Below are 57,671 nucleotides of genomic sequence, written 5' to 3'. Positions count from 1 at the left end.
TCGAAGATCATCGCGACCGCGGTCATGGCTGCTCCCGTGCCGCCGCCAACCATTGCGCCCATGCCCACCATCGCGAACGCCGGCGCGCTGATCGGGGTGCCGGGCACAGCCGCCGTTATCACCGATGCGACCGCCGCGCCGAGGGTGGCCCCGATGAAAAGCGATGGCGAAAACACCCCACCCGAGGAACCCGACCCGAGGCTCACCGAGGTGGCGAACAGCTTGCTCGCGGCAAGCAGCAGCAGGAACGCGGCGCCTGGCAGTTGTCCGTACAGCGTGGCCTGGATGGAAGCATATCCAACGCCTTCGACATAGTAATGCCCTGCCCCGCGCCACAACGCGTACATCAGCAGACCCACCAGCAGCATGCCGGCCGCATGCCGAAGGTATCGGTTGGGCATTCGCTCGAAAGCGTCCTCGGCCCAATGCAGGGCCCGTATCAACGCCGCGGCAGCAACGCCCGTGAGCGCGCCCAACAGTGCATAGAGCGCCAGCGTGAGCGCACTGCCGAGCTGATTCGGAATTGCCCCGAGTTGCGCGGGCACGAGAAAGGCGGAATCCGCACCGAAGAATAGACGGCCAATGAAGGTCGCCGTGCCCGTTGCGAGCGCGACGGGCAGGAACGTATCCACACTGATTTCGGGCATCATCAGTTCCGTTGCGAACAGCACCCCTCCGATCGGGGTATTGAAGGTCGCCGCTATGCCCGCACCCGCGCCTGCCGCTACGAGCGTGATCCGTTGGCCAGCCGTCATACGAATGAGTTGACCGAGGGTCGAACCGAGTGCCGAACCAATCTGGATGATGGGCCCCTCGCGTCCGACGGCGGCGCCGGAGCCGATCGCGAACGCCGATGCGATCGATTTGATCAAGGCGACCACTGGCCGAATGATGCCGCCTTTGTAGTAGATGGCGTCCATGACCTCCGGCACGCCGTGGCCCTTCGCCTCGGGCGCGAAGTTGCTGACGATCCACGTGACCAACAGGCCGCCTACCACCGGCACGAAGATGACGAGCGCCCCCCAAGGCGAGTCCGGCGTGAATTGACTGGCGTCGTAGGAAAACGACGCCTGGCGGAGAAAGAAAAGGTTGTGGACGAACCCGATCAGGCCTCTGAAGACGACTGCGCCGAGACCTGTAATGCAACCGACAGCTAGCGCAAGAACGAGCAACCAAGACAGCGCAAGCGGCTCGGCTGCCTCTTCGTCCGCAGGCGCTGCCGGAATCGGCTGGACCGGCGCAACCCTGACGTGGCGGCGATTGCCGCGGGCCGTTTCATCGAGTTCGTTCGAAGCCTCTGCCATGGTTCGGCTTCCCTCCGTCAAGCGCTAATGCGCTGCAGTAGATGCCAGATCTGCTCGCTTCTCATAGTAGACGTTAATCTGCGTTTTTCGCTGACGGAAACGGGGCGCGCCGATCTTTGCGCCGGTTTGGGCTGCGCCGAAGTTCCGCTTCCGGCCTGGTCCGATGCGTGCGAGAAAGCGTTCGCGCTATTTATCCTAGCTATCGCTGCGCAAGCCATTTCGCGATTTGGGGCCAATATTCGGTCAGCGTGCTTTGCCCCTGAACAATCCGATATGCCCTCCTTCCTTTCAATTTCATATATACGCTGCACGCAAAATCGATCGATCCGGGGACGCCGGACGAGAGATCGATCATGAGCAGTTCCGGGGGCGAGGGCGCTCATCCACCGCGCAGCGATCGGAAATCAGGGAATGACGGTAACCGGCAACGGCGCAAGGCTCACCAACTTTTCGGAAACGCTTCCCAGCAACAGCTGAGTCAGCGCGCCGGCGCCTCGCTTGCCGACGACGATGAGATCTACAGCTTTCTCCTGCCCGATCTCGATCACGGCCTGAGCGACGTCACCCGTGCGCGACTCGAGTTCAATCGTTGCAACGCCGAAGCTTCGTGCATGCTCTCGTGCCTTCGTCAGGATTTCACCCGACAGCGACGTCAGCAGATCCTTCAGCCAGGTTTGTTGCGCTTGGGTGAATGCTAGAAATAACTTGTCCGGTAGCCCATAACCCCCAATCACGTTGACGATCAAAAGCTCGGCGCCGTAGTCCTTCGCCGTTCGAGCAGCATATTCGACGGCGCGATCCGCACCGGCCGACCCATCCGTTGCCACCAAAATCCGCTTCATTGCTCACCTCGCCTGGTTCGTCTGAGTCGCACGCGTCATCTCGCACTGCCGATGCGCTACCAATGATGAGGAACATGGCCGACCAGCCAGCTCTCGATCCGCGCGAGATGCCGGGTTTGTCGGGCCGGACGATGATCGAGCAGCCGATACACGCCGACCTTGATCGCGCTCGCCAGCGCGAACGTTGCGAGCGCGTAGCCCCACACCATGAGCGCGAGCGGCCAGCCGGTGGGGGCCATGAACCAGCCGTAGACCACGGCCAAGGTTCCGATGATTTGAGTCAATTCGCAGGGAACGACGAGCTTCCAGCTCGGCCATGGCCGCTCCCACACCGGCCCCTTGTTGCGCGTCAGATAAATGGTCATGTGACCTGCGACGAGCAACTTCAGAAATATCAGCGCCTGGACCATCGGCAACGACAATTTCAGGTAGTCCCGGGCGATCCAGAACAAGCCGAAGCTGACGATTACGCCATAAACGCCGAGCACGGCGGCAATGGTCAGTACGCGCGTCATATCCCAGCGCACCGGCTTCGCTGCAATGGGCGCGTTGTCGTACGCGATCATCATGATCGGCAAATCGTTGAGCAGCGCCAGCAACACGACCATGACCGCGGTCACCGGGTAGAAATTGAAAACCAGGATGCTCGCGGTCATGAAGAGCAGCAGCCGGATCGTCTCGGCTATACGGTACATCGCATAGCTCGTCATACGCTCGAAGATGCGACGCGCCTCCTCGATCGCCCGCGTGATCACCGAGAGTCCGGGTGCGGTCAACACGAGGTCTGCAGCAGCTCGCGCGGCATCGGTGGCCCCACTGACCGCGATGCCGATGTCCGCCTGTTTCAGCGCCGGCGCATCGTTCACCCCATCGCCGGTCATGCCGACGATATGGCCCGCGCCCTGAAGCGCTTTGACGATCTTGAACTTGTGTTCGGGAAGGACGCGCGCAAATCCGTCCGCGGCAACGATGCGCGAAAGCTGCTCGCCTTCGTTTTCCTGCCCGAAGACGGAATCGGCAACGACGATGTTCTGCCCTAGCTCGAGCTGCCCCGCGATCTCTTTGGCGATCGCCTCATGGTCGCCCGTCACCATCTTGATCTCGACACCCATCGAGCGGGCCACCGCAATCGTCTCGGCGCAATCGTCCCGCGGCGGATCGAACAGCGGCAACAATCCAAGGAACCGCCACTTGCCGGATTCGTCGGTACGCGCCACACCGAGGGTGCGGAATCCCCGCGTCGCGTCGCGATTGACCGAGGCCGAAACCGCACTGCGCTGACCGGCATCAGGAGCGCACAAATCGACTATCACCTGGGGCGCCCCCTTGGCAACCTTGAAGCTTCGGCCGTTCTCTTCGATGTCCGCTTCTGCGCGCTTCACCACAGGGTCGAATGGATAGAACGCCTTCACCGTGTAGCGATCGAATTGCCGATTCGCCGGAACGCTCGCAAGAATGGCTGCATCGATCGCATCGGGCGCATCGCGCCGCGACGCCAGCACGGCAGCCAGTATGAGGTCCTCGGCAGTCACACCCGGCGCCGGCTCCAAGTCGCCCAAGGTCAACTCGTTTTTGGTGAGCGTGCCGGTCTTATCGCTGCACAGCATGTCCATCCCGGCCATCTCTTCGATCGCGACGAGGCGCGAGACGATCGCCTTGAACTTCGCCAGCCTTTCGGCGCCGATGGCCATGGTGACGGAAAGCACGGCCGGCAATGCGACAGGGATCGACGCGATGGTCAGGATGAGGGCGAACTGAATCGTTTCGACGATCGGATCGCGACGAAACAGCGCGGCGAGTCCGATCAGGAGCACGAGGCCGATCGTCACCATGATCAGAAAGTTGCCGATGCGAAGCACAGCGCGCTGGAAGTGCGAGACGCTCTTGGCCTGCTCGACAAGATGCGCCGTCTTGCCGAAATAGGTGTTCATGCCCGTGGACGTGACGACCCCGCTCATCTCACCTTGCTTGGCGATCGACCCGGAATAGGCCTCGTCACCCACCTTCTTGTCGACTGGAAGCGATTCCCCGGTCAGGGCCGCCTGATCGACGCTCAGGTAGGCGCCGTCGATTAACTTCAGATCGGCGGGCACGATATTGCCCAGCTTCACGTGGACGACGTCGCCGGGAACGAGCAGTCGCGCCTCGATGTCCTTCCACACTCCATCGCGACGCACGCGTGCCTTGAGCGCGAGCCGCTGTTTCAGCAGCGTAATCGCATTGTCGGCCTTGAACTCCTGCCAGAATCCGACGCCCGCGTTGATAACAAGCATCGTCACGATGATCGCGAGATCCGCCCAATGCCCGAGCGCGGCCGACAGCACGGCGGCCACCTCGATCATCCAGGGAATCGGCCCCCAAAAGAAATGAGCAAGCCGCTCGACCATGCCGACCTGATGCTCGGCAAGCGCGTTCTCGCCATACTGGGCCAGCCGCTTCTCCGCCTCGGCGTCCGTCAGCCCATTCGCGTCTTCGTCGTTCGGTTGCGGGGCGGCCGCGGCTGCGGCTTCCTCGGTCATCTGTTCCTGCGTCATGTCAGCCTCCTGGCTGTTCGATCGGCCCATCGCGCTCGAAGGGCCTGCCGCGGATGCGTCTTTCATAGGTGGTCTTGCTGCAATAGCCCGCGCGAGGTCCGCTAAGCGATTGCCGCCGCCGGGTTCAACGCCGCCCACGTGTGGCGCGCAATCATCAAATCTTCGTCTGTCGGAATCACCCAGGCCGAGGTCCTGCTGCCGGATTGTGTAATGCGCGGACCGCCCGCAGCGTTGGCGCTTTGGTCGAGATCCAGCCCCAGCCAGGCAGCGCCGTCGCAGACAAGACGGCGGATCTCGCTCGCGTGCTCGCCGATCCCCGCAGTGAACACCAGCGCATCGAGCCCTCCCAGGGCCGCAGCCATCGAACCCAATTCGCGGTTGATGCGATAAACGAAGAGCGCAATGGCCTGCATGGCCGACGGGCGATCGCTGGCGAGCAGAACGCGCATGTCGTCGCTGATGCCAGACACGCCGAGCAGCCCCGAATCGTGATAGAGCAGGCGATTGATTTCTTGCGCGGTCATGCCCTTCTCCTGGATCAGGTAGAGGACGACACCCGGATCGAGATTGCCGCAGCGACGGCTCATCGGCAGCCCGTCGAGCGCCGTGAAGCCCATCGTCGTCGCCACGCTCTTGCGCTCGCGGAGAGCGCACATGCTTGCACCGCTTCCGAGATGGGCCACCACGACGCGGCCATTTGCGGCAACGGGTCCGAGGACATCCGGGAGAACGCTCGTGATGTATTCATAGGACAGGCCGTGAAAGCCGTACCGGCGGATACCCTCCGCGGTCAGCCGCCTCGGTATTGCGAAGCTCGTGGCCACCTCGGGCTGCGTGTGATGGAAGGCCGTGTCGAAGCACGCGATTTGTGGCAGCGTGGGGTGAAGTTTCGATATGGCTGCGATCGCGGCAAGATGATGAGGCTGATGCAGCGGTGCGAGTGGAATGAGCCGCCGAAGCTCGTCGATCACCGACGTATCGATCCGAACCGGTGACGTGTATCGCACTCCGCCATGTACGACACGATGTCCGGCCGCGACCAGCCGATGGCTTCGGAAGTAGCGCTCGATCCATCGCAGCAATTCGGACAGCGCATCTTCATGCGTGATCCCTGCGGGGTATTCATCGGCCAGCGATACGCCGGCACGATCTTTCGCCGTAAAGTGCAGCCGCTCTCCGATGCCCTCGCATTCGCCGTCGCACAGCAGGGCCGCGCGCTCGGGCCGGGCGTGGCCCGGAAAGACCGAGAACTTGATGCTCGAAGAGCCCGCATTCAATACGAGAATCGCATCGCTCATGCCTTTTGCTCCGGTGCGTGACGGGCAAGCAGCAGCGCGATGGCACACGAGCCGAGACGCGCGAGCGTCTTGTCGGCTCGGCTCGTCAGAATGATTGGAACCCGCGCACCGAGCACGATGCCGGCGACCTGCGCGTCTGCAAGATACTCGAGTTGCTTCGCCAGAATGTTTCCTGCTTCAAGGTCCGGCACGACGAAGATGTCGGCTCGCCCCGCCACCTGAGAATGGATGCCCTTCGTTTCGGCTGCCTCCGTCGAAACCGCGTTATCGAACGCGAGCGGGCCGTCCAAAATGCCCCCCGTGATCTGCCCGCGATCGGCCATCTTGCACAGCGCCGCCGCATCGAGCGTGGAGCGGATCGTCTCGGTCACCGTTTCGACCGCGGAGAGGATCGCGACGCGCGGCTCGACGATCCCGAGCGCGTGCGCCAGATCGATCGCGTTTTGAACGATGTCGCGCTTTTCGGCGAGCGTCGGGTAGACGTTGATCGCCGCGTCGGTGACGAAAAGAGGCCGCGGATAGCGCGGCGCGTCGATCGCAAACACGTGGCTGATGCGACGTGCCGTGCGCAAGCCCTGATCGGCATCGACCACTGCATGCATGAGTTCGTCGGTATGAAGCGCACCCTTCATCAATGCATCGACTTTGCCCGCGCGCGCCATCGCAACCGCTTGCGCCGCGGCCGCATCGCTGTGCGCCGTCGGCACGATTTCGTAGGGCGTCAGGTCAAGTTGAGCGAGAGCCGCCGTCGCCCGAATCTTAGCCTCCGGCCCGATCAGTATCGGCACGATGAGATTGGCGCGCGCCGCTTCCACCGCTCCCAGCAGCGAGGGTGCGTCCACCGGATGAACCACTGCCGTTCGAATCGGTGCGAGCCCGTGCGTCATCGCGATCAAATGCTCGTAGCGGTGCCCCTTCATGCGCAACTCCACCTCAGGCAGTGTGATGCGGGGGCGCGAAGTCTTCTCGGTCGGAGCCACGACCTCGGCCGTGCCGGTGATGACCGCTTCGCCATGCTGATTCACTGCGCGGCAATCGAACACGACGTGATGCGTGGTGCCCACCTTGCTCGTCACCCGCACCGAGACGGTGAGGGTGTCGCCCAGCGCGACCGGGCAGCAAAAATGCAAAGACTGATCGACGTAGAGCGTCCCGGGGCCGGGAAGTTGCGTGCCCAGCACCGTCGAGATCAGCGCGGCGCCCCACATGCCATGCGCAACGATCCTGTGGAATTCGTCGCTGCGGGCGAAGGCTTCATCCACATGCGTCGGATTGACGTCGCCGGACATGATCGCAAACAGCTCGATATCCTCGTGCGTGAGGGTTCGTACGAGGCTTGCCGTGTCTCCCGCTTTGAGTTCGTCGAACGTGCGATTCTCGATGTATTGCATATTCAAGCTCCCAATCGGCTCGTTCGCGCCATTGATCAGTATTGCCGAGTCGCCCCGGCACGAGTTGATCGATATCAACCGCACCCGCAGCGAGCGCTGTCGGCGGCACGACACGGCGGCTCGAGACTGCAACCGATCCGTAAGCTTTCGGACGAGCGAGACGAGCGTCAGGTTCGGTCTCGTGGCCTGCCGTTTGCGCTTCGTTCTGCCTGCGGGAACGCTACGCTTGCAACGTTCGCCTTTCGGCTCACGGCGCTCCCGATAAAATGGCGTCGGCAGCGACGCAACCAAAGGGCCGCCACCTAACTTCGAACGGACACCTCTCGCCTATGACTTTGTTCCAAACCGTGACCGTCTTGATCGTGCTGACTGCGCTGGGCGGATACCTGAACCACCGCCTTCTGTCTTTGCCCCCGACAATCGGCTTGATGGCGATTGCGCTTGTGTCCTCCCTCGTGTTGGTTTTCTTGGGGAAGACAGGCCTCGTCGAAATTCAAAGGTATGCCCGCTTCGTTCCCAGCATCGATTTCAGCGATCTAGTATTTCACGGTTTTTTGGCTTTTCTTCTCTTCGCCGGCGCGCTGCACGTCGATTTGGGGGATCTGTACAAGGTCAAGTGGACCGTCACGATCCTTTCCACGTTCGGTACCATCCTGTCCACGGTCGTCATAGGCGCGCTCTTCTGGAGTGCCGCCCATGCGCTGGGGTATGACCTTGGCTTCATCTACGCATTGCTGTTCGGCGCACTGATCTCGCCGACCGACCCAATCGCTGTGCTCGGCATCATCAAGAAGGCCGGCGCGCCAAAAGATCTCGAAACCCGTATCACCGGCGAAAGCCTGTTCAACGATGGCGTTGGCGCCGTGATTTTCCTTTCGATCCTCGACATCGCCACGGGCCGAAGCGAGCCGAGCATCGCGACCGTCTCGTGGTTCTTCGTCCAGGAAACGCTCGGCAGTATCGCGCTAGGCTGGCTGCTCGGTTGGATGACGTTCCGCCTGATTCGCACGATCGACGACTACCAAGTGGAGATTCTGCTTTCCATCGCTTTATGCATGGGCTCTTACGCGCTTGCCGACGCCCTTCGCATGTCGGGGCCGATCGCCGTGGTCGTCGCCGGACTGCTCCTCGGCAATAACGGACTGAAGCGGGCAATGTCAAAGAAAACGCAGGAATATCTGGGGACGTTCTGGGAACTGGTCGACGAGATTCTCAATAGCCTACTGTTCCTGCTCATGGGGCTGGAAATCCTCGCCATCAAAGAGACGGACACGTATCTCGCGCTCGGTTTGATCGGCATTGCCTGCGTGTTGACGGGCCGAGTCATCAGCGTCTTCATCCCGATCAAGACCATGGGTGCCGTCGTTTCATTTCCGAAGGGAACGATCGCGCTGCTGACATGGGGAGGCCTAAGGGGCGCCCTTTCGATCTCGTTGGCCTTCCTGCTGCCTGAAGGCCACCCACGCGAGTTGATCCTCACGACCACCTATATCGTCGTGCTCTTCTCCATCCTGGTTCAGGGCCTGACCTTCGGTCCGCTGCTCAGAAGGCTCGTGCCGCCAATTCGGACAGCAGACTGACGACGCGTTTCGCGACGGCGAAGCCCCTTGGTCCCGGTTCGCGCGGAATCAAAACCGCTTCGCCGCATCGAGCCCGATTCACTACACTGTCTAGCATATGCGGGGCAACTGTTCCCCCGTTTGCATGTCGAGTGCGCGCCTGCCGCCAAGCGTGCGCAGTTCGACGGCGCCCGTTGGAGCCGGGTCATCGGCAACCGTGCCAATGACCGTTGCGTGCGCGCAGAAACGGCGCAGGATCGCGACGCTCCGCTCTGCGCACCCGGGCGATACGAACGCGACGAACCGCCCTTCGTTCGCCACATAAAGCGGATCGAGCCCGAGGATCTCGCAAGCGCCGCGCACCGGATCCGATATCGGAATGTCCGACTCATCGAGCCGAATCGTCACGCACCCCGCTGCAGCAATCTCGAGCAATGCCGTGGCCAGGCCGCCTCGCGTCAGATCGCGCATGCAATGCAGATCGATTCCCGCATCAAGCAGCGCCCGCACGCTGGCGGCCAGAGGTGCACAATCGCTCGTGATCGTGGTCTCGAAACCGAGTCCTTCGCGCATCGCCATGATGGCGATCCCATGGCGGCCGATATCGCCGCTCAGAACGACGACATCGTTTTTCCTGACCTGCCGGGGCGAAATCGGCGACCTCGGCGCGACGATCCCTACACCGGACGTGTTGACATAGAGGCCGTCGCCCTTGCCGCGCTCGACCACCTTCGTATCGCCGGTCACGAGACGCACGCCCGCCACCCTTGCCGCATCGCGCATGGACACCACCACGCGGCGCAGATCGTCGATCGGGAAGCCTTCTTCGATCACCAGCCCGGCGCTGAGGTAGCGCGGCTCGGCGCCACACATCGCCAGATCGTTCACCGTCCCGTTGACGGCAAGCGAGCCGATGTCGCCGCCCGGAAAGAATAGCGGCTGCACTACGTAGGAATCGGTCGTGAAGGCGAGGCGCACGCCCCCGATGTCGAATACCGCCCCGTCATGGGTGAGATCGTCGGGCGACTGCGCGAACGCGGGACGAAAGAGCCCGTCGATGAGCCGCCGGGTCAGCAGGCCGCCGCCGCCGTGAGCGAGTTCGATGATGTCCCCGGACAGGGCCGGCATGGGGCAATTCGGCGCGAAGCGCGGCGTGTCGCTCATAGGATCCTCGGGCGGGCAGGCTCGCCGGCCGCATCGCTGTGCGATGGCCTGCGATAACGATAGTAGGCGGCGCAAGCGCCTTCGGACGACACCATCGTCGCACCCAGCGGATGCTCCGGTGTGCATCGTGTGCCGAAAGCCGGGCAATCGCCAGGTTTCTTCACCCCGCGCAGCACCTCGCCGCTGATGCATTCATTGCAACGCTCGGGCGGCGCGACGATATCCGGAAAACGCCGTAGCGCATCGAAGCGTGCGTAATCCGGCGCAAGTCCCAAACCGCTATTGGCGATTTCGCCGATCCCACGCCATTGTTGCGGCCGCACCGAAAAAACGCGGCCAAGTACGGCCTGCGCATGACGGTTGCCGTCACGCTGCACCGTGCGCAGGTACTGGTTCTCCACTTCGGCTCGGCCCGCTTCAAGCTGCCGGATGCACAAATAAAGTCCCTGCAGGAGATCCACGGGTTCGAAACCGGTTACGACGATCGGAATGCCGAAGCGGCGTGCGATCGGCTCATATTCCCAATACCCCATCACCGCGCAGACATGGCCGGCGGCGAGAAACCCTTGTACGCCGTTGCCCGGATCGCTCAGCAGCGCCTCGATCGCGGGCGGCACGAGCACGTGCGACACCAGTAGCGAAAAATTCGCAACCCGCTCTCGCTCGGCCTGCAGCACGGCCATGGCGGTGGCCGGCGCGGTCGTCTCGAAGCCGATGGCGAAGAAGACAACCTCGCGATCCGGTCTATCTCGCGCAATCGCCAGCGCATCGAGCGGCGAATAGACCATGCGGATGTCGGCGCCGCGCCCGCGCGCGGCCAGCAGACTCCCGGTTTCGCCGGGCACGCGAAGCATGTCGCCGAACGAACAGAATGTCACCTCGGGCCGGCTCGCGATGGCGATCGCCGCGTCGATGATGCCGGAGGGCGTGACACAGACCGGGCAGCCGGGGCCGTGCAGAAGCGTCACGCCGCGCGGCAGCATCTGGTCGATGCCGTGCCTCACGATCGAATGGGTCTGGCCGCCGCAAATCTCCATGATCGACCACGGGCGCGTCGCGATGCGCGCAATCGCATCGGCATAACAACGCGCAAGCGTCGGATCGCGGAACTCGTCGACGTATTTCATCTGGCATCCTCCCGTGAGGCCTCGGCGAGCCAGGCGAGCGTCGCGAGGGCCTGCGCCTCGTCGATCAAAGCGATGGCAAAGCCGGCGTGGACCAGCACATAATCGCCGGGCCGCGCTTCGGGCACGTAGGCAAGATTGGCCTGCTTGACGATGCCGGCGAACGCGACCCTCCCTTGCCGCAACAAAGGATCATCGCCATCGATGCTCAGAATCTTTCCCGGAACGGCGAGGCACATCAGATCTTCTCCCCAGTCAGTGGCCGAGCGGCGAACAGGGCCTGGCCAACGGCAATGCCGCCGTCGTTCGGCGGAACGCGTCGATGCCAATACGGACGAAAGCCGGCCTCGCGCAAGCGATGCACGGCATGTTCCACGAGCCGCGCGTTCTGAAAGCAACCGCCGCTCAGCACGACCTGCTCGCGCCCGACGCGCATCGCCACCGCAACGACGGCCTCGACCAGGCTTTCATGGAACGCCGCCGCCAACACCGGCGCAGCGACACCGTCACGCCAGCCGGCCACGATGTCGGCCAGCATCGGTCGCCAGTCGAGCAAAAGGCTGCCGGCATGCTCCGTGAGGCGCGGGGCAGCCAGCGACACCGACTCCACTGCCCGCTGCGCCGCGAATTCGACGGCCATCGCGGCCTGACCTTCGAAGCTCGCTGTCTGGACGAGATCGAGCAATGCGGCAACCGCATCGAAGAGCCGGCCAGCGCTCGACGTCAAAGGCGCGTTGACACCGCGGCGCAGCATGGTGCCAAGCACCTGCTTCTCCGTCGGGGCGAAAGCCGCCACGGGCTTGAGGTCCGTCATTGCGAACGCCGCCTCGCCGAAGATCAGATACAAGGCGCCGAGCGCGGCACGACGCGGCTCGCGGATGGCGGCCTCGCCGCCGGCGAGGCGAAACGGCAGCAGATGGGCGGCGCGGCAAAAACGTGTTGCATCGACGGTCAGAAACTCGCCGCCCCAGATCGACGCGTCATCGCCATAGCCGGCGCCATCCCAAGCGACACCGAGCACGGGGCCGGCGAGTTCGTTATCGACCATCCCCGCCAGCACGTGCGCAAGATGATGCGGCACGTGCTGCACGGGCAAGCCCGAAGCTTGCGCCAAGCGCGTGCTGTAATAGTCCGGATGGGCGTCGCAAGCGACGCGCCGAGGATGCACGTCGTAGAGTGTCGCCATGGCCTCGAGCGCCTGCGCAAAGGCTTCGCGCGTCGCAGCGGCAGTCAGATCGCCGATATGCGGACCGAGGATGATCTGTCCATCCGCGGCGAGCGCAATCGCGCTCTTCTGGTGCGCGCCGAGCGCGGCAGCCGGCTCGGCGGCGGCCGGGCAGGCAAGCGCCAGAGGCGCATAACCCCGCGCGTGCCGCAAGACGGCCTCTCGCTCCGCGATCACCCGCACGACGGAGTCGTCCACCGGCCGCATGATCGGCCGATCATGCACGAGGAAGAGATCGGCGATGCCCGCGAGCCGTTCGAGCGCCGCGCGCTCGTCAATCACGATCGGCTCGCCGCCCCGATTGCCGCTGGTCGCCACAATCGGAAAATCAAGCTCTCGCATCAAGAGCGCATGCAGCGGCGTGTAAGGTAGCATGATGCCAAGCAGCGGATTGGCCGGAGCGACGCTTGGCGCTATGAAGGACACATCCGCCCTTGCTCTGGCCAGGACGATGGGCGCTGCGCTCGAGCAGAGGAGCCGTTGCCCGGTCTCCGAGAGTTCCGCGAGAGCCATCGCGTCGGCCAGTGTCCGAACCATCAGGGCGAACGGCTTCGCCGGACGCCGCTTTCGCTCCCGCAGGCGGCATACCGCAGCGTCGTTGCGGGCGTCGACGAGCAGTTGGAAACCGCCCAACCCTTTGAGGGCGACAATCCTGCCCTCGCGCAAGGCAGCGGCTGTATGCTGCAGCGCCCGATGCCGCTCGGCTTGAACGGTTCCGGTCGCATCCCAGAGCGCGAGTTGCGGCCCGCACTCGGGGCACGCGCTCGTTTCCGCGTGAAAGCGGCGCGACCCGGGCTCATCGTATTCCGCGCGGCAGGCGGCGCACATCGGGAAGTGGCGCATGGCCGTGCGCGCACGATCGTATGGCACGGCCTCGATGAGGCTGTAACGCGGGCCACAATGTGCGCAGCTCGTAAACGGATAAAGGTGGCGCCGGTCGTTCGGATCAAGCATCTCGCTCAGACACGCCGGGCAGATCGCACAATCGGGCAGCACCAGGGCGCAGCGTCGGCCGGTGGTTGCACTCGGAGCAATCACGAAGCCTTGCTCCCCTTGGACCGGAAGCGGCCTGCTCTGCCGCCGATGAATAGCCGCCGGAGGCTTGATTTCGGCGTCGAGCCTCGATAGAAAGCGCGCGAGCGCCTCTGGCGAGCCCTCGACTTCCACCGATGCGCCCGCGCCGGTATTGCGCACGAAACCGCCCAGCCCCTCGCTCACGGCAAGCCGATGAACGAACGGCCGAAAGCCCACCCCCTGGACTGCGCCGGTGACCTCCAACCGCAGCCGCAGCCGATGCTGCAGACCGGGTCCGGTGACATCGGACGATGGCGCCGCCATGCTGTCTCACTCCTTCCCGTCGTACACGTCGAACTCGATGCTGGTCATCATCACGTCCTGCGCGTGCGGATCAATGACATCCCGTGACGCCTCGATGCGAAGCGTGGCGCCCTCGGCCAACGTGCCGCATGCTTCGTCGACGAAGTGCTCACGAAAGTGTTCCGGCGAAAACTGGCTCAGCGCGCCCAGCCAGACCCCGACCCCGCGAACGCGGACCGCACCGTTTTTCCGGGCCTCCCTTTCCAACTGGCGCACTAGGTTTCGCACCACGCCTGTTTCATGCATGAGGACCGATCTCCGCAACGGCCTGCCTGAGCCTGCGTACCTCGGCGGCGACGCGCCCGGCTACGTCGGCTGCAGCGGCCAGCACTTCCGGCGCGATGGGCGCGCCCCCCTCAAAGCAGACGCCCTCGATCGCATAGACGATCATGTCGCGGGGCGCGAGCCCCAGCGTGCGGGCGAGTTCGATCGCCTGCGCCACGCCGAACGCGTGACTCGACGCCAGCGAGACGTCCCGCTCCAGTTCATCCGACGCAAGATCGATCCGGTGGATGCGGCCCGGCGTGTCCACTGGCGCTGCGGCGTCCACACACACCAACGCGTCGAAGCCGGCCCAATCCTCTATCAGCGAGAGCGCATCGCCGCTACGCACGACGATCGAGACGTCGGCGGGCAGCCGTCCGGCCAGGCTGCGCGCAACCAGCGCCCCGACGCCATCGTCGCCGCGATCGGGGTTGCCCATGCCAACCACCAGCACTTTGCGTGGCGTCGCGCAGGATCTGTCCGTTCGCGTCATGTCCGATGCACCGAAAGTCTGAGAAAGTGTGCGGAACACGAGATGCAGGGGTCGTAATTGCGGATGCTCTGTTCGCATCGATCCCGCAATACATCGTCGGGCTGATCGAGCCAGGCCGTCGCAACCGCCGTCAAATCCTCCTCGATGCTCGGTTGATTCTGCGAGGTGGGCGGCACGATGCGCGCCTCGACGATCGCCCCGTTCGCATCGAGGCGATAGCGATGCCAGCAGATCCCGCGGGGCGCCTCGGTGCAGCCGACGCCCACGCCCGCGCGCGGCTTGACCGGCACCGCACAGACCTGCGGCGGCTCATAGGCCGCGATCAGTCTCAGCGCCTCCTCGCATGCGTAGACCACTTCGAGCGCTCGCACGACGATGCTGCGAAACGGGTTTCTGCACACCGGGCCGAGCCCGGCCTCACGGGCCAGCTCCTGCACCGACTCGGGCAACCGATCGAAGTTGAGCGCGTAGCGCGCCAGTGGCCCGACCAGATACGCCCCGCGCCGTTTCACCACCGAATGCAGTGCGGTTGAATGCGCCACGTGCCTTTCCTCGAATTCGGTCTCGTAATCCGCGATGTCGATATCGATGCCGCGCGTTGAGACAAGCCGCCCTTCGTTGAACGGATATTCTTCCGGGTGCCGCAGCGCGACGAACTCGTAGTCCCGCTCGAACCCGGGAAAGTCGAAGCTTGCGACCCACCGGACCAGGTCCACGGCAAGGTCGCGCGCACGCTGGAGGCTTTCGGCAACCGGAGCCAGCTCATCGCGCTGCGGCACACGGTAGAAGCCACCCACCTTTACGTTGACGGGATGAATCTCGCGCCCCCCCAGTAGCCGCATCAACTCGTTACCGGCTTTCTTCAAGGCAAGGCCCCGGCGGACAGCGTCACCGTGCTCACGGGCCATCTGAATCGCATCCGGGAAACCGAGGAAATCCGGCGCATGCAGCATCACGACATGCAACGCATGGCTCTCAATCCATTCGCCGCAGTAAATCAATCGGCGCAAGGCTCGAAGCTGCCCATCCACCCTGATGCCGAAGGCGTTTTCGATCGCGTGGGCAGCACTCATCTGATAGGCGATCGGGCAAATCCCGCAGATGCGGGCTACGATGTCGGGCGTTTCGGCAAAACCTCGCCCGCGCAGCAACGCTTCGAACAGGCGTGGAGGCTCGAAGATGTTGAGCCGCGCCGATGTCACCTGCCCGTCCTTGAGATGCAGATCGAGCGCGCCCTCCCCCTCGACTCGAGTGAGATAGTCAACCCGGATCGTCTTCGTCGCCATGAGCCTCGCTCTCCTTCAGAAACTCCGGTGCCGTCGCATTGAAGGTACGTAACGCACGCCGAATATCCAACGGCCTCGCGCCGAGCGCCTGCCATTCGCGCGTCAACGCACCCATGTTCGGCGTCTCCATCGGGCCGTAGCAGCCATAGCAGCCACGCCGGAAAGCCGGGCAGATTGCGCCGCACCCCGCATGCGTGACAGGCCCCAGGCAGGGCGTGCCTTGCACCATCACGCACACCGTGCCGCGCTGCTTGCACTCCACGCAGACACTGTGGCTCGCAATCGCCGGCTTGCGACCGGCGAGGAACGCCGAGATGACCTCGATGAGCTGCATCTTGTTGATCGGGCAGCCGCGCAGTTCGTAATCGACCTTCACATGCGCCGAGATCGGCGTCGATGTTGCAAGCGTCGAGATGTATTCGGGCGATGCATAGACTGCGGCTACGAACTCGCGCACGTCGGCGAAATTGCGCAACGCCTGGATACCACCTGCCGTCGCACAAGCGCCGATCGTCACCAGATAGTTCGATCGCCGCCGCACTGCCAGAATGCGTTCGGCATCGTGCGGCGTGGTGATCGATCCTTCGACTAGCGAGAGATCGTAAGGTCCGGCTCCGGTGGCGCTGGAGGCTTCCGGAAAATTGGCGATGTCGATGGCATCGGCAAGCGCAAGCAGTTCGTCCTCGCAATCCAGCAAGGACAGCTGGCAACCGTCGCAAGAAGCGAACTTCCAGACCGCGAGCCGCGGCCGTTTGCGCTGGACCGTGTCCGGTGCGTTCATCTCAGATCTCCGGGACGGAGAAAATGCGGGCAATCGCGTCGAACCGCATCACAGGCCCATCCTTGCAGACGAACGTGGGCCCGAACTGACAGTGACCGCACAGGCCGATCGCGCATCTCATGTTGCGCTCCATCGACAAATAAATACAGTTGGGCGGGACGCCGGCGTCGCGCAGCGCATTGATGGTGAAGCGCATCATTACCTCCGGCCCGCACACCAGTGCAACGGTTTCGCGCGGATCGAAAGCCGCGCCTGCAACCAGCGCCGGCACGACCCCGACGTGACCATGCCAGCTCGCGTCCGCGTGATCGACGGTTACCTCGATCTGCACATCCAGACGCTTGCGCCACTGCTCCAATTCTCGACGGTAGAGCACTTCTTTCGGATTGCGGCTTCCGAACAGGATAACGACGCGTCCGTAGCGGCTCCGGTTGGCCAGCACGTCGTAGATTGCCGGACGCAGCGGCGCGAGGCCGAGACCGCCTGCCACGATGACGATATCCGAGCCCTCGGCAGCGGCAACCGGCCAGCCCGTTCCAAACGGCCCACGCAGCCCGATCGTCGCCCCCTCTTCAAGCCTGGCGAGCGCCCCGCTGACAGCGCCGACGTTGCGTACCGTATGAACGAACGCGTGCTCGTCGGCCCGGTCGCCGCTCATGCTGATCGCCACTTCGCCGACGCCGAAGACGTAGAGCATGTTGAACTGCCCCGGCTCGAATGCGGGTCGTGATCCGGCGAGCGGGACGAACTCGAGCGTTGTCGTGTCGTGCAGTTCGCGGCGCACCCGAGCGACCCGGTAAATCTGCGGGACAAACGGACCATCGGAGCGGGCGGGGAACGTCATCTCAGCGCTTCCCGTAGACATCGAGCAGTTGCAGCCTCGTTGCCTCCAGCCGCTTCACGAAAATCGGCAGAAAGCGCTTCATGAGTTCGTAGCCCAGATCGTGGTCGGCCTCACACTTGTCGCGCAGACACCTAGCATCCATACCGATCGCCCGCGTGAGCTCCACCGCCCTGACATCGAAAGTCCAGCGATACGGAGGAATGAGCCATGACGTCCCCACGATCTCGCCGGCGCCGAGGGTCGCGATAACGATCGGCGTCTGCCCGGGTGCGACGATCTCCAGCGCGACCTTGCCGTGACGGATCAGGAAGAACTCGTTCGCGCTCTCGCCTTCCCTTAACAGGTAGTGTCCCGCATTGAAGCGGTGGTTCCGGGCACAGCCGGCCATCAATCGACTATGCGCGGGAGCCAATCCGGCAAAGAAGGGGTGTTCGCGCAGAAGATGGTCAAGCCCCTCCATACTCGTCCCCCTTTGGCGCGGCATCGGTTGCGCGAATGGCGGCGACCTCTTCTGTGATGTCGATACCGACTGGGCACCAGGTGATACAGCGACCGCATCCGACGCAACCCGATGTTCCAAACTGGTCGATCCAACTCGCGAGCTTGTGCGTCATCCATTGCCGGTAGCGCGAGCGCGTCGTTTTTCGCACGCTGCCGCCGTGGATGTACGAGAAGTCCATCGTGAAACAGGAGTCCCATTTGCGAACTCGCTCGGCGGATTGCCCGGCCAGGTCGCTGTGATCCTCGACCGTCGTACAGAAGCAGGTCGGGCAAACCATCGTGCAGTTGCCGCAGGTCAGGCACCGTTCCGCCACGTCGTCCCAGCGCGGATGGTTCGGGTTGCCTTGCAGCAACTGCTTGATTCCGTCCGTTTCAAGTTTTCGGCCCATCTGTTTCGCCGTCTGTGCGACGACCCTGTCGGCAGCCGTACGGTGCATGTCGGTCGCGGGCCGACAAGGGATCTGCCGAAGAATCTCGGCACCGGCTGCGCTGCCGACTTCCACCAGGAATTCATGCACGTTCCCGCTGAGCAGCTCGGTCAGTGCCAGGTCGAACCCGGACTCCACCTTCGGCCCCGTTTGCATCGACACGCAGAAGCAGGTTCCGCCGGCCTGCGCGCAGTTCACCGCAACGATGAACGCATTACGGCGACGCATTTCATAGCCGGGATCCGGGTAAATTCCTTCGCAAAAGACCCGATCCTGGATAGGATGGCCCGGATTTCACAGGAACGCACGCCGATAAACGCGAATTTCGAAGGACGATCGGCCGCGGCCGTGATCGAGAGCCCTTCGTCGCCAATGTCCGCCTGCCAAAGCGTCTCGACAGGCGGATGCAAAAAGCGCTTCCAGGAATGCGGCCCGACGGCGAAACCGAACAGGGCTGCGTCGTCGCGACGCTCCAAGCGATAACGGCCGGCATCCTGAACATCGCGCCAGCCGGCCGGCAAATCCGGCACGCCCGCGATTCGGTCGTAGACGATCGCCCCGTCTCGGACCGTTGGCCCTATCACCTGATACCCGCCGGCGACGAGCGCATCGATCAGCGTCTGGACAGACTCGAAAGTCATGACCGCTTTGCCGCCATTCGACAACGGATGTTCTACCATCGCAGCTCCTTCGAAACCGGACTCTGCTCATGCCGACTGCTTGATGCTGGCAACGTCAGAGCACGTCACGCCTCACGGTGCGCGCAGTGGCCCCTTCAACGGTATGATCATTCCCCCAACCTGCTGTCACCAACGTTTCGGCGCGAATCGGGAGTTGAGGTTCCGACGATCGCATGCGCACGGCGGCCTTCCTCTAACGCAGTTTAGTTAACATCGACGCCATTGCCACGACAAATAGGGGTGCGTCAACGGCGACGCTCTTGATGGGCCGGCTCGCGCGCAAGCTCGCACGAGTCGGCCGAACGGTGGGGTCGTGTGATCGAATCTCGAGCGGCAAATGACCTCGAGTCCTCCGGCTGCCGGCACCGATCTCGCTTCGAGCGTCGATTTTTGCTCCGCAAACTTCGACCACTTTAGGCGCAACGAGGCTCTCCAAGCGCCCATCTTGTGTAAATTGCGGGAGCAAGAATCGACTTAGCCGATTGATTTTATTGAATTACGCGCAGGATTCACGTCCTAGCGGCGGCCACCTCGTGAAGGTTCGAAGCACTGCAACCCCCGATCAATTGACGTTCAGATTTCCACTGAGCCGAGCATGGAATGCGCGACTTCGTTCATCCAGACCGGTAAACACCACCGCAATATCGCGCTGTCGATACTTCGTCTCGATCGAATCGAGCGCCGCGACGGTCGAGGCATCCCAGATCTGCGACTTCGAGAAATCGATGATCACGGCACGCGGATCGGCCGCATACTCGAAACGGTCCACCAAGTCGTTGCTGCTGCCGAAGAATAACGGCCCATGCACCTCGTAGCGCACACTCTGCCCGTCCATGGCCACCACACGCGTGGTGCTGATCACGTGCGCCACGCGGCGCGCGAACAACACCATCGCCAGCAACACGCCGCCCAAGACGCCGAGCGCGAGATTGCCCGTATAAACCGTCAATGCCACGGACACCAGCATCACCGAAGTTTCCATCAGCGGCATGCGCTTTAACGTAGCCGGGCGCAAGCTGTGCCAATCGACGGTCTTCACCGCGACGACCATCATCACCGCGGCGAGCGCAGCCGTCGGAATGCGCGCCATCACCGCGCTCAACCCCGTCATGAGCAGGAGCAGCGTGGCTGCAGCAGCCAGGGTGGACACGCGCGTGCGCGCCCCCGCAATGCCGACGTTCACCACCGTCTGACCGATCATCGCGCAACCGCCGATTCCCCCGAAAGCGCCCGCGCAGAGATTGCCGAGCCCGAGCGCCCACGATTCGCGCGCCTTGTTGGAGCGCGTCTGCGTCATTTCGTCGACGAGCTTGGCCGTCAGCAACGTCTCCAGCAAACCGACGAACGCGATGCTAATCGCCGTCTGCCATACCACCTTCAGCGTGCTCAGATCGAACGGCACCGCCCATGCCGTGAGTCCCGGCAAATTCTCTTCGCCGGGATGAGCCCCGCCGACCGTCGGCACGCTCCATCGCAGCGCGACGGAAAGCCCCGTCGCCACCACGATCGCGATAAGCGGAGATGGCACGGATCGCACCAAGCGCGGGCCGATCAAAACGATACCGAGCGTGATCGCAAAGAGCGGATACACCTCCATCGGTTTATCGATCACATGCGGCAACTGGGCGCAAAAGATCAGAATGCCCAGCGCATTGACGAAGCCGAGCATCACCGAGCGGGGAATGAAGCGCACGATACGCGAGAACCCCAACATGCCGAATGCCACCTGAATCACGCCGGCGAGCAGCACCGCAGGCAAAATGTAGCCCGCACCATGCGCGTGGACCATCGGCCCGACGACGAGCGCCACTGAACCTGCCGCCGCCGTGACCATTGCGGGCCTCCCCCCGAACAGCGATGTGACCACCAGCAATACCACGGAGGCAAATAGCGCCGCATGCGGCTCGACGCCCGAAATAAACGAGAATGAGATGACCTCGGGGATCAACGCGAGGCTCGTCACCACGCCCGCCAAGATTTCGCGCTGCAGTTCGGCGCGCGATGCGGGCAAAGCAATGCGCGACGTAACGCTCGGCGTATCGATCCGGCTCATAGGATGTGTCATAAAGGTACTCGGTTCGGTTGAAACATAGAATTCGGCGCGCGTATTCGTGTGTGACGCGCCTGGGCAGCCCGATCACGCTCTCACGATGCAGCGAAATCCGATATGGCTAGTGGACGTATCGAGGGTCTGCCCCTGACGCGCCGCGGGCCGATAGCGCAGGCAATACGCCGGCGCGCATAAATGCGATCCACCCTTCACCACATTGCGCACGTCCGCCATGCCTGAGCCCGTCGACGGAATGCAACACGACTTCGTCTCCGCGACGCCCGGCGGGTGCCCGTACGGGGTAACCGTCCACTCCCACACATTGCCGGCAACGTCGTAAAGCCCATAGCCGTTCGGCGGAAACGACCTCACCGGCGAGGTGCGTTCGAAACCATCGAGTGCGCTATTGCGCCATGGAAATTCGCCTTGCCACGTGTTCGCCATCGGCATGCCGTCGGGCGCAAACTCGTCGCCCCACGGATAAACCGCACCGTCGATACCGCCGCGCGCCGCGTATTCCCACTCGATCTCGTTCGGCAAGGACTTACCTGCCCATGCCGCATAAGCGCTCGCATCGGCGAACGACACATGCACGACCGGATGATCCGCGAGACCGGCTAGATCGCTGTCGGGCCCTTGCGGGCGCCGCCAGCTCGCGCCGGGCACATACGCCCACCATTGTCGATAGTCGCCCAATCCCACCCGCGATTGCGGCTGCGTGAACACGAGCGAGCCAGGACGCAGGAGCGCCGGATCCGCATCGGGATACAGCGCGGGATCGGGCTCCCGCTCCGCCAGCGTGACATAGCCGGTCGCCTCGACGAAAGCGGCGAATTGCGCGTTCGTCACCGGATGCGAGTCGATCCAAAAATCCGGTGCAGTGGCGCGCCGAGCCGGACGTTCCTCGCGATAGAAAACATCGGAGCCCATCGTGAAATCGCCGCCTGCGATCCGTACCATGCCATCGGTGCAAGAGGCCTTCATGGACGCGGCCGCCGCCTTGGCGCAAGGGCACGCTTGCTTCTCGGGTTGAGGGTCCATCATCGGCGCGCTCATGGCGTTACGCGTTGAAGACTGACTTCGGCACGAACTCCAGCGCGGAACCCGGCGGAATCAGTTCCTCTTGCTTCACGCTATCCTCGAACTCCCGCACGACGCGATGCGCGTGCTGCATCACCCACCACCGCACGTAGCGCTGATTGACCGCTTCGCGCTCCTTCGGATCCTCCTGCAGATGCGTGATGCGCGCGAATCCAAGCGGCAACTCGGGGTCGTGAAAATGCTGCTGGCGCTTGAAGTTGATCTTGAAGTCTTTCCACTTCACTGCATGCAGTTCGTCCTTGAGCCATACCATGCACGACTCGCGGTTCGAGTTCGGCTGCTCCCCGAGGAAAAACGCGGTTTGATCCTTGCCGTCGATGAGCCGATCCTTAGGCGTGTCGCTTCCCGCGAACTTGAGCAGCGTCGTGAAAAGATCGGTGACGTGAACCATCTCATTGCTTTCGACGCCGGCCGGAATGCGGCCCGGCCAGCGCGCGAGCAGTGGCGTGCGGATGCCGCCTTCCGCCGAGCTGAAATACGAGCCGTCGAAGAAGCCGCCCGTGCCGCGGCCCGCCAGATGGTCTTCCGCACCGTTATCGCCACAGAAGATCACGATGGTGTCGTTCGCCACGCCGAGACGGTCGAGTTCGTCGAGCAGCACGCCGAAATCATGATCGAGCATCAGCAGGCAATCGCCCCATTCGCCGTTGGTGCTCTTGCCCACGAACTCGTTGCGCGGCGACATCGGAAAGTGCATCAGCGAGTGATTGAAGTACAAGAAGAACGGTTCGTCGTTTTTCACGCAACGCTGCATGAAGTCGATTCCGCGCTTTTGATACTCGAGATCGCAGGTCTTCTTCGTCTCCATCGTCAGTTGTTCATCGAGCAGCGGCTTGGCGCCCTTCCCCTTGAAACCTTCGTGCATGTGCGAGTAGCCATCGCGCTCCGGCACGTAGTGCGGATCCTCCAGCCACATGCATTCGTCATAGGTGCGAAGCGGGCCATACCATTCGTCGAAGCCGTGGTCGGTCGGGAAACGGCCATCTTCCGCTCCGATGTGCCATTTGCCGAGGCATGAGGACTTGTAGCCGCCCTGCGCCAACAGTTCGGCGATGGTGACTTCCCAGGTAACGAGACCGCCGCCGTTGCCGCCCAATGCGATCGTATGATTGCCGGAGCGGATCGGGTAGCGGCCCGTCATCAACGCCGAACGCGTTGGCGTGCATTGCGGCTCGACTACGTAATGCGTTAGCTTGGTACCCTCTTTGCAAAACGCGTCGACGCGCTTCGTATCCGCGCCGCGCAGCTTGCCGCCGCCGTAGCAGCCGAGTTCCCCCATGCCCAGATTGTCGACATGGAAGAACAGGATGTTCGGTTTCTTGCTCATTGCAACACTCCATCGGATCGAGAGCGTTATCCCCCGCCCTCGGTTAGGGACGCACATTGCGTTGTGTCATGCCTCATGAAATGCTCGTTCGATAAGCTCAGAGCATTTCTTCGACGCCGTTCGGGCCCATCTCCATACTGAAACCCTCGACGCCGCCCGATTGCAACTCGGATCCCATCGCGGCGAGCGATTCCTCGCGAATCAGGCCTTTCAATTGAAGGACCAGCTCGACGAATTCGCGGGTATCCAACATCGCCGCCGTCCGTGGACGCGGCAGGGGCACGCGAATTTCAGCCTTGATGCGGCCCGGCCGCGCCGTCATCACGTAGATCCGGTCCGACAGGAACACCGCTTCCTCGATGTCGTGCGTGATGAACAGCACCGACAGCCGGAAGCGCTGCCACATGTTCGTCAGGATCTCCTGCATGACCGTCCGCGTTTGCGTGTCGAGCGCGCCGAAGGGCTCATCCATGAGCAAAACCCGCGGATTCGCCGCAAGGGCGCGCACAATGCCGATGCGCTGCTTCATGCCGCCGGACAATTGATCCGGATAGTGGTTTTCGAAGGCCAGCAAGCCCGCGAGGCCGAGCAACGTGCGCGCCGTGCCTTCGCGTTTGGCGCGCGAGACCCCGGCCATCTTCAAGCCGAACTCGACGTTCTCTCGCACCCTTAGCCATGGGAACAGCGAATACTGCTGAAACACCACGCCGCGCTCCGCGCTGGGCTTTTTGATCAGCACGCCGTCGAGCGTGACCGTTCCGCGAGTCGGCTTGGAGAAGCCCGCCGCGATGCTCAGCAAGGAAGACTTGCCGCAGCCGGACGGGCCGATCAGCGAGACGAACTCGTGCGGCTCGACCGTGAGCGATACGTCCTTCACGGCTTCGGTCCGCGCATTGCCTGAGCCGAACACGACGCCGACGTTGCGACAGTCGATACGGCCTTTGTTTGCATTGCTCATTTGCGCGCTCCGTTGACATACGCGAGCCACGGCATCGACAACTGCCCGACGAGACGGATCGCGCCACTGCAAACGAGGCCAAGGGCGCCGATCGTGATCATGCCGAGGACGATCGCCGGATAGTTGACGAGCGAATAGGCCTCCCACGTGTAGTAGCCGACGCCGTACTGCCCCGCGATCATTTCGGCCGCAATGAGCGACACCCACGCCACGCCCATCCCTACCGCGAGCCCCGTGAAAATGTTGGGCAGGACCCCCGGTAAGATCACATGCCAGAACAGCTGCGCTTCGCTCGCGCCGAGACAGCGCCCCGCACGCAACAACACGCCGTCGAGCGATTGGACGCCGTCCACCGTGTTGAGCAGAATCGGATAGAACGCGCCGATGAAGGTGATGAACACGATGGACGATTCCGTCGTCGGCCACAGCATGATCGACAAGGGTACCCAGGCGATGGCCGGGATGGGTCGTAGCACTTCGATCGCCGGCATCAGCAGTTGCTTCACGATGCGGTACCGTCCAATCAGCAAGCCCAATCCGACGCCCGAAACGAGTGCGATGAAAAAGCCCGAGAAAATGCGCCGCAAGCTGTCGACGATGTTCGTTGAGAACGTGCCCGACCCGGCGACATGCACTGCCGCATGAAACACATCCAGTGGCGTCGGCACGTCCTGAAAGCGGATATAGAACTGAACCCGGTAGCGCGTGCCGAAATACCAGAGCGCAAATGGCACGCCGATCGACGCAACCGCGAACGCAAACCTGACGGCGGCCGCTCGCACGCGGCTTAGCGTAGACGCCTTGATGCGGGGGCTCTGGGTTGGTACGCCCCCCTCCTCCCGGTGCCCAGGCAACGGCGATGCGCCATTCTTGATCTCCAGATCGAGAGAGCCTTCCATGTCACTTCCCTCCGCTGCCGGCCGCGCTCAACGCCTGCGCATAGCTCGCGACACTCTCGCCCGATCGCTTGGCGCTCGCTTCTGCATCGCGCTTGAGCAGGAAAGATTCGATGTCCGGCCTTTTTCCGTTTGCGGCGCCGATCGTGTAGAACGCGGCATCCGCAAAGACTTTCACGCCGAGCGTCTTGTCCGTCAGATAGACGGCGTCGATCTTCTTGCCCTGTGCGCGAAGCGCGTTCACGCCTTCCAGCGTGCATGCCGCCGAGCTGAATGAAACGACCTTGCCGCCTTGAGCCCAGATCTGCCCCGCCTGCGACGGATCGTCGATCGGCGCATTGCACAAGGTGTCGTTGCCTTGGACCTGATAGTTGGAGAAGTCCGCCAGCTGCGCGTCATAATCGCGGCCCGATGCTTTGAAAGCCGCCCGCACGAAGGAGTCGTCGACCCATTTGTCGATGTCGAGATCCTTCACCATGTCGAGCTTCTTCAGGACCGCATAGTCCGTCTTCAAAGCAGCGACCCAACGTGGCTTGATGGTCGGGTCGAGCGTGTCGATACCACCAGGGCCGAGGAAGATGTACGCTACCTGCTTGTCCACCTTGGTCCACGTCTGAACCTGCTGCGCCGCCTGCTCGGGATCGTGGCGGACCCAATCGTCGGCTTCCATCAACGCTCTGATGTAAGCGGTGACGATCTCGGGATACTTCTGGCCGAAGTCCTTGCGAATCACGACGCCATGCAGGGTCGGTTGTCCGGTTTGCGCGCCGTCGAAGATCTTGCGCGCAAAGCCGCGATAGGGCAGTAGCTCGGCGAACGGCACGAAGTCCGCATGGGCGTCGATGCGGTTTTCCTGAATGCTGGTGCTGCCCACTTCCGGCGACTGGTTCACGAGTGCGAAGTAGTCACTGGGCAGATGCCGGCTCTGTAAGGCAGCGAGCAGCATGCCGTGGGCAGCGGATCCGAACGGCACCGAGACGCGCTTGCCCTTTAGATCGGCCAAATCGTAGTAAGGCGAATTCTTCGGCACGACCACACCGTTGCCGCTGCCATGCGCGTTGTAGGCGATCACCGCGACGAGTTCCGTGTCGTTATGCGTGGCTTGTCCGGTCGCCCCGTTCACGAGCAAGGGGTAGTCGCCCATCATGCCGATCTGCAGTTTGCCGGCAATCATGCCGTTGGTGATTGGCGGCCCAGACGTCGCGTTCTGCCAGGTCACGTTGTAGGTGACGTCCTTGTACTTGCCCGTGTGCGGCAAATATTTGTCCAGCAGGTGAAGCTTCTTGATGACGATGCCGCCCGTGACCGTGTTGGTCGTGGTGTCTTGGGTGCCGATACCGATGTCGATCGTTTCCGCCTGAGCGGCGTTTGCGCACGCCAGCGCAGCCCCCATCGCCACGAGTGAAGCACTGCTCAACGCCCGGCCAACCAAAGCTCTGATTCGCATGATGCAACCCTAAGGGTGAGTGACATGAATCGGCTCCCTGCTCCGCCCATGTCGGACAGTGATAACCGGGACACCGCATGAGCGCCCGCGCGTGATCCAGCTAAAACATCAACCATCGGCATCGACCGTCTGCTTTTCGGCACAGCGTGCGAGCCGAAAGGCGTCTCCTCGGCGATGCAGTTTTGTATTCGAAGCGCCTCGCATGTGCGAGCGTCGACTGTGTCGCGATGTCGACATAACTCGTCATTACAAGTTGACAAACTCCATGCAAGGCCCATGCCAAGCGCCTGTGGGGCAATGAGCGCCCGTTACACGAGCGATTCACGCTTTTCCGCGCCACACGATGGCACGTGACTTCAGTTCCCGGTGCACAAACGGTTTCGCCTTGGTGCATGTTTGCGGGGCGTCAGACCAGCGAGCAGATCCAGGGAACCGTATCGAAGCGAACGAACAGAGCGACGCCGATAGCCAGCGTCATAAACGGCGCAACACGCCTTGCCCCAACCTGCAACACCGGGATAGGCGAGCGCGCACTGGCCATTCCGAAGGAGCAAAGGCAAAGCAATGCCGTGAGCATAGCCAGGGTCCCAGCGATCAAGAACACCTCGGACGGCGCGCGACCCACCATGACGCTCGAATAGACCATCACGTTGTCTATCGCTCCCGAACTGGCGACGATGGCCACCGTCGCCATGCGCTCGAAGGCACCACGGCGTAAAGCCTCGCGATACGTCGCGCTCCCTGCGAACGGCTCATGGCGCCGACGCAATTGCGCGATTCGTTTGACCCCGGCAAAGATCGGCACGATGCCCACCAGGCCAACGAGCGGCGACTGCGTCATCCATCCCGACCGCATGACGGCAATCGATATCGCCACTTGCACAACGACGCTGATGAATTGCCCCGCGACGACCTCCACCGCGCGATAGCGCTGGTTGCTGAAAAAGCCGAGCAGCAATGCATAGCCGTCGACGTTCGTCGACACATAGGCGGCCGTCACGGGGACGATCAATGCAGGCGATGCGTCCAATGTCCTCTCCATTTCCTAGGTCCTGCTGGTCCAACATGGCTCGACGACGCGCGCCATGACGCCGCATTTGCAAAAATACTAACTCATCATAACAAGACATTACATGTCCGGCCAAGCAAGTACAATGCCATCGAATAAATGCGGTTCGCTGGGGGACACCGCCCCCCGGCGCGTGCCAACCGAGTGCGGCTTGGCACCTATGCGGGTCATTCGTGCCACGAGTCGGTGCGCAACGCGACGGGCTCGTTCTAGGTTCGTTGGAAAGAGAGGCTGGAGATGACACGCCATTTCATGTCATGACCTCTGGGGTGCGCCAACCCTTATGCGTCGATGCGGCGTTATAATCCGCTATCTCCAAAGCTGCATCGTGGAATCTCCCGTGTGCGCGCCTATCGACCATGCAGACAAGCCTGACCACCTTCGAACCAGACTCGCCCGTTCCGCTCTATCAGCAAATCAAGGACACGCTACGTAGCGGCATCCTCGACGGCAAATACCCGCCGCACAGCCGCATGCCCTCGGAAAGCGAGCTACAGGCGATGTTCGAGGTGAGCCGCATCACGATCCGCCAGGCGCTCGGCGATCTTCAGAAGGAAGGGCTGATCTTCAAGGTGCATGGTAAGGGGTCATTCGTATCGCAGCCGAAAGCCGTGCAGAACATTACGTCGCTGCAAGGTTTCGCCGAAGCCATGTCGAGCGAAGGACACGAAATCGTCAATCGTGTGCTCTCATTTGCGTTCGTTCCGGCTAGCGTGGAGGTCGCCTCGAAGCTCATGCTTTCCGAGGGCGCGAAGGTGGCGGAGATACATCGGGTGCGTCTGCTCAACCGAGAGCCGACTTCGTACGAAATCACGTTCTTGCCCGAAACGCTCGGCAAAAAGCTCATGCGCGCCGATCTCGCCACGCGCGACATTTTTCTCATGCTCGAAAACGATTGCGGCCTTGCTTTGGGGAGCGCCGACCTGAGCATCAACGCAATACCCGCTCGCCCTCCCATTGCCCGCGCGCTCGAGATCAAGCGCGACGTGCCCGTGCTCCGCGTCGAGCGGCTCACGCACGACAGCAACGGCAACCCTGTCGACTTCGAGTACCTGTATTTCAAGGGCGACACGTTTCAGTTCCGGTTGCGAGTCAATCGCGAACGTCCTGCGAAAGGTCGTCGGAAAAGCTAGGGTGTAGCGCTTAAACCGGGCGTCGACCCGCAAGACCTCATCGACGATCTCGCGCGAGCATTTTCGGACATCGGCGATCCGCTCTGAATGTGTCATGAGCGAGACCGCTCGACGCAGTCCCTTCGCATGCCTGCCACAAGCCATCGCGACCACCTCCCCACCTACGCGAGCGAAACAGCGCGGTTCCCGGGCGCAGGCCCGAGCGTTGCGCGTCGTCGCGCCCGCGCCACTTTAGGATCCCTCGTCCTGTCGTTGATTGTTGTCGCCCAGACAACACGGTGAGCGCATTTGCAGGGCTACCGCTGCAACGCAACCACGCCTAGGATTCGTTCTGACGGTGGCCACGCGCGCCGCCGCATCCAAGCCGGAAAACACGACGCCGTCATCGAGCCGTGCGAACTCACGCAGCGCGCTGCCCTGCCTTGCGCGAGCGCATGTTATCCGTCGCGACAGCAAGCGCCGTTGCGATGCGTGTTACGCAGCACCTCACCAACCGAGGAACGATCCGTGACAGAAGAAGATATCCGCAACAACGCATTTGCGATGCCCGTGCACAATCCGGCGTATCCGCGGCCGCCCTTCCGATTTATCAATCGGGAGTATTTCATCATCTCGTACGAGACGGACGTGAATGCGCTCAAGGCCGTCGTTCCGGAACCCCTAACGGTCGACAAGGCAATCGTTCATTACGAATTCATTCGCATGCCCGACTCCTCGGGGTTCGGCGACTACACGGAAAGCGGCCAGGTGATCTCCGTGCGGGATGAGGACGGCAATCGCGCCAACTTCACGCACGCAATGTATCTGGACGACGAAGGCCCGATCGCGGGCGGGCGTGAAATCTGGGGATTCCCCAAAAAGCTTGCCTCGCCAAAACTCTGCGTCGATGGCAAGGACACTTTGCTCGGCACGCTGGACTACGGAACACAGCGGATCGCCACCGGAACGATGGGGTACAAGTACCGCCCACTCGAGACGGCAACCGAGCGCCGCAAGCTCGCCGACACGCCCAACTATTTGCTCAAGGTCATTCCGCACGTCGACGGTTCGGTACGTATTTGCGAATTGGTTCGCTTCTATCTGCGCGACGTCGAAGTGACCGGCGCATGGGAGGGGCCCGCGGCACTCGAGTTGCATCCGCACGCACTCGCATCGGTCGCCAATCTGCCGGTTCGCAAGGTCATCGGCGCGCGTCACGTCATAGCAAATCTCACGCTCGATGTCGGCGAAGTGGCCTATGACTATCTCGCCCCCGCCGAGCCTGTGAGGCTCGCGGTCAATCAATAAGCACGCAACGGAGGACTTATGGCATTGATGGATAAGGTCGCGCTCGTGACGGGAGCGGCAAGCGGTATCGGCGAAGCCTGCGCACGTAAGCTCGCCCAAGACGGCGCAACGGTCGTGATTGCGGATCTGAACCTCGTGAATGCGCAAAAAGTCGCAGACGACATCGTTGCGAACGGCAGGAAAGCGATCGCCGTTGCAATGGACGTCACAAGCGAAGAGGCGGTCAATGCGGGCGTAGCCGAAACAGTGAAGCAGCTGGGTGGCCTCGACGTGCTCGTGTCGAATGCCGGCATTCAGATCGTCAACCGAATCGAAGACTACTCCTTTGCCGACTGGAAGAAAATGTTGGCCATTCACCTTGACGGGGCGTTTCTCACGACCAAGGCCGCGCTCAGACATATGTACGCTTCCAACAGATGCGGCGCGGTGATCTACATGGGCTCGGTCCATTCGCACGAGGCGTCGCAACTGAAGTCGGCCTATGTGACTGCCAAACACGGACTTCTCGGGCTTGCCCGTGTCGTTGCAAAGGACGGCGGCCCCCGAGGCGTGCGCGCGAATGTCGTGTGTCCCGGCTTCGTCAAGACGCCGTTGGTCGACAAGCAAATCCCCGAGCAGGCAAAGACCCTGGGCATCTCCCCGCAACAGGTTGTGAAGGACGTGATGCTCAGGGAAACGGTGGACGGCGGGTTCACGTCGCTCGCCGACGTCGCCAATACAGTCGCATTCCTCGCCGGTTTCGAGTCGAACGCGCTCACGGGCCAATCGATTGTGGTCAGCCACGGCTGGTTCATGCAGTAAGGAGACAACCATGGATTCGCGCCAGCGCAACAAGCTGCAGCAGCCCCATCGCATCAGGCTTCCCGCATACGACGAAATCGGACTCGTGCTGCAGGGCGGCGGCGCACTGGGATCCTATCAGGCGGGCGTATTTGAAGGCATGGCCGAGGTCGGCGTGGAGCCGACGCGAATCTCCGGGGTATCCATCGGGGCGCTCAATACGGCGATCATCGCGGGCAATGCGCCCGCCGATCGAATGGCGGCGCTGCGCAGATTCTGGGACACCATTAGTCAGCCCGCCGATGTCTTTTCACATGTCGGCGCGAGCATTCCAGCATGGGCGGGACTCGCGGAAATCGGGCGAAAGTGGGCGAGTGCATGGGCCGCGACGCGCACCCTGATGGAAGGTCAGCGCGGATTCTTCTCTCCGCGCATGCATGTGCCATTTTCAGATGTCAGCAGCAAGCGTCCTGACCAAGTCAGCTATTACGACACGTCGGCGTTGCGCGAGACGCTTTTGCAGCATGCAAGCTTCGACCGCATCAACGACGGGAACATTCGCGTATCGGTTGGAGCGGTCAACGTGCGCACGGGCAACTTGGTCTACTTCGACAATTCGAAGATGCGTCTGGCACCAGAGCACTTCATCGCATCCGGCGCGCTACCACCGGGCTTTCCGGCCGTCGAGATCGATGGAGAGTTCTACTGGGAGGGGGGACTGGTTTCGAATACGCCGCTCACCGAGATCATCAGGGAAAGCCAGCATAAGAACACGCTCGTTTTCCAGATCGATCTGTGGAGTTCGCGAGGCAAGCTGCCAGGCGACCTTCTCGACGTCAGCGAGCGCACCAAGGACATTCAATATTCCAGCCGCACGCGAGCGATCACCGCGTTCATGTCGCAGAACCAGAAGCACGCTCAGATGATCAAGGCGCTGCTCGAGCACATTCCTGAAAAGGTGCGGCTTGCACACCCGTTGCTGCAGGAGGCACAGAAGACGGCTGATGGCAGTGCGGTGAACGTGGTGCATCTGATTTACAAGAACAAGTCGTTCGAGGGGCACTACAAGGACTATGAATTCAGCAAAGATACGATGCGCGAGCATTGGGCGAGCGGTCTAGAGGATATTCGCCGTTCGTTCGGGCACCCCGATTGGTTCGATATCCCGAGCCGCGAAATTGGCTTCGTCACGCGGGACGTGCATCGATATCGGCAGGAGGCGAACGAAAATGCCGAACTCGGCAAGCAAGCTTTGCCGCCATCGATACGCTAGCCCGAGGAAGCACTGTCAGGCGCGAAGTAGCGCACCGGCGGCATCGATGCATGGGGCGTAGCGGGCTTCGACGTCGAACCGATCATAGCGACAAACGACCCTACGAACATGGGAGAAGATCAGCCGCTGCTCGCTCATCGACCGCAACCGGCCCAAAAAAATTTACGGACCTTGTCACAAACGGAAGCACTGATGCGTCCTAGCCTCCTATGGACTCCCCGACTTGCGCTCCCATGTCAGATTTCCCCTCGCGCTGCACCGCCGTAGGCACCGACGATCCATTTGCAAACAGGTTCGTAACCAGTTTCGCCGGCGTCGTTTCTTTTCTTGCCGTTATTTGCGTGAACAGTCCCTAGTTTGGGACGCGCCTCATCGAACTCGAGAATGCCTCATGGACGACAAGAAACTGCAAGCTCCCCCGCTATCGCTCCTCGATAGGTATCGCGGCCGGGATTTTCAGCCTCTGTACACGACGACCGTCACCGTGTCCGGCGGCGAGACGGGACACGGCCGCGCATCCGGCGTTGCGCGTTCAGACGACGGAAACCTCGATGTGGAACTGCGGTTGCCCACCGAGTTCGGCGGGCCCGGTGACGGCACCAATCCCGAGCAGTTGTTCGCGGCGGGCTTTGCTGCGTGCTTTCACGGGGCGTTGAACCTGATCGGGAAACGCGCCGCAATGGATATCAGCGATGCGGTCGTGGCAGTGCAGGTTTCGTTTGGCCGCGATCCCATGGATGGCGGCTATGCATTGGTCATCGATCTTCGAGTCCAGATGCCGGGCGTTGAACGCTCCGTGGCGGAAGAGATGGTTCGAACCGCCGAGCGCTTGTGCCCGTATGCCAAGATGGCTAGACAAGGGACGGTCAACATCGTGACCGTCGTCGACTGACTTCACGCCCGCCGGGCGGCAGCAGCGTGTGTTTGTCCATTGAATCCGCACATTGCTACCGCCGCCGAATCGACGCAATTCGCTGTCTGCACCGCAGTAGATCATGCGGTGCAAACAACCTAGCTGCCGGAAGGTAGCGGGTTACCCGCAGCCAAAGCCTCGGTGCGGTTGGGCGCCGGAGGGTAGATCCACTGAGTGTTGATCAGCTGTTTGCGGGCCTTGCCTTCCGCGTGCGTCAGTTTGATCTGTCTATCCCAGCCTTCAGAGTAAACAGCGCCCCAATCGCCCAGGTCCAGGCAAGTCGCATAGAAGGGCTGCCTATACGCCAACGTCGGGACGCCGATCAGATCCGCAGCGACGTTGTGCCCGCCGAATTGCCCCATCACGATGGCGTGTTGACAAGACATCAATGCGTAGTGCCCGTCATCGTCGCTGCGAGCGCACGCCACATCACCCGCCACGAACACACTAGGCGCTTCCGCCACGCGCAGATCGGATGTCACTTCGATGCGTCCAAGCGCGTCGAGCCGAGAGGAGACTTGCGCGGTCAGCGAGCTCGCACGCATGCCTCCCGCCCAGATCACTGTCCTGGCTTCTATCCGGGTGCCCGACTCGGTGCAGACCCCATCCGCGTCGACCGACACGACCCGAGATCCGAGCACCGCTTCAACGCCCAGCGAGTCGAAGGCCTCAGATACATACGGCCGAGGATTGGGACCAAGATCGGGACCGATCTCGTCCTGCGAGCCGATCACGACGACGCGAATCGCGGCGTCCGGGCCGAACAACGCGCGCATCCTCTTAGGCAGTTCAGTGGCGACCTCGATACCCGTAAAGCCGCAACCGACAACCGCCACCGTGTTGCGCTCCGGCGAATCCGGCAGGTTCGCGAGTTGTGCGAAGTGGCGATCGAGCGCCGTCGCATCGTCGATGCAATCGACAGAAAAAGCATGCTCCATCAGCCCTGGGACTGGCGGCCTGCTCAATTTGCTGCCACTCGTCAATAACAATCGGTCGTACGCGAGCGAGCGCTTGAGTCCATCGGCCGCCACGACGCCCACCGATTTTTCATGAACGTCTATCGTTTGGACGCTGCCCTCGAGAAACTTCACGCCAACCGCGTCGAGCAGCGGCAATAGCGGCGCCGCCATTCGCTGCGGCTCGCTTTCGTACAGCCGCGGGCGAATCTGCAATTCCGGTTTCGGGGAGATCAAGGTGATTTCAACGTCACTGTTTCTCACACCCGCCCCATCGAGCACGCGCGCCGCGCCCAATGCGCCCCATACTCCCGCGAAACCGGCGCCCACTATCAAGATCTTCTGCGACATGTTGTTGCCCTCAATTGGAAAATGACGAACTCGGCGACGGGCGCCGAACTCATAGCGACGGGCGCCTTACCCCAACAAACCAAAGTGCTGCAACACGAGCACGGTCACTTCTCCGGCACGAGCACGGGAGCGCCCTTGTCCTTCAAAAGCAGCACGATGAACTTTGCAGGTTGGGTTTGGCTTGCGTTGCGCCCGACCGTATGCACATCGTTCGGACCTTCATAGAAAGTCTGTCCGGGCATCAGCGTGACTTGCTTGCCGCCCTTGACCTGCATCACTATCGACCCCTCAACCACGTAGATAAAGCCGTGCGCGTGATGCCGATGGACGGGATCGACGGAACCCGGGGGATAGGTCACCTCAATCATCAGCGCTTCCTTTCCGGGGTAATCGTCGAGCGGCTTTGTCATCAATGGGGTCACGACGGCTTCCGGAGCCGCCGCATAAGCCACGCCGATCGCTGTGCCCGCGGCGATGAGCATTGCGATTGCGGTGTGCTTCAGTCGAAACATGGTGTGCCTTCCTGATGGCGTGGCTCGCACGCTCGGTACGAAGATAAAGAGAGAGGGATGAACTGAATGGCTCAGGCCAGATTCGCCTTGTCGAGGCCGAATGCTTTGTCGGCCGAACCCGGCACGGTCCTGCACGCGATGTTCGCCCGATTCCAAGCGTTGATGGCCATCACTTCGTACGTCAGATCCGAGAGTTCCTTCTCCGAGAACTGCGTACGGACGTGTTCGTAGATGTCATCCGGCACACCATGCTCGGCGAGTTTGGTCAATGCCTCGGCCCATGCGAGCGCGGCGCGCTCACGCGGCGCAAAGAGCGGCGATTCACGCCAGATCGCAAGATGATGGAGACGCAGTTCGCGCTCGCCGTGCAAGCGCGCTTCCTTGACGTGCATGTCCACGCAAAAGCCGCAGCCATTGATTTGCGAAGCCCGGACCGAGACGAGGTCGCGGATCGATTCTTCGATGGCGCTATCCTTCAGTTGATTGCTGAATTCGAGAAGCTTCTTGAAAAGCTGCGGCGATTGCTGAATGTAGTTGATACGCTGACTCATGATTCCTCCTGGCTCCGACGGGTGAACACCCGCGCTCGGCGGGCGCCATTAGCGGCGATGCACCGCACGAAGCCATCGTAGGACGACGCCGCGAAGCGCGGTAGATACGCCAACGGGATCACGGTGTTGCCCTTACGGCACCAATCGAGCGCACTCGGGCACGAGCGGGCTGGAGAAACATCAGATTCAGGATGCGTAGCATGCGGCGGCATTGCGCATACCGTCTAGCGGGGCGATGCCTTCAGCGCAGAAAATCCGCTTCCGAAAAAAGCTTGCCGAGCTTCTCGTATTCGCGTTTGACCGCCTTCACGAGATGCTTCATTTGGATGTTCGTGCCGTCTTCGGCAGCGAGAAACGCCGCGCTGATCGCCGCGTTGCGGATATGGCCGCCTGCAATAGCCGCTTTGTCGGCCAATACTTGTAGGTCTACATCCGGATCCAGTTGTACGTCCGCGGGGAATATCTGCTTCCACAACTTGAGCCGGTCCTCGCTCGAGGGGAACGGAAATTCGATCATGACGCGAAAGCGCCGCAGAAATGCCTTGTCGATATTTCCCAGCAAGTTCGTCGATAAGATCACGAGCCCCGGGTAGGTCTCGATCCGCTGCAATAGAAAACCGACTTGCAGGTTGGCAAAGCGGTCGTGCGAATCTTTCGACTCGTTGCGCTTGCTAAAGAGCCCCTCGGCCTCGTCGAACAGCAGCACGACGTTCAACGCCTCGGCTCTGACGAACAGTTTCTCGATGTTTTGCTCGGTTTCGCCGATGTATTTGCTGAGGATCGTCGACAGATCGACGCGATACAGCGGCAATGAAAGCTCGTTCGCAACGATCGAGGAAGCCATCGTTTTGCCCGTTCCCGGCGGCCCGTGAAGCAACACGCACAGATTCGTGATCCCAGGATACTTGGCGCCGAAGCCCCATTCATCGATCACCCGTGGCCGGTAACGCATTTGCCCCAGCACTTCGTGCAGCAGCGTCATCGTGCGCTCAGGCGCGACGAGGTCGGAAAGCCGATATGGCGTATCCACGCGTTTGGCGACGCCGATCGGCTGATCCTCGGCCGCCGCGCGGCAGGCGTCCCATAGCACCGGTTCGATGTGCTCGTCGGCGTTCAACGCTTGCCGCGCCGCTACCGCATCGACGACAGAGGCGATGCGCGATTCTGAAAACGCATAGGCGCCTGCAATGGCGGTCAGCAGTGCGTCATCGAAGGGAAGATCGTAATAGGCGGCGTGCTTTTTCCAAGCGAGTTTGCGCAACGCGGGGGCGGATGCGGGCACACGTAGCTGAAACAATCGCACGCCCTGCTGGCGCACGTTCGCCACCGCGTCTGCGATACGGCGTGAGGGGCCGTTCAAAAGGACAACGTACGCATTGGCCTTCAGCAACGATTGCAGCGTGCTATCGAACAAATCGATCTGATCGCGTTCGTCGTTGCCGACCAACGCGTCGCCGTTGGTCAACAGCAGGATTTGCGTGCATAGTGCGGCATCGCGGCCCGCGGTGCGTAGTTGCTGCTCAAGTGTGGCGAGCCGTTGATCGACGCTTTGGTATGTCCAGCGAATGAATCGAGCGTCCAATTGAGCGACGCCGTAGCCGAGGTTCGCGAATGCCGTGGCGGCCAAGGCACCCGCAAGCGTCGTGTCGTCCGACTCGATGTGCAGGACGATCGTGCCGAACCGCGCGCTTGGGGCGCAGCAGATGTCGACGAAGCGCAGCATTTGCGCTTTTACGGTGTCGTTGACGATCAGATCATTCAAATCTTGTTCCGCAACTATGTCGGTCGCGATGTAATCGCCGACTCGCGGTTGAGGCGCGGCCAAGCCCAGGAGGTAGGCAGTAAGCGCCGAGGCCAGGCGGTAGCCGCCGTCGAGTGTCGATAGGTTCACATCGACCAATTCGATTAATTGGTGATGGCATAAGGGGCTGTCCGCGAATAGGCAGCCGCGGATATCGCCCAGTAAGTGGGTGGCGGTGTTGAGCGACGTATTGCGCCTGGACGCAGCGGTTGCGCTGGTACCTTCGTCGGTGGCGTCGGCTTCTTCCAGCGAGTGAGTGAGTTCTGCAAAGGCGTCGGATATCGCGCGGTCAGTCTCGACCATCAGCGCAAGCGCCAGAAGTTGTACGTCGCGTGCGTCGAGACGGAATACGAGCGCGACGTGTGCGAGCGGAATGAAGATCTCCGACTTGACCGTGGCTGCCATGCGGGCGGCGATGGCGCGCCAGCTCGAGGGAGGCCCGTTCAGGGAGTCTTCGATCGACTCAGGGAACGCGTAGCGCGATTGCGCGAGCAAAGAGTCGACGAAGCCGCGAAGGTCGCCGAGGAAGGCGGCGTTGTCGGGGTACGGACGGGTTGGTTCAGTCGGGAGATCTGTCATCACAAGCATGTCCGTTGCTCGGTTTTGCATTGCGTGTTGTCGAGTGGTCGTGACCTTCCACTCCATTAAGACACCATGCCCTTGTAACCAAAGTCGACGACAGCGATCTCTGGGTGAACGTCGCTCAAGGCCGCCGCCTGCTCAAACGCTTCGGCCAGCGTATGTCCATCGCACGGATTACGCGGCAGCGAACCAGCTCCGACGACCAAACCATCCTTGTGCGCCGTCCTGATCGACGCGCTTACGCCAAATTCATATGCCTTGCGCGCTTTGCCTTTTTCCAAGCGCTCGTCCTCCCGCGCACGCAGCGCAAATCGGCAAGGCCAAAGGATGCTTCGAGCTGATCTACTCGCGCAGCGGCTCGCGAAATAAATCTCGCTCTGGCATCGGCATCTTCGAACCCGGGCACACCTGGCCAGGATTCGCAAGAATCACGCATCAATACGCCGCTTCCTCCAAAGCAAACAACACTATCTATCTTTCACAGCCTTACCGCATGCACCTCGCAGTATTGTGCGAGGCCTACTCGCTACGGCATGTTCGCATCCCATGCTGAACTGAGCTCACGGACATACCTAACCGAGATCCACGTAGGTTACGACGATATCTGCACCCAACCCCTTGTGATTCGAACTGCTTATTACATAACTGCTACCCCTGGGAACTGGCGCGCATACGGTCGTTTGCCATATTGGGGCGTCATCACTTGTATCTGCGAAATGAGTGCTCATTGAATAACTCCCGCCATTTGGAGCGGTTATGGCTATAGACACACAAATATCGCCATTAGCGCGCTGATTATGCACACCAATAATATTTATTATTACGAATTGGTCATTCGGCGTTGACGTCACGGTTCTAATTTCGCCGTTATATTGATTTTTAAAAACTTCCGATACAACATTACCAAGAATACTCCTGCACTGAACAGAGCCATTAACCGTCAGGTCCCCATCGATAGTCATCGGACCATGAACGGTGTCCGGAATGACCATCTTGCTCGCCGTTCGATCAGCATCAGAATCGTTTCGCATACCACCTCCTTGCGATCAAAGATCAACTGAAACAATGACAGAAAAAATACGCATTACAAGGGGCCAATGTCAAACCCTACTACCGAAGCGAATCGACAAAATTCCGACCAACTCCTTTCGGGCCGAGCGCGCACCCGTTTCATATCGTCAAGCAGCGGCGTCACCTTCGCAACGTTTGAGAATGACCTTACCCTGTTTCACTAATCCCGCAGCCGGGGGCCAGCAGCCCGCTTTCCCTCGTTGAGCCGAGGCCCAATCCCTCTCCGAACGTCATAGAACCGACGTGGTTCAACGTCGAATGTAATCTGTGCTCATTACAGCATCGCACTTCGAACCAGGCCAACTAGAACGACTGCTCACAGGATTTAGATGGCTAATTCAAAAATACGTCTAACCGAGATTAATGTAGGTCACAACAACATCCGCACCCAAACCCTTATAATTCGCGCAACTTATTTCAACACTACTGCCCTTTGGAACCGGCGCACATGCGGTAGCCTCCCATATCGGCGCATCATCGCTCGTATCGGTAAAATGAGTACCAACCGAATATGAACCCCCACCATTTAGGGTTACGGTCATACCTACGCCGATATCACCATTCGCATGCTGGTTATGCACGCCAATAATATTTATTATTATGAATTGATCGTTCGCCGTCGACGTCAAGGACTTAATGGTTCCACTATATTGATTTTGAAAAACTTCCGACGTGACATTGCCAAAATATTTCTGACAATGAATCGATCCTGTAACCGTAAGGTCCCCGTTGATGGTCATCGGGCCTTGGAGCGTATCCGGAATATCGACCGCGCCATGAATTTTCCCCGTAACGGTCAGGTCTCCATATATCTCCGCTTGCCTACTTTGCGAACTGGCCCCAACTGTGAGATCGCCCGTGACCTGAAGATCGTCATCGACTTTCATTCGCCCCGCGACTTCGAGCGTACCGCCCGTCCCGGCAAGTGTTCCTTGCACCTTGAGGTCGCTTTCTGCCGTCAGCTGTCCGGTCACCGTTAGCGTATCGTTCGTGGCGCCGCCCACTACGCCAAGCCCCCCGTTTGCCGTCAACATCCCTGCAACCGTTTCGCTCTTGTTGACCACTACCGAATCCGCCGTCACCGCCTTTTCAAACTTGGCCGGACATTGAACATCAAACGTCGCACTGTTTGTCACAGAAAAAGGCCCACTAAACTTCGCAGTGCCCGTCGAGCTCACATCCATCGCTGTCATTGCCCCCGTAAATTGCGAAGTCCCGGTCACTTCGAAATTACCGGTGACATTGAGATTACCCTCAACGTTAGCGTCGCTTGAAGCAGTCAGCACTCCGCGAATCCTACCGTCACCCGTAACGTCGAGTCTTCCGCCCGCCGACAGGTCACTATCGATGGTCGCAAATCCCGTCACATGCAGATTCCCCACTACGTCGACGTCGCCATCGATATCGAGCGCTCCTCCCTCGAAGCTGGCTGGCCCGTTGACTTGCAGCGCGTAATTGCTATTGATTTTCACCGCACTATCATCAACATTTATCGCCACCGTATTAGGCACCACCCCATTGTTCTGCACCACTGTCAGCGCCGGAGGCGTAGCCGGCTGCGCTTCCCCGCCTACCTTCAGCAACTGCCACGTCGTCTCCATGAATGCCGACGACGTGGGCAACAGCGGCGAACCTTCATCTATCGAGACCTTGTGCATCGTCAATTGGGTAGAACTGGTAACGCTGTCCACCCGCCAGGTCTGCGGCACGCTCGCGATATCGAGCGCCGCCAGTGCCCGCAGTGTCGCCCCCGAAGGCAGCTTGGTAAATGTCGTACCAACGCCCGTCACCGCTTTACCTTGAGAGCTGATCGTCCCCTCGCCCGTGAACCATCTGCTCGGTTCTATGCTGTACAGATACGCGCTGTCGGTCACCTCCTCCGAAAACGCCTCCGTCAACTGCAATGAGGTATCGCTCAGCGGCGTGCTCGCGATCTTCGAGGAAATCATCTGCTGTTGCGGCACGAATCGATCAATCACCAGCACATCGCCCGGATTCAGTTTTGTCTGCCCTTGAAACTGGGCGCCGTTACTTGCCATCACCGTATTCCCATCCGGTGTAATGAACCCCGTGCCCTGCGTCTCATCCTGCTCTCCCGCGCTGGCCCGGATGATTCCGTACGTCGTTGGTCCCAACCCCAGCGGGAACGATTCGACGAGCGTCAAACTGTCGTTGCCATCCACCGATGCGATCGTCGCTTGCTGCCTGAGCACCACCCCGAACTGCAGGATCTTGCCCACCATATCGGTCGTGAACTTAGTTTGATACCCCTGCACCGTCACGACGCCGTTCTCCGTTTTGGTCGCCGTCATCAAGCCGCGTCCGATACGCGAATGCACCGGCTGCCCAACGGTCAACAAGGCCGAAGGTTGAGTGTCGTTGATGCCGACGTTGCCCTCGCTATAAAACAGGCTGTCGTCCGAGTTCTGCATCCAGTAGCCGGTCGCCTTTACGCCCGTCAAACCCGCGCCATTGCCGGTGAACGTACCTGAAAACGTGCCGGCGAGATTTGCGGTGCCCTTCAGGTCGCCATCAAATTGGCCCGCGAAATCTCCTTGCGCCTCGACATGCCCATCCAACCGAATCTCGGGCGCCGAAATGTCCAGGTACCGTTCCCCGGTCAGATCGTCTTGTCGCGCCGTGATAGCCATACGCTGAGGCAATGCCGCCACCTGGGCCATTTGGGCTTCGGCCGGTTCGCTCTCCAACACAAACTCAACTTCACCTAGGGCCGCCCCCACGTGACGGCGCCCGTAGCTGCCGTACTGGTAGCGCACCGATTGAATGTTGCCCCCCTGCGCCACGATCACCGCCAACAGCACCTCCGGGCCATCGGGATCGTAGTTCTGCGTGCAGTCGAAGTACGGCGACTCTTCGATGCGCTTGAACTCCGTCGCTGGCATCTCTGGAGCGACCGCCAACAGTTCGCGGTAACTCATCGTCAAAAAGTTTTGCTTGCCATCGCTTAGGGAAACGAGCGGAACAGTTTCATCGTCGAGCAAAACTATCTCTCGGCCATTGCAATCGAGCGCCATGCCAGCCTTCACCGTGACCTGCGTCGGCGCTCGCGCATCCCATGTCACATCGAGGCCCGAAACGACTCCGGCCCGGAACACGCCCGCGCTCAAGCGTTCACGTGCGCCTTTGTGATACAACTGCTCGGCGTCGAAATCACTTCGGAGCAACGCTTCGCCATCGAAATAATTCACTCGAGAAACCATCGCCTGAGTCATTCATCACCTCAATAAAGAATCGGCAGCGATCAAATCGACATCGAGCGGACAGGCACTCTGTTACCCGCCTTCGTGCGGGCTGTCGCAATGAGAACTGTCGTTGAGCGATCCTGAACCGTCAATGCAGGAAGCGCATCTCCTGGTCATCCCATCCCGGAATTTAAGAAGCGCCTGTGCGCCGCGCATCCATTCGAAAAACGTGCTGAGTGTCACCCCCACTGACGGTGAAATGAACGGCATAGGCCGTCAATGCGGGTCTTGCGGTTTCGAGCACGGTGCGCAGCGCGCGGTAATACGCCAGCACAGCCGTTGTTTCATCGTCTTCCGATACGGTGCTCGAGGCGGTCAGTGAGATTGCGATCTCGAAGCGCCACGGTACATGCGCCACCATCTCGCTATCGTTGGCTTCGAAATCGATGCCGTCCCGCTGGACGTCCGGCCGGACGTCGTCCGAAATCACGACAGCTTTCGTAGGATCGGGATAGCTATCGCGCACGTGAAATGCCGGCAACGCATCCGTGTCGGTCTCGCGCACGATGAACGCTGGACGCTCGCAATCGCTAACCATAATTTTGCCCAGCGTCACGCCTTTCACCGGCTGAGCCAATGTAGGGAGGAGCGCTTCGAGCAACCACTCCATCCCCATCGGCGTCCCGCGTGCGCGATCAAAAGCGAATGCCTTCGCGACGAGCGTACGAGACGTATCGATCGACCAATTTTTATCGACACTCAACCCGATCGTCGAGCCGAGCCATTCGAAGAACGACCTCACCCACACTTCCACCGGCGTCCGTCGGTCGGGATCCGTCACGTACTGCGGTAAGCCGAAATAATTCGCCAGCGTATTGAAAAGCGCCGTCTTGTCTTTCTCGACCGTGTCTTCCGATAACGGCGGAATGAACACCGATGGATCGCTATTCGGAAATAAGAAACTCCAGCGCGGATAAAACATGTTGCCGATGACGTCGGCATCTAGCAGCTGTCGTATGCCGATGCGGTAGGCAAGCCTTGCATCCAAGGCGCTATCGGCTTGTTCGAGATCATCACCATCCGCGATGCCAGAGAGCAACTTCTCGAACATCTTCAGGTACAACGCAAGAAATGGCAGCCCCCCGCCCGTATCGGCACTTGCATAGCACGCCGGCAAATAGTTCAAATAGCTCGAAGGCACCGACGTTAGAGAGCTTTCCGCTTCGTCAGTCATTGCCCGCCTCCAGCGCCGTAACCGATGCGGCATAAAGGCGTGGCAGCCCCGTCTGCATCATGCCCATCGAGTCGGGGCGAAGCGGCGGCGTCTCCAACCCTGCTGCCTTCGCTAGATCGGGGCGTCGCAACAATGCGATCTGCGGGTGAATCAACTCGATCGATTCGACTCGATCGACGCCCGGAACCGCAGCAATGATGGGTATAAGGGTCGTCTCGTCGACCGGCGAGCCATAAACCCAATCTCGCCCACCATCGTTACGCACGGGTTGCAACGCCTGCTCGAGCGCTGTCAGCACGGCTGCGGCAATTTCATCCGCGCGCTCTCGGGCAAAGCAGAGAACCTCACACTGAACGTCGACATAAAGCAAGTGAGCGTTAGTGACCGTAATCGCTCCGCCTAACAGGGTTCGCGCAGCTAGATATTGACGAACGCAATCGACGAGCGCGGTTTCCGCTGCCGCCTGAGCGTCGTCCGTGAGCGATGTCAGCGCAATCGAATACGTACCGTCCCATTCGCTTTTCGGTGACGAGTAGATGCAAGGTGCATCGTTCACCAGAAAAAGGTCCGTCACGTCGCCACGCTGCCGAGAGCATAAGCGGGCGACGTGCAGCGGCGTGACGCCCCGCTTCGCTCGTGCGTCCAGGAACGCGCTGAGCTGGCTCGCCAGTTGCTTGATATCCCCCGGTGTAATCGCGAGATACGGCGCACGGCGATAAGTTACGACGGCATCCTGCAACCCCGAATAGCCGACGCGTGCGCCCATTTCCATTTGCGCGAGCGAAGCTTTCAGCGTCTCGTACGGCGGATCCTGAGAATCGGTGTCTGCATACTTCGCGTAAGGGAAATCGGTGGCGTAATGACTCTCGCTCGGCAAAGCCAGCGCATTCGAGAGGCCAGCCACCCAACGCGCCATGTTGCGATAGGTTTCCAACGGCACCGCGTTTGCGGTGTAGGCCGTACCCTCGGCAATCCAAACGAGCATTTGCAGCAGCGTAATGCCAGGATCTGACGGGTTATGGTCGGTCCAGCCGGGTGCGTAGCCGGGAATCTGGCGCACCAACTGATCAAGCACCTTCTGCGCCTGCATCACATCGAGGTTGGGTAAATCGAAGCTCATGATTGCGGCGCCTCCGCAAAGCGCAGATCGATCACGCCAGCCGAAGGCGATTCGTGAGCCTTAAGCACGACGTCGCTTGCTTGCCCGCACAGCGTCAGCGCCATCACCGCGGTGACCGACCGTTGCGCCTCGAGGAACGAATACACCGACACGTATCGCATCGGATCGCCGATCGGCCATCCTCGCCCGGCAGCGCCGCCTTGCGCAGGGTGCAGAAACAGCATCAATTGGTCGGCAATCGTGGCTTGCAAATCAAGCCATTGCGTTTTCGGCACGCTCGTCTGCAGCAACACCGCCACGTCGATACGCATGAACGACGGACGCCGGGCTGTCGTGCGCGCAGCGAGCGCGGGTGTGCTGCGCCGGCGAACGTAGGTTAAAACGTCGTCAAGCATCGACATGGGTGTAAGCGGTTCCGGTTCGCTCGAGTCGGCCAATACAACAAGTTCAAGCTGCGGCCATTTGCGAATCTGCGCCAGCGTCGGCGCAGCCTCCCATGCGGTCCCTGCTGTGAGATCCGGCCCGACCGCACGTTCGATTGCGCGCACGCGGCACACGCCCGCACTGGCTACACAGGCGAGCGCCTCCGCATCGGCGGCGCTCACGATGCGATCATTCGCGCGTACACGCGCCGGCCCGCTATACGTCAAATCGTCGACCTTGTCCGCATCCGCACCGCCGCGCGCGGCGACCGGGTTCGTTACCTGCGCGATCCCCGACGCCGCCGAATACAAGGCTGTCAAGGCGCCGGCCGCCACATTGCCGCCGGCGCCCCGCGTCACGGCGTAACACGTCGCAATGATGTTGTCTGCGCCGGGCGGCGGAATCTTGCCCGTTGCGCCGTCACCGAACACGATTGCGCCGCCGAGCGCATCGACAGCAAAAACACGGTCTTGCGGCCTGCAGCCGATAAAGCTGTCCACGCGCGTCCACGAATACGCCGCTGTCTGTTGCTGTGGCTCGCTCGTCCCTAATGTCGCCGGATCGGCAGTCACCGGCTCGACGACCGAAATCGCAACCGCATATTGCAAATCTTCGCTTACCGCAAGAAGCAATTGATCGCTCCGAGGCAAGGCGGTGCCAATGTGGTTGAGCGTGAATCGTTGACCCGGTTGCCCATTGCTGGAGCCCAGCATTTCATTTCGATAGGTCGCCCTGTTGGATGCGGCCACCGTATTCGGATAGATGCCGCGCAGCCGGAGTGCGCGGCGCCGGCGCGGGCATAACACGCGAACCCAACACGCGGTTAGAGAGAAGAAGACCGCCGCTTGCATGGCCGGCGGGACCGTAAAGGTAATCGTCCCGCTACGTGCCATGCCGGAGTCGCTCGCGTTGATCGCGAGGGGTTGCCAAGCCGAACTCGATGCATCGAACCACTGCCATTGGCCGACCTCACGGTAGCCAACGCGCTCGTGCTCCGGATCGACATCGACATACATGGTCAGCTGTTGGCCCAGACCACGTGCGAGAAGATCGGGGGAGCTCAACGCGAGGTAAGCCGATGCGCCCTCTTCGGCCAGTGGTTGATACGGTTCGATCACTGTCGTTAGCAGCGGATCGAGTTTGAATGCGTTATGAGCCCACATTGAAGACGGCGCCCCCCCGCTCTCGTATTCGATGACAAGCGAGCGCACGAACGGAGGATCAAAGCCATTTTTCAAATCCCCATAGTCGCCGGCGCTGAGGACTGCGCGAATCCAAAGCCCCTGGCTCCCGGCTACAGAGGTCGGCGCGATCGCCGGGCAGGTAAAAGAGACCGTCCCGCTCTGCATCAGGTTGCGAGTGCTATCGACAAACCGATAAGGGTCGCCCTCGCTCGACAGCGGCATCCAGGTCGTGCCGCCCCAGTATTGCCACGCAATCTGCGCCGTGCGCGGGTTCGTTATCGGGCGCACTTCGAGATGCATCGTAATCGGCACGTTTTGAACTGCGAATACCGCGTCCGATCGGATACTGAAGGTGTAGTCGAGTGCCGGTACCGTGTTTCCGAACGCATTCACGCCGTTCTTGAGATCCACCAGCATTGCGTTGACAGCCGCTTGTTGCGGTAGCGTCGACTGCGTCCCGAAATCGCACCAAACGGAATCGACCCGCGGCAAATACCCATTCAAAGCGGGGACGATGCGCACGTCTGCCGCGGGCGCGCACACGAGCCAATCAAACGCCGTCGTAGGGCAAGACGCAAAGAAGGGGTCCGTCATATCCAACGCACGGCCGGCCTTGGCCGAAAGCACCGCATGCAACGCGGCGACCGGTTGAGCCGCGGCGGTCGGCAATGCGCTAAATACGATCGTGCAGGTGCGCTGATCGGTCGAACCCACCACTGTGACAGATAGCGGATTGAGTGCGCCGTCATACCAGCGCTGAAAATATTCGGGGTCCAGCCGTGTGCCTTTCAACTCGAGCTTCATTTGACTCGCCGCCCGCCGTGGAGCGAAGAGCGCGGAATCGCCGAGCATCCAACAATGGGCGAAGGCACATTCCGCTTTGCTCGAAGCGTCGCCAGGGAACGCGGGCGCCGCGTTCCCGCTTTGCCATAACGTCTGTAGATCACAGTAGCGATCCAACCGAGGCGAGACCGTCAGCGCGGCACTGAGTGTCGCCGGCAATACTTGCAAGTCGCGCTCGGTCTCGAACCGCACGCCGGGTATAGACGAGCCGACGACAGCCGTCCCCTTGGGCAGCGCGACCGGCGCCGCCCCCGGCGCGAGCGAAAAGCTGACGGGCGCGGACGCGCACGCCGCCCGCCGCAACGACATATCCAAGAAGCGATACAGCGCCAATTGTCGCTGAACGGGAATCGCGTTGACTACACTTGCAAGGTCTTGACCCAGCAGCGAAAAGAGTTTCAGTAGGGCCAACCCCGGATCTTGCGCTACCGCCTCGGCCGTCACTGCATCGGCATCGGGAACGCCCCATTGCGGGTTGTATAACCGGGCAAGCGCCAACGCATCGTCAAAAAACGCCGAAGCTGTGCGCTGATCGAAAACCGGAACGCTCATGCGCGTCTCATTTGAGGTAGAAGGGATAAACCAGGTTGTCCGCCTTGTTTGTCTCCCTGACGATGTATTCGATGGTGATTGGCAACAGAGTAGGCATCTTGGGATCGATTCCTACCGTGACACTGGGCGCATTGATGCGTGGCTCCCATGTCCGCAGGGCAACCGTTACGTACGTTTGCGCGAGCGAACGCGTGTCGCTGGTGTTGGGCGCAAAAACGAGTTCGCCGATTCGGCAGCCGAACGTCGGCATGAGTACCCTTTCGCCAGGCACGGTGCGCAGAATCGCGAGGATCGATTCGCGTATCTTTTGCTCGCCCGCGCTCCACTGCACTCGTGCCGACGTGGAAAGCGCGATCGGGAAGGACCACCCTCTGCCCAGAAAATCGCTGTTGGCAAGCATCAAACACCTGTGGGGCTAAGAACGCCGACGCACACGTTCACCGGCTTACGAACTTGCACTTGTGGGGCGGGCGCTTGCGGGACTTCCGTGCACGTGCTGCACGGATCTGCTGCTTTCGCCACCTTTTTGCCATTGATCCTCACATTGACATTGCACGAGGTGATCTGGCCTATGTTCGACGGCGCAGACTCAAATGTGTACGAGGGCAGCGGAACATGCACGATCAGGTTATTCACCTTCGATTCGATTGTCGCCACAGGGTCCCCGTTGACTTTCACATTGCTTTCCAGTGTGCCCGGATCGAAGTTTCCGTTAAAGGGGCATTCCTGCGGCTGCGTCTCACTCGTTATCGAATTGACGATGGTATGCGTATCCATCACCGGCCCTATCCCGTCGCCTGCCTTCGCTATGCGCTGCCCCATGCTTCGCTCCGCTCGTGAGAGTGATCACCCTTCCTGGGCGTTGAGATCGATCGATTTCGCTTCGAGCTTGATGTTCTCCTGGCCCTTCACCACTATGTTCTGCCCTTGCAAAGTCAGCGTACCGGTTGCTGTGATCGACAGATCGCCTTTGCTGACAAAGGAAATCTCGTTCTTGCTTGTGTCGATCTTCACCAAGTTTCCTTTTTCGTCCGTGATCTCGATCGACGGCTGGTCGGAATCGTCAAACGTGATCTTCTTCTTGCTGCTCGTTTGGAGAACCCATACCTTCGGCTGCTTTTCTTTGTCCTCGACGATGGGTTTTGCCTTGCCGTCCCAAGGGAAACCGATGACATAGCCACAGGTGCGATTCTCGGTCGCGAACGCCACCAAAACAGGCGCACCTACTTGCGGCAAAGCGAACATACCGTAGCCCGGTCCGGCGAAAGGACTCGCCAATTGAAGCCAATCGGATACGAAACCGTCGGCGTACGTCACTTTGATACGCCCGAGACCGAGCTTATCCGCGACGTCATTCACGGTTCCCAATTCGACCTTCAAGTGCGAGCTCATATTCCGCCTCGCCTCAAACCGAGGATCGTGCGGTCGCCTTGCCGATCGCGCTCGTGCGTACTTCTGAAGATGTAGTACCAGCCATCGACGAAGGCATTCACGCCCTTGATGTTGACGTTGAAGCCGGCTGTAGCTTGCAAATTGACATCACGCAGCGTTGCTGTCCCCTCGAGAAAAACGTTTTGCCGAAGCGTGCGAGCAGCTTGCGCTGCGTAGTTGAGCGTGTCCCCATCCTTCAGGTCCGGCCGTCTCGATGTCATCGGCACCGTTGCGGCGAACGGTCGGCTTGCCTGGAAGCCGGCCGTCTGCCAATTCAATTCGTTCCAATCCTCGTCTTTGTCGCAGTACCCCTTCAATTCGTCACCCATCTTTCCGGTCGTCACGTCATAGCCCCATGCGGTTACCGGTGAACCGACTGTCGGCACGCGCAGATCGAGCGATATCGCTGCGATGTCTTGCCTATAGACCAACGCTAGATCACCCGGAGACTTGCCCTGTATGCTTGGACGCACGATCAATGTTTCAACGTTTCCCGCCATTTGAACGATGCACTCGTAGTTGCCCTCCACACAACGTCTCATCAGGAAGTCGTAGTCGGTCTCGTTGTCCTGAAGCACATAGGGATACGTTTTGCCGGGCATTTCATCGGCCGACAGCGTCAACCCGTTCACTAACGACACCACCGATTCGAAAATTTGCTTGTCGGTCTGATCGACAAATGCCGTAGTGTGAGCGCCAAACCTGAGCCAATGCATTTTGTCGAAAGCGATGACGGTGAGCATCGATGTTCCACCTGACTCGGGACGTGCCTCGAAGGTCATCCCGCTGATGTACGTCAATGGCAGCGCCACACCTTGCGCGCTTCCGCCCAGCGCCAGCTGCGAAAACTCGACCTTGCTGCCCACCGCGAACTGCTTGAAATCGTGCTCAGTCCAGTGCTCGTCTACGGTAAAGACGATCTGGCACATTGCGGGTACGTTGATCTCTTGCACAAACATAGCCGATACCTGCGCCGCGCTTGCCGTAGGCGTAATGTGTCGCTCGTTGACCTTGACATTGCGGAATTCGTTCGCATTGCGTGCGACGCCATAAGAAAGGTCCGTCCCCGACGACCGCGCCTTCGACGCACCGCCTTCGGCTGCATTGTGCGCAGTCGGAATCGTGCTGCCCCCGCCCAGCAGATCAGACATAGTCCGACGCCCCCGCTGGCTCGAACGTCTCATTGTGCGTGTCGGGAATCGCAATCGTTTGGCCAATCCACGTCCGTCCCGGGAACGCGATGGGATCGTAAATGCCGTTTGCATCGGCAATCAAACGCCACTGAGACGAATCGCCCAAGGCGTTATATGCGATCGAACCCAAGCGATCTGTAGCAATGACGTTCACCAACGTACGACAGTTGTCGAGCCCCTGTGCCGTGATCTCTTCAGCGTCGGTCAAAACCTCCGTGAAAGTCACACCTAGCTCTGCTCTGACAGGCACACCAGATGGCAAAAACATCGTGAACTTCTGGCCGACCTGAGTGACGATGCCCGTGAACATGCAATCGGCCCACATGAAGCGCACCGTCGGCGGCACCTTTGCCCCCTTCTTCGCAGGCCAAGGCTCGGTGAGTGCGAGAATGTCATTCGTTAATTTGCGAACGTCGCTCTGTTCTTCGTAAGTGTCGAAAAACAGATCGACCTGCAAATTGCCCGGCTGCGTTCGCGAGAACCATACCTTGTTACCCTCGCCCGTCACCCTCGCGCTTTGATTGAGCGAAAGCGTCTCAGGGTTATACATCACCTTGAGCAAGCTACTGCTAACCTTCATCTGGCTTCGGTGCGCGTTCTCGATATGAATCGACGCATGGTGCAGACTGCTCGGCAAGAGTTTGGCCAGCAGGCTCGACTTGCTGTGTCTCGGTAGCATCAGCGTCCTCCCGATTTGCGGTACTGTTCGGCACTATCGCGTCGACCGGCCTCCGTCAGCACGCCATCCGCCAAGCGCCCCATCGTGCCTTGGGAAAAGAGCGTGTCCTGTAGGAGCGGAATCAATATTCGGCGCACCTCCTCGATTACGGGGACGCTCTGTGGTTGCGGGTCCGGCTCGTTTGAACTAGCGGGAATCGCGCGACGCGGTTCGCGCACGACGAAGGCCTGCCGCGGCGCAGCCCTTTGCCGATCCGCTGAGCGAGCCGATCCAGCGTGTTGCCGCAGCACCAGCGGCGACGGCTCCGCGATGTGCTCGCCGCGATGCCGGGCGCCTCCGAAGGCGCTGCGGTACCGCTGCGGCCGTTGCCGTGCAAAGATGAAGCGTTGTCGTCGTGACGACGCTGTGCGACGAACGAGCCGTTGTGCGAATGCCACCACAGTCCTACGCTGCCGCCCCAGCGAGGTGCGCGTGGTACCCGCAACCCTCGCGGCGAGGGCTCGAACCGCATGAGATGCATTCGCGAACGTAGCGACGCGAGGACTCGCTCGATCACGTGCACGCGTCACGGCAGGTATAACGGCCGCCCGATTAGGCCGCACTGTTCCGTTCGCAACGAAACGATCGCGCCGAAATCGAACCGCTTCGGTTGCAACGGCGCGGTCGCGCCGAAATATCATCAAGACGCATTCTCTGATCGAGCGCCGAGTCGCTGAACGGGCCGAATCGACTATGCGTTCGCCTTTGCCGCGCCGAGGTACGGCTCGTAATAGCGAAACGACCGAATCGAACGCGCGTCGATTGCGCAAACGATCGAACCGATAACTGCGCGGGGCGGATACCATCGGGCGTCGCTGCGCCTCTTCGGTGCGCCGTTCCATCGCGGCGGCGGAACGCCGCTGCTGCGCGTGGCCAAGTAAGCGAGCCGTGGAATCGCCACTACGGCCGCGCGCCCGTGGATCAGCCGCGCCGCGCATAAGTATCTGCCGGCTGCGCGCGGGCGCGCGATCGGGTGCCGCGCGCCTATCGTGCGCGACAAACCGTGCGGCCGAATGCGACGACAGTCGATCGCCAAAATCGCGCAACCGCGCACGACGCGGCGAGGTCGCCACCGCGGCCTGTGGCGCCCGCATCCGTGCTTTCGCACGTTCAAGCGCACCCGGCGCCCGTGTGAACCTCGTCGTACGCCTCGCTCGAAACGCCTGCGACGGCTTGCGCACGCGCGGCGCTGCGACAGCGGCAGCCCTCCCGCCATTCCTCGCTAGTGCAGTCCCTCGCCCGGGTCCCTCGGCCATGCGAGGTGCACGGGGTCGTTTCGAGGCTTGCGCTCGACGCTGCAACGTCGTGTTCATACGCCTGCGGCCCGCGGACTGAGACCTTCCCCACATGGCTTGATGCAAAGGTCTGCGCACAGGAAACACGGCGAACACGAACCGCGGCGCCAATTGCAACGGCCATGGATAACGCGACAGGCCATAGGACCGCCAGCGCGGTCGTGCATTCGAGCGTCGCCAATAGACCCACGCCGCATGCACGCGGAATAACGGGAGTCGTTTCGAGTTCCACCGCATGACTAGAAGTACGAGCTCACACTGAACTTTTCGATCCGATCGATCGAAAGCGTCATACGTTGGACGGCTAGTGCGCTTTGCGAGGCATCGAAATGCACGCCCTCGAGTGCGCGCGGAAAAGCATGATAAAAATTCCACGCTGCAGTCGGTAGACCTACGGAGGGCAAGGGCCCAAAACTGGGGGTATGGAGATCCGACATCAAGAAGATCGTACCGTTCATGCGCTTCACCTTGCCCTTCATGGTGAAGCGGTACCACTCCCACATCGGATCAAGCAGCGTCAGGCCTTTCGTGAATTGCAGTTCATTGCACGTCGTCCGGCCCGGCAGCTTGTGCTCACGGTCGTTGACTCCGCCTTGCCGCACCGTATGCACTTCCGTATTCCAACCGATGCCTTCCACACTGGCAAAGCTGCCTAGCGCCAAGCTCGCGATGCCGCCGGTCACAATCGAACTCATCAGGTTTCCTGAACTCAGAGCAGGATGCAGTATCACGCGGAAGTTGTATGCCTTGTAGGGTTCCAACGCCAACTTCTCTAGCGTTTTGAATCCGCTCTCGAGTTTGTTAAGCGCACCGCCGACCGAAAAGCTCATACATCACCCGTGTTAGATATTTCCGCTGATCGTGGGTTGGCTGTGCTTACCCAAGCGCACGTATGTCGATACCTCGCGGCTCATCCGTCTCTTGAGCTGCATTGATCTTGTCGTTGATCTTGCTGATTTCCTCACACCACCGCCGCCGCTCCGAGTGCGCCATCGACATGATGTCCGCACGCGACCAATGAAGGTGATAAGCGATAAACGCTATCTCCTCATAAAGCTGGCCTGAAACGGCAGCGATTCCACGTTTCCCGGGAATGCCTCCAACGGCTGCCCAGGCACTGCACGCTCTCCGGACTCGGTATCGAGCTGATTGATCTCTTCGTAGAGCTTGAGCAGATGGTTGTAATCCGCCATAAACAGCGTTTCCATTACAGCCGGTGTAATAACCTCGAGCGTCCCCAATTTTAGGATCACTCGCGACAAAACAATGATCGGCTGATAGGCCGGGTTGGCCTGGACGCGGCTGTCCCGCATGGAAACGATCTCATCGGCGGCAGTCGCAAGGCGCATTATGCCTTCTCGATGCAAGGTGCCGTCGTCACCACGCAACCCTATTTTTAAGGTAAACGGAAATTCAATACAGATTGGATCTTCCACGGCCGCACCTTTAACTTTTGGTTAGTCGGTCAACTCTGTTACTTATCACGCGTCATTCGCTCGATGTGCAATTCGAGTGTTTCAATCATGACTTCCGCGCTGCTCGCACTCAGTGCGGTCGTCGACAAATGGGTCGGAAACGCGTTATGGAACGTCCATTTCGCACCGATAGAACCATCGGCATCGAGCAGGATGATCGTCCCGTGGCGCTTAGCATGCGCTGCCGCCGTTCCGGAGGTCACAACAGAGGCATGCCAGAGATATAGGTCGCGCGACGATGTTATTCCCTTCTTCAGAGATACAGTGCCGTACGACGTCAGACCGGAAAACACTCGTTTATTAGGGTACTTGTCTTTCCCTTCACGGTATTCCACTGTATCAATGGTGATATCCGGTATGGTGACCTCCGAAAACGAAGCAGTCACCTTTGGGGTAATGTCGACGATGAAGCGAAATCCGCGAAAAGGATCGATAGCCATGAAATAACTCCGTCAAGATCCGGAACTCGGAGTCGAGGTGATCTGCGAAATCCGGATCACCACGAACTCCGCCGGATAGAGGACAGCCAACCCCACGTCGACATTGAGGATGCCCTGCGTGCGCTGGGCGGGTGGATTATTCGTCTCGTCGCAGGTCACAAAAAAAGCCTCTTGCGGCGAATTGCCAAACAGCGCGCCCTCATTCCAGAGCATACTTAGATAGGCTGATACCTCTCGAATGATAGTCGTCCACAAAAAATTGCTATTGGGTTCGAAAACGACCCACTGAAGACCTGCCTTCAAACTCAACTCACACTGCGTCACGAAACGGCGAACGGCCGTGTATTGCCACTCCGTCCCCACAGCTAGCGTGCGCGCCCCATAAATTGTAATACCGTAACCCGGGACATTCCGAATTACGTTAATTCCATGCGGGTTGCAGGTATCCTGGTCTATTTCACTAAGCCATTTTGTCATTCCCGTGGCCGTTTGAATATGACCGTTTACCACTCCCGCAGGCGAAAAATGCACACCCGCGTTGATGTCGGTTCTCGCCATACAACCCATTACCGGGCCACTTGGCGGAACGGGCACACTCATGCCGGAAACGGGGTTCAGCACAACTGGCCACGGGTAGTAAAATCCGGCATTTTCGTACGAAATCAAAGGTATATTGTCTTTCGTGCCCAACACGAAATCGACGACGTTTTGGCCGTTCGAAGGAATCGCGCCGTTTACACTGGCGGGAATTCCAACGTAAGGCGCATCAATCACATAAAACAAGTTCTTTAGGTTTGCATTCTGGCATGTCAACAACACGCCCGTTGTAATAATGGCCTTTTTATAGTCTTTCACATCCGTTGCATCCGCGCCGCCGGTCATGTCGGCGACCGCAGCATCGGGGGTCGCCACGAGGCTGGCGTCCGATACCGACGAGAGCGCAGGCCACGCCGCCGAATAACCCGAAAGCGCGAAGTCCGTACCGCCTTTCAACTGAGTAGGTGCGCCTGTGCGAGCGGTGGTGAGCTTGGAGACTTGGACAGGCGCAACACCTACCACCCTAATGAATATCGACTTCGCGTTGATTTGCACAGCCAATTTGCAGGTGGTACCGCCCGCAGCCACGCTGGAAAATGTGAAGGCACCAAACGATTCCAACACATAGTGGTCGCCCGTCGGTTTTATTGCATTATCCGTGACGTACTGCTTGAGCAGCCGCTGCGCGATGGTGAGCGTGGTGCCAGTCAAATCGGCGACCTTCACCTGAACATTCACGGAAAAATAGCTGGATGCCTGACCCGTGGGCGGCGTAGGCCCCGCGTCGACGATGGCGATATAGAGATTTTTACCCCACGTACCGGCACTGGCCGCGTTGATCGAATATGTTGCGGTCGCTGCGTCGGAGATGCTGGTGTTGCCAGCCGGAGCAGACTGAGTCGTTGAATTCACGCCGACGACGTAGGCCGTCGTCCCGCCCTCTGCAAAAAATTCGTACACTGCCTTCGACAGCTCGGAGCCCCAAACATAGTCACCGTATCGGGCCCGATAATCAGCCCAGCCGTTGACGAGTCGAGCCACGTTCAGGTCGGCGGGGTCGAGCGTTTGCGGCGCTCCGACGAACACTGGAATGGACGTCGAGACGCTAGCGATCGTCGGCGTTCCTGGTAATTCATCGATATATACGCCCGGATGCGAATAGGGGTTCCCGTCTGCCATGCTCACATCTCCTTAGGCATTTGCCGGCTGCAGGTTTGCACCAACAATTGTCGTCCGCGAGCGGGCTGGCGCCACCCGCTCGAAATGCGACGTGTGTCCATCTTTTGTAAAACGAAGATTCACTGGCGCGCTCGCAGTGCTGGAAGGCAAAGCGAGTGCGTAGTGCCCGAAGTAAGGGCTGTCATCCCGCGCTGCGTACGTCCAAGTCTTGCGCCAATGCCATGTGCCCTGTCGATCCGAAAATAGAGCGAACACCTCGACGTCCCCCAACGGTGCGCCGTCGCTGATAACTTGTCCGCATAGCAGTGTGGTGCCGGTCGGAAACGAATAGGCCGGAGTCGGTCCCAGGGTGAGGACGACGATGAGGTCCGCAAGCGGCTTAAGAAGCGGAAGCGAGATCGCGGTCAGCGTCGCTTGAACGTCTGCGAATCCGGCGCAAGTCACGTTCAAGTGGTGCGGCCGTGTATCGACCAGATCCATGAACACATAAAAGCCACTTCCCTTGTAAAGCGGCGTGTAGGGCGCTCCGTCAACCAGAAACGTTACTGGGACGTCGCCGTCGAGCGGTTCACCCGAGAATCCGTCGAGCAATTGCACGATCGCCGGGAGCTCAGTGGTGACTACTATGTCGCGCTTCATACATTCACCTCGGCGGCTGCGATTGGCGATTGGAGATGACTGCACCTACGTCGCTCTTAAGCACGAGATCGACAGGCATGCCAGGCGATGGCAAGCGAACGGGCGAGACGGTGTAAAGCTTCGTTAGGTGATACGCCTTGTTCGGAAATCCCGCCCACAGGTCGCGCAGCATGTGAATCGTCGCAGGCTGTGGGATCACCGCGAGTTTGGCGTTATCACTATCCCTAAGCGTTTGTGTAATGAATTCTGATGGTATGCTGCCGCAGCGGTCCAGAAGGCCGACCACACTGCCGCCGATCATCTGCTCGTACTCGGGAGATTGGCCGAAGATCACGGCCATATAAAGCAAATCCACCGCCAGCGGTGCAGGCGTCAGGACTAGCGAGGCCATGCTCGAGTCACCCTGCTCCGCTGATACCGTCGGCGGAGCATTGCGCAATTCTGGATTGAGCTCGATTTGGTACAGATAAAGCAAAAGCTTGTTTTCGCTAATGGCCTCGGGCGCCCCAGGCGAATCGAACACCACCGTATCCTCGGACGCCAAGCGAGGCACGTACGCGCAGATAAAGCTACGTAGCGCATTGCTAACGCCCGCTATTACTTGCTCAGGGTCGGTTGGGAGATTTAGCATGATCCGACATTACAAGGTGTGGTCGCAGGTCGCCGCCGAACCAGCTGGCCGACAGCACCTACCTGCTCTGGATCGATTTGCGTCATCAGCATGGCAACAATCTGAAACATACATTAAACTTATACTCCGCCCCGTCAATTTCACTCGACAGCAGGCAACCGATTGATCCAACAACAAGATCGTGTCATATGTCGAGCACGATTAAGTCACATCAAAAGCACTTTTTATGTTTGTCAGATAGCGCGGCAACTGCGCACCTAGCTTAGCGGAGATCTTGCCCGCACCTTGATAATTAGTCCATAGCAATATTTGGTTAATGCCAAGATCCGTCGAAGCGGATTCGGTTATATCAACATAGGTTTCGATTATGAAATCACATGCATCACTATTAGTGACATCCGGTGAAGTCACCAGCTTCAAC

General features: G+C 60.6%; 52 protein-coding genes and 1 pseudogene (2 of these 53 running past the window's edge). 6 read left to right on the top strand and 47 right to left on the bottom strand.

The features are described 5' to 3' along the window. The 5 genes from MMB74_RS01480 to MMB74_RS01460 form a co-directional block, all read right to left on the bottom strand. Positions 1-1,304, bottom strand: the 5' portion of a protein-coding gene (locus MMB74_RS01480; protein WP_277426815.1) for a chloride channel protein. Its footprint begins 571 nt before the window's first position; only the first 1,304 of its 1,875 coding nucleotides appear in the window; the start codon lies at positions 1,302-1,304; the stop codon falls past the left edge of the window. 404 nt (positions 1,305-1,708) lie between these two features. After that, positions 1,709-2,146 carry a universal stress protein gene (locus MMB74_RS01475; protein WP_277426814.1) on the bottom strand — a complete coding sequence of 146 codons (438 nt, stop codon included), beginning with the start codon at positions 2,144-2,146 and terminating at the stop codon, positions 1,709-1,711. Positions 2,147-2,202: 56 nt separating this feature from the next. Further along, complete coding sequence (locus MMB74_RS01470; protein ID WP_277426813.1) at positions 2,203-4,680, bottom strand: plasma-membrane proton-efflux P-type ATPase; 2,478 nt, start codon at positions 4,678-4,680, stop codon at positions 2,203-2,205. A 101-nt stretch (positions 4,681-4,781) separates the two neighbouring features. Continuing rightward, a complete protein-coding gene (locus tag MMB74_RS01465; protein WP_277426812.1) occupies positions 4,782-5,978 on the bottom strand; it encodes an acetate/propionate family kinase in 1,197 nt (398 codons plus the stop codon). After that, on the bottom strand, positions 5,975-7,369 hold the full coding sequence (locus MMB74_RS01460) for a bifunctional enoyl-CoA hydratase/phosphate acetyltransferase (RefSeq protein WP_277426811.1): 1,395 nt from the start codon (positions 7,367-7,369) through the stop codon (positions 5,975-5,977). The genes MMB74_RS01465 and MMB74_RS01460 overlap by 4 nt, the downstream gene beginning before the upstream one ends. A gap of 329 nt (positions 7,370-7,698) precedes the next feature. Between MMB74_RS01460 and MMB74_RS01455 the strand changes: the two genes are divergently transcribed. Continuing rightward, the gene (locus MMB74_RS01455) at positions 7,699-8,949 is read left to right on the top strand and encodes a sodium:proton antiporter (protein ID WP_277426810.1); all 1,251 of its coding nucleotides are present in this window, start codon (positions 7,699-7,701) and stop codon (positions 8,947-8,949) included. Positions 8,950-9,039: 90 nt separating this feature from the next. Here the strand turns inward: MMB74_RS01455 and hypE are convergent, their stop codons facing one another. From hypE to MMB74_RS01360, 19 genes are all read right to left on the bottom strand, one after another. After that, positions 9,040-10,092 carry a hydrogenase expression/formation protein HypE gene (gene hypE, locus MMB74_RS01450; protein ID WP_277426809.1) on the bottom strand — a complete coding sequence of 351 codons (1,053 nt, stop codon included), beginning with the start codon at positions 10,090-10,092 and terminating at the stop codon, positions 9,040-9,042. Continuing rightward, the gene (gene hypD, locus MMB74_RS01445; RefSeq protein ID WP_277426808.1) at positions 10,089-11,219 is read right to left on the bottom strand and encodes a hydrogenase formation protein HypD; all 1,131 of its coding nucleotides are present in this window, start codon (positions 11,217-11,219) and stop codon (positions 10,089-10,091) included. Before hypD ends, hypE begins: the two co-directional genes overlap by 4 nt. Continuing rightward, complete coding sequence (locus tag MMB74_RS01440) at positions 11,216-11,455, bottom strand: HypC/HybG/HupF family hydrogenase formation chaperone (RefSeq protein ID WP_277426807.1); 240 nt, start codon at positions 11,453-11,455, stop codon at positions 11,216-11,218. Before MMB74_RS01440 ends, hypD begins: the two co-directional genes overlap by 4 nt. Next, positions 11,455-13,779, bottom strand: a complete 2,325-nt coding sequence (hypF, locus tag MMB74_RS01435) for a carbamoyltransferase HypF (RefSeq protein WP_277426806.1) — start codon at positions 13,777-13,779, stop codon at positions 11,455-11,457. Before hypF ends, MMB74_RS01440 begins: the two co-directional genes overlap by 1 nt. A gap of 6 nt (positions 13,780-13,785) precedes the next feature. Then, entirely contained in the window at positions 13,786-14,064 is a 279-nt protein-coding gene (locus tag MMB74_RS01430) for a hydrogenase maturation nickel metallochaperone HypA (RefSeq protein WP_277426805.1), read from the bottom strand. Beyond that, positions 14,057-14,521, bottom strand: coding sequence for a hydrogenase maturation protease (locus tag MMB74_RS01425; RefSeq protein WP_277426804.1), 465 nt, complete (start codon positions 14,519-14,521; stop codon positions 14,057-14,059). Before MMB74_RS01425 ends, MMB74_RS01430 begins: the two co-directional genes overlap by 8 nt. A gap of 50 nt (positions 14,522-14,571) precedes the next feature. Next, positions 14,572-15,861 (bottom strand): Ni/Fe hydrogenase subunit alpha, encoded by a 1,290-nt coding sequence (locus MMB74_RS01420; protein ID WP_277426803.1) that lies wholly within the window; start codon positions 15,859-15,861, stop codon positions 14,572-14,574. Continuing rightward, complete coding sequence (locus tag MMB74_RS01415; protein WP_277426802.1) at positions 15,836-16,642, bottom strand: oxidoreductase; 807 nt, start codon at positions 16,640-16,642, stop codon at positions 15,836-15,838. The genes MMB74_RS01420 and MMB74_RS01415 overlap by 26 nt, the downstream gene beginning before the upstream one ends. A 1-nt stretch (position 16,643) precedes the next feature. Beyond that, positions 16,644-17,486 (bottom strand): FAD/NAD(P)-binding protein, encoded by an 843-nt coding sequence (locus MMB74_RS01410; RefSeq protein WP_277426801.1) that lies wholly within the window; start codon positions 17,484-17,486, stop codon positions 16,644-16,646. A gap of 1 nt (position 17,487) precedes the next feature. Continuing rightward, positions 17,488-17,946: a cyclic nucleotide-binding domain-containing protein gene (locus MMB74_RS01405; RefSeq protein WP_277426800.1), complete on the bottom strand. Its 459-nt coding sequence runs from the start codon at positions 17,944-17,946 to the stop codon at positions 17,488-17,490. Beyond that, entirely contained in the window at positions 17,933-18,571 is a 639-nt protein-coding gene (locus tag MMB74_RS01400) for a 4Fe-4S dicluster domain-containing protein (protein ID WP_277427116.1), read from the bottom strand. The genes MMB74_RS01405 and MMB74_RS01400 overlap by 14 nt, the downstream gene beginning before the upstream one ends. A 38-nt stretch (positions 18,572-18,609) precedes the next feature. After that, a complete protein-coding gene (locus MMB74_RS01395) occupies positions 18,610-19,095 on the bottom strand; it encodes a hypothetical protein (RefSeq protein ID WP_277426799.1) in 486 nt (161 codons plus the stop codon). 562 nt (positions 19,096-19,657) lie between these two features. Further along, a complete protein-coding gene (locus MMB74_RS01390) occupies positions 19,658-21,160 on the bottom strand; it encodes a SulP family inorganic anion transporter (protein ID WP_277426798.1) in 1,503 nt (500 codons plus the stop codon). A 72-nt stretch (positions 21,161-21,232) separates the two neighbouring features. Beyond that, complete coding sequence (locus tag MMB74_RS01385) at positions 21,233-22,201, bottom strand: formylglycine-generating enzyme family protein (protein ID WP_277426797.1); 969 nt, start codon at positions 22,199-22,201, stop codon at positions 21,233-21,235. Positions 22,202-22,205: 4 nt separating this feature from the next. Beyond that, entirely contained in the window at positions 22,206-23,573 is a 1,368-nt protein-coding gene (locus MMB74_RS01380; RefSeq protein ID WP_277426796.1) for an arylsulfatase, read from the bottom strand. 97 nt (positions 23,574-23,670) lie between these two features. After that, entirely contained in the window at positions 23,671-24,531 is an 861-nt protein-coding gene (locus tag MMB74_RS01375) for an ABC transporter ATP-binding protein (RefSeq protein WP_277426795.1), read from the bottom strand. Then, positions 24,528-25,430 (bottom strand): ABC transporter permease, encoded by a 903-nt coding sequence (locus tag MMB74_RS01370; protein ID WP_277426794.1) that lies wholly within the window; start codon positions 25,428-25,430, stop codon positions 24,528-24,530. The genes MMB74_RS01375 and MMB74_RS01370 overlap by 4 nt, the downstream gene beginning before the upstream one ends. A 1-nt stretch (position 25,431) precedes the next feature. Next, positions 25,432-26,874: an ABC transporter substrate-binding protein gene (locus MMB74_RS01365; protein ID WP_277426793.1), complete on the bottom strand. Its 1,443-nt coding sequence runs from the start codon at positions 26,872-26,874 to the stop codon at positions 25,432-25,434. Positions 26,875-27,280: 406 nt separating this feature from the next. Continuing rightward, entirely contained in the window at positions 27,281-27,916 is a 636-nt protein-coding gene (locus MMB74_RS01360) for a cadmium resistance transporter (RefSeq protein WP_277426792.1), read from the bottom strand. A gap of 386 nt (positions 27,917-28,302) precedes the next feature. Here MMB74_RS01360 and MMB74_RS01355 point away from each other — a divergent pair, with 386 nt between their 5' ends. The 5 genes from MMB74_RS01355 (at position 28,303) to MMB74_RS01335 (ending at position 33,308) form a co-directional block, all read left to right on the top strand. Beyond that, complete coding sequence (locus tag MMB74_RS01355) at positions 28,303-29,076, top strand: GntR family transcriptional regulator (protein ID WP_277426791.1); 774 nt, start codon at positions 28,303-28,305, stop codon at positions 29,074-29,076. 507 nt (positions 29,077-29,583) lie between these two features. Beyond that, a complete protein-coding gene (locus tag MMB74_RS01350; protein ID WP_277426790.1) occupies positions 29,584-30,363 on the top strand; it encodes an acetoacetate decarboxylase in 780 nt (259 codons plus the stop codon). An 18-nt stretch (positions 30,364-30,381) separates the two neighbouring features. Continuing rightward, positions 30,382-31,164: a 3-hydroxybutyrate dehydrogenase gene (locus MMB74_RS01345; RefSeq protein WP_277426789.1), complete on the top strand. Its 783-nt coding sequence runs from the start codon at positions 30,382-30,384 to the stop codon at positions 31,162-31,164. A 10-nt stretch (positions 31,165-31,174) separates the two neighbouring features. Then, entirely contained in the window at positions 31,175-32,416 is a 1,242-nt protein-coding gene (locus tag MMB74_RS01340; protein ID WP_277426788.1) for a patatin-like phospholipase family protein, read from the top strand. 391 nt (positions 32,417-32,807) lie between these two features. Beyond that, a complete protein-coding gene (locus tag MMB74_RS01335) occupies positions 32,808-33,308 on the top strand; it encodes an Ohr family peroxiredoxin (RefSeq protein WP_277426787.1) in 501 nt (166 codons plus the stop codon). A 119-nt stretch (positions 33,309-33,427) separates the two neighbouring features. Here the strand turns inward: MMB74_RS01335 and MMB74_RS01330 are convergent, their stop codons facing one another. The 23 genes and pseudogenes from MMB74_RS01330 to MMB74_RS01225 form a co-directional block, all read right to left on the bottom strand. Next, complete coding sequence (locus MMB74_RS01330; protein WP_277426786.1) at positions 33,428-34,636, bottom strand: NAD(P)/FAD-dependent oxidoreductase; 1,209 nt, start codon at positions 34,634-34,636, stop codon at positions 33,428-33,430. A gap of 104 nt (positions 34,637-34,740) precedes the next feature. Then, the gene (locus tag MMB74_RS01325) at positions 34,741-35,148 is read right to left on the bottom strand and encodes a cupin domain-containing protein (RefSeq protein ID WP_277426785.1); all 408 of its coding nucleotides are present in this window, start codon (positions 35,146-35,148) and stop codon (positions 34,741-34,743) included. Positions 35,149-35,219: 71 nt separating this feature from the next. Further along, a complete protein-coding gene (locus MMB74_RS01320; protein ID WP_277426784.1) occupies positions 35,220-35,699 on the bottom strand; it encodes a carboxymuconolactone decarboxylase family protein in 480 nt (159 codons plus the stop codon). A 241-nt stretch (positions 35,700-35,940) separates the two neighbouring features. Further along, on the bottom strand, positions 35,941-38,079 hold the full coding sequence (locus MMB74_RS01315; protein WP_277426783.1) for an ATP-binding protein: 2,139 nt from the start codon (positions 38,077-38,079) through the stop codon (positions 35,941-35,943). A 74-nt stretch (positions 38,080-38,153) separates the two neighbouring features. Then, positions 38,154-38,393: pseudogene (locus tag MMB74_RS01310) on the bottom strand (IS5/IS1182 family transposase); the annotation flags it as partial. Between the two features lie 261 nt (positions 38,394-38,654). Beyond that, on the bottom strand, positions 38,655-39,113 hold the full coding sequence (locus MMB74_RS01305) for a hypothetical protein (RefSeq protein WP_277426782.1): 459 nt from the start codon (positions 39,111-39,113) through the stop codon (positions 38,655-38,657). 390 nt (positions 39,114-39,503) lie between these two features. Beyond that, on the bottom strand, positions 39,504-42,386 hold the full coding sequence (locus MMB74_RS01300; protein ID WP_277426781.1) for a polymer-forming cytoskeletal protein: 2,883 nt from the start codon (positions 42,384-42,386) through the stop codon (positions 39,504-39,506). Positions 42,387-42,546: 160 nt separating this feature from the next. Then, positions 42,547-43,590 carry a phage tail protein gene (locus MMB74_RS01295; protein ID WP_277426780.1) on the bottom strand — a complete coding sequence of 348 codons (1,044 nt, stop codon included), beginning with the start codon at positions 43,588-43,590 and terminating at the stop codon, positions 42,547-42,549. Beyond that, complete coding sequence (locus tag MMB74_RS01290; RefSeq protein ID WP_277426779.1) at positions 43,583-44,710, bottom strand: hypothetical protein; 1,128 nt, start codon at positions 44,708-44,710, stop codon at positions 43,583-43,585. Before MMB74_RS01290 ends, MMB74_RS01295 begins: the two co-directional genes overlap by 8 nt. Beyond that, positions 44,707-47,712: a hypothetical protein gene (locus MMB74_RS01285; RefSeq protein WP_277426778.1), complete on the bottom strand. Its 3,006-nt coding sequence runs from the start codon at positions 47,710-47,712 to the stop codon at positions 44,707-44,709. Before MMB74_RS01285 ends, MMB74_RS01290 begins: the two co-directional genes overlap by 4 nt. 7 nt (positions 47,713-47,719) lie before the next feature. Continuing rightward, positions 47,720-48,112 carry a GPW/gp25 family protein gene (locus tag MMB74_RS01280; RefSeq protein ID WP_277426777.1) on the bottom strand — a complete coding sequence of 131 codons (393 nt, stop codon included), beginning with the start codon at positions 48,110-48,112 and terminating at the stop codon, positions 47,720-47,722. Then, positions 48,112-48,534 (bottom strand): PAAR domain-containing protein, encoded by a 423-nt coding sequence (locus tag MMB74_RS01275; protein WP_277426776.1) that lies wholly within the window; start codon positions 48,532-48,534, stop codon positions 48,112-48,114. The genes MMB74_RS01280 and MMB74_RS01275 overlap by 1 nt, the downstream gene beginning before the upstream one ends. Positions 48,535-48,558: 24 nt before the next feature. Continuing rightward, positions 48,559-49,092 (bottom strand): phage baseplate assembly protein V, encoded by a 534-nt coding sequence (locus MMB74_RS01270; protein ID WP_277426775.1) that lies wholly within the window; start codon positions 49,090-49,092, stop codon positions 48,559-48,561. An 8-nt stretch (positions 49,093-49,100) separates the two neighbouring features. After that, on the bottom strand, positions 49,101-50,102 hold the full coding sequence (locus MMB74_RS01265) for a contractile injection system protein, VgrG/Pvc8 family (protein WP_277426774.1): 1,002 nt from the start codon (positions 50,100-50,102) through the stop codon (positions 49,101-49,103). Positions 50,103-50,286: 184 nt separating this feature from the next. After that, positions 50,287-51,015 carry a peptidoglycan-binding protein LysM gene (locus MMB74_RS01260; protein ID WP_277426773.1) on the bottom strand — a complete coding sequence of 243 codons (729 nt, stop codon included), beginning with the start codon at positions 51,013-51,015 and terminating at the stop codon, positions 50,287-50,289. 1,573 nt (positions 51,016-52,588) lie between these two features. Then, on the bottom strand, positions 52,589-53,179 hold the full coding sequence (locus tag MMB74_RS01255) for a phage tail protein (protein WP_277426772.1): 591 nt from the start codon (positions 53,177-53,179) through the stop codon (positions 52,589-52,591). Positions 53,180-53,225: 46 nt separating this feature from the next. Next, complete coding sequence (locus MMB74_RS27395; RefSeq protein WP_325340742.1) at positions 53,226-53,348, bottom strand: DUF6760 family protein; 123 nt, start codon at positions 53,346-53,348, stop codon at positions 53,226-53,228. A gap of 41 nt (positions 53,349-53,389) precedes the next feature. Then, a complete protein-coding gene (locus MMB74_RS01250; RefSeq protein ID WP_277426771.1) occupies positions 53,390-53,785 on the bottom strand; it encodes a hypothetical protein in 396 nt (131 codons plus the stop codon). Between the two features lie 38 nt (positions 53,786-53,823). Next, complete coding sequence (locus MMB74_RS01245; RefSeq protein ID WP_277426770.1) at positions 53,824-54,264, bottom strand: phage tail protein; 441 nt, start codon at positions 54,262-54,264, stop codon at positions 53,824-53,826. 12 nt (positions 54,265-54,276) lie between these two features. Continuing rightward, positions 54,277-55,980 carry a phage tail sheath C-terminal domain-containing protein gene (locus MMB74_RS01240; RefSeq protein ID WP_277426769.1) on the bottom strand — a complete coding sequence of 568 codons (1,704 nt, stop codon included), beginning with the start codon at positions 55,978-55,980 and terminating at the stop codon, positions 54,277-54,279. A 12-nt stretch (positions 55,981-55,992) separates the two neighbouring features. After that, the gene (locus MMB74_RS01235; protein WP_277426768.1) at positions 55,993-56,619 is read right to left on the bottom strand and encodes a hypothetical protein; all 627 of its coding nucleotides are present in this window, start codon (positions 56,617-56,619) and stop codon (positions 55,993-55,995) included. Positions 56,620-56,623: 4 nt separating this feature from the next. After that, the gene (locus tag MMB74_RS01230) at positions 56,624-57,250 is read right to left on the bottom strand and encodes a DUF4255 domain-containing protein (RefSeq protein ID WP_277426767.1); all 627 of its coding nucleotides are present in this window, start codon (positions 57,248-57,250) and stop codon (positions 56,624-56,626) included. A 201-nt stretch (positions 57,251-57,451) separates the two neighbouring features. Next, a protein-coding gene (locus MMB74_RS01225; protein ID WP_277426766.1) for a hypothetical protein crosses the window boundary here: on the bottom strand, positions 57,452-57,671 show its 3' end. The gene runs 608 nt beyond the window's last position; 220 of the gene's 828 nt are visible here — the last part of the coding sequence; its start codon lies off the right edge, out of view; the stop codon is at positions 57,452-57,454.

Origin of the sequence: Trinickia sp. Y13 (assembly GCF_029522115.1) — a bacterium.
Classification (GTDB): Bacteria; Pseudomonadota; Gammaproteobacteria; order Burkholderiales; family Burkholderiaceae; genus Trinickia.
The sequence above is the reverse complement of the archived record's forward strand: the minus strand, read 5'-3'. Positions and strand labels throughout refer to the sequence as shown.

Excerpts from the sequence above, each read along its gene's own strand:
- MMB74_RS01475 (WP_277426814.1), bottom strand. The coding sequence starts at position 2,146 with ATGAAGCGGATTTTGGTGGCAACGGATGGGTCGGCCGGTGCGGATCGC.
- MMB74_RS01470 (WP_277426813.1), bottom strand. The coding sequence starts at position 4,680 with ATGACGCAGGAACAGATGACCGAGGAAGCCGCAGCCGCGGCCGCCCCG.
- MMB74_RS01465 (WP_277426812.1), bottom strand. The coding sequence starts at position 5,978 with ATGAGCGATGCGATTCTCGTATTGAATGCGGGCTCTTCGAGCATCAAG.
- MMB74_RS01460 (WP_277426811.1), bottom strand. The coding sequence starts at position 7,369 with ATGCAATACATCGAGAATCGCACGTTCGACGAACTCAAAGCGGGAGAC.
- MMB74_RS01455 (WP_277426810.1), top strand. The coding sequence starts at position 7,699 with ATGACTTTGTTCCAAACCGTGACCGTCTTGATCGTGCTGACTGCGCTG.
- hypE (WP_277426809.1), bottom strand. The coding sequence starts at position 10,092 with ATGAGCGACACGCCGCGCTTCGCGCCGAATTGCCCCATGCCGGCCCTG.
- hypD (WP_277426808.1), bottom strand. The coding sequence starts at position 11,219 with ATGAAATACGTCGACGAGTTCCGCGATCCGACGCTTGCGCGTTGTTAT.
- MMB74_RS01440 (WP_277426807.1), bottom strand. The coding sequence starts at position 11,455 with ATGTGCCTCGCCGTTCCGGGAAAGATTCTGAGCATCGATGGCGATGAT.
- hypF (WP_277426806.1), bottom strand. The coding sequence starts at position 13,779 with ATGGCGGCGCCATCGTCCGATGTCACCGGACCCGGTCTGCAGCATCGG.
- MMB74_RS01430 (WP_277426805.1), bottom strand. The coding sequence starts at position 14,064 with ATGCATGAAACAGGCGTGGTGCGAAACCTAGTGCGCCAGTTGGAAAGG.
- MMB74_RS01425 (WP_277426804.1), bottom strand. The coding sequence starts at position 14,521 with ATGGGCAACCCCGATCGCGGCGACGATGGCGTCGGGGCGCTGGTTGCG.
- MMB74_RS01420 (WP_277426803.1), bottom strand. The coding sequence starts at position 15,861 with ATGGCGACGAAGACGATCCGGGTTGACTATCTCACTCGAGTCGAGGGG.
- MMB74_RS01415 (WP_277426802.1), bottom strand. The coding sequence starts at position 16,642 with ATGAACGCACCGGACACGGTCCAGCGCAAACGGCCGCGGCTCGCGGTC.
- MMB74_RS01410 (WP_277426801.1), bottom strand. The coding sequence starts at position 17,486 with ATGACGTTCCCCGCCCGCTCCGATGGTCCGTTTGTCCCGCAGATTTAC.
- MMB74_RS01405 (WP_277426800.1), bottom strand. The coding sequence starts at position 17,946 with ATGGAGGGGCTTGACCATCTTCTGCGCGAACACCCCTTCTTTGCCGGA.
- MMB74_RS01400 (WP_277427116.1), bottom strand. The coding sequence starts at position 18,571 with ATGCAAACGGGGCCGAAGGTGGAGTCCGGGTTCGACCTGGCACTGACC.
- MMB74_RS01395 (WP_277426799.1), bottom strand. The coding sequence starts at position 19,095 with ATGGTAGAACATCCGTTGTCGAATGGCGGCAAAGCGGTCATGACTTTC.
- MMB74_RS01390 (WP_277426798.1), bottom strand. The coding sequence starts at position 21,160 with ATGACACATCCTATGAGCCGGATCGATACGCCGAGCGTTACGTCGCGC.
- MMB74_RS01385 (WP_277426797.1), bottom strand. The coding sequence starts at position 22,201 with ATGAGCGCGCCGATGATGGACCCTCAACCCGAGAAGCAAGCGTGCCCT.
- MMB74_RS01380 (WP_277426796.1), bottom strand. The coding sequence starts at position 23,573 with ATGAGCAAGAAACCGAACATCCTGTTCTTCCATGTCGACAATCTGGGC.
- MMB74_RS01375 (WP_277426795.1), bottom strand. The coding sequence starts at position 24,531 with ATGAGCAATGCAAACAAAGGCCGTATCGACTGTCGCAACGTCGGCGTC.
- MMB74_RS01370 (WP_277426794.1), bottom strand. The coding sequence starts at position 25,430 with ATGGAAGGCTCTCTCGATCTGGAGATCAAGAATGGCGCATCGCCGTTG.
- MMB74_RS01365 (WP_277426793.1), bottom strand. The coding sequence starts at position 26,874 with ATGCGAATCAGAGCTTTGGTTGGCCGGGCGTTGAGCAGTGCTTCACTC.
- MMB74_RS01360 (WP_277426792.1), bottom strand. The coding sequence starts at position 27,916 with ATGGAGAGGACATTGGACGCATCGCCTGCATTGATCGTCCCCGTGACG.
- MMB74_RS01355 (WP_277426791.1), top strand. The coding sequence starts at position 28,303 with ATGCAGACAAGCCTGACCACCTTCGAACCAGACTCGCCCGTTCCGCTC.
- MMB74_RS01345 (WP_277426789.1), top strand. The coding sequence starts at position 30,382 with ATGGCATTGATGGATAAGGTCGCGCTCGTGACGGGAGCGGCAAGCGGT.
- MMB74_RS01340 (WP_277426788.1), top strand. The coding sequence starts at position 31,175 with ATGGATTCGCGCCAGCGCAACAAGCTGCAGCAGCCCCATCGCATCAGG.
- MMB74_RS01335 (WP_277426787.1), top strand. The coding sequence starts at position 32,808 with ATGGACGACAAGAAACTGCAAGCTCCCCCGCTATCGCTCCTCGATAGG.
- MMB74_RS01330 (WP_277426786.1), bottom strand. The coding sequence starts at position 34,636 with ATGTCGCAGAAGATCTTGATAGTGGGCGCCGGTTTCGCGGGAGTATGG.
- MMB74_RS01325 (WP_277426785.1), bottom strand. The coding sequence starts at position 35,148 with ATGTTTCGACTGAAGCACACCGCAATCGCAATGCTCATCGCCGCGGGC.
- MMB74_RS01320 (WP_277426784.1), bottom strand. The coding sequence starts at position 35,699 with ATGAGTCAGCGTATCAACTACATTCAGCAATCGCCGCAGCTTTTCAAG.
- MMB74_RS01315 (WP_277426783.1), bottom strand. The coding sequence starts at position 38,079 with ATGACAGATCTCCCGACTGAACCAACCCGTCCGTACCCCGACAACGCC.
- MMB74_RS01305 (WP_277426782.1), bottom strand. The coding sequence starts at position 39,113 with ATGCGAAACGATTCTGATGCTGATCGAACGGCGAGCAAGATGGTCATT.
- MMB74_RS01300 (WP_277426781.1), bottom strand. The coding sequence starts at position 42,386 with ATGACTCAGGCGATGGTTTCTCGAGTGAATTATTTCGATGGCGAAGCG.
- MMB74_RS01295 (WP_277426780.1), bottom strand. The coding sequence starts at position 43,590 with ATGACTGACGAAGCGGAAAGCTCTCTAACGTCGGTGCCTTCGAGCTAT.
- MMB74_RS01290 (WP_277426779.1), bottom strand. The coding sequence starts at position 44,710 with ATGAGCTTCGATTTACCCAACCTCGATGTGATGCAGGCGCAGAAGGTG.
- MMB74_RS01285 (WP_277426778.1), bottom strand. The coding sequence starts at position 47,712 with ATGAGCGTTCCGGTTTTCGATCAGCGCACAGCTTCGGCGTTTTTTGAC.
- MMB74_RS01280 (WP_277426777.1), bottom strand. The coding sequence starts at position 48,112 with ATGCTTGCCAACAGCGATTTTCTGGGCAGAGGGTGGTCCTTCCCGATC.
- MMB74_RS01275 (WP_277426776.1), bottom strand. The coding sequence starts at position 48,534 with ATGGGGCAGCGCATAGCGAAGGCAGGCGACGGGATAGGGCCGGTGATG.
- MMB74_RS01265 (WP_277426774.1), bottom strand. The coding sequence starts at position 50,102 with ATGTTTGTGCAAGAGATCAACGTACCCGCAATGTGCCAGATCGTCTTT.
- MMB74_RS01260 (WP_277426773.1), bottom strand. The coding sequence starts at position 51,015 with ATGCTACCGAGACACAGCAAGTCGAGCCTGCTGGCCAAACTCTTGCCG.
- MMB74_RS01255 (WP_277426772.1), bottom strand. The coding sequence starts at position 53,179 with ATGAGCTTTTCGGTCGGCGGTGCGCTTAACAAACTCGAGAGCGGATTC.
- MMB74_RS27395 (WP_325340742.1), bottom strand. The coding sequence starts at position 53,348 with ATGTCGATGGCGCACTCGGAGCGGCGGCGGTGGTGTGAGGAAATCAGC.
- MMB74_RS01245 (WP_277426770.1), bottom strand. The coding sequence starts at position 54,264 with ATGGCTATCGATCCTTTTCGCGGATTTCGCTTCATCGTCGACATTACC.
- MMB74_RS01240 (WP_277426769.1), bottom strand. The coding sequence starts at position 55,980 with ATGGCAGACGGGAACCCCTATTCGCATCCGGGCGTATATATCGATGAA.
- MMB74_RS01235 (WP_277426768.1), bottom strand. The coding sequence starts at position 56,619 with ATGAAGCGCGACATAGTAGTCACCACTGAGCTCCCGGCGATCGTGCAA.
- MMB74_RS01230 (WP_277426767.1), bottom strand. The coding sequence starts at position 57,250 with ATGCTAAATCTCCCAACCGACCCTGAGCAAGTAATAGCGGGCGTTAGC.